At 69.5% G+C, this 57671-nt stretch carries 45 protein-coding genes (2 of these 45 only partly in view); 27 read left to right on the top strand and 18 right to left on the bottom strand.

Annotated elements, in window-relative coordinates:
* Nucleotides 1–1842, bottom strand: partial view of a serine/threonine-protein kinase gene (locus G6O69_RS34585; protein WP_172307736.1) — the 5' portion only. It extends 786 nt beyond the left edge of the window; 1842 of the gene's 2628 nt are visible here — the first part of the coding sequence; the start codon lies at nucleotides 1840–1842; the stop codon falls past the left edge of the window.
* A gap of 194 nt (nucleotides 1843–2036) precedes the next feature.
* Here G6O69_RS34585 and G6O69_RS34580 point away from each other — a divergent pair, with 194 nt between their 5' ends.
* The 7 genes from G6O69_RS34580 (at nucleotide 2037) to G6O69_RS34550 (ending at nucleotide 13823) form a co-directional block, all read left to right on the top strand.
* Entirely contained in the window at nucleotides 2037–2765 is a 729-nt protein-coding gene (locus tag G6O69_RS34580) for a hypothetical protein (RefSeq protein ID WP_176397259.1), read from the top strand.
* A 2-nt stretch (nucleotides 2766–2767) separates the two neighbouring features.
* A complete protein-coding gene (locus G6O69_RS42545) occupies nucleotides 2768–4159 on the top strand; it encodes a DUF58 domain-containing protein (protein ID WP_172307734.1) in 1392 nt (463 codons plus the stop codon).
* Between the two features lie 129 nt (nucleotides 4160–4288).
* Nucleotides 4289–6886, top strand: a complete 2598-nt coding sequence (locus tag G6O69_RS34570; RefSeq protein WP_172307733.1) for a transglutaminase-like domain-containing protein — start codon at nucleotides 4289–4291, stop codon at nucleotides 6884–6886.
* Between the two features lie 126 nt (nucleotides 6887–7012).
* A complete protein-coding gene (locus G6O69_RS34565) occupies nucleotides 7013–7762 on the top strand; it encodes a hypothetical protein (RefSeq protein WP_172307732.1) in 750 nt (249 codons plus the stop codon).
* Nucleotides 7763–7824: 62 nt separating this feature from the next.
* The gene (locus G6O69_RS34560; RefSeq protein WP_172307731.1) at nucleotides 7825–8970 is read left to right on the top strand and encodes an acyl-CoA dehydrogenase family protein; all 1146 of its coding nucleotides are present in this window, start codon (nucleotides 7825–7827) and stop codon (nucleotides 8968–8970) included.
* 14 nt (nucleotides 8971–8984) lie between these two features.
* Nucleotides 8985–9872 (top strand): glutamate racemase, encoded by an 888-nt coding sequence (gene murI, locus G6O69_RS34555; protein WP_172308402.1) that lies wholly within the window; start codon nucleotides 8985–8987, stop codon nucleotides 9870–9872.
* Between the two features lie 450 nt (nucleotides 9873–10322).
* A complete protein-coding gene (locus G6O69_RS34550; protein WP_346017122.1) occupies nucleotides 10323–13823 on the top strand; it encodes a TonB-dependent receptor in 3501 nt (1166 codons plus the stop codon).
* A 909-nt stretch (nucleotides 13824–14732) separates the two neighbouring features.
* On the opposite strand, the gene G6O69_RS34545 is transcribed toward G6O69_RS34550, so the two are convergent.
* Nucleotides 14733–15269: a hypothetical protein gene (locus G6O69_RS34545; protein ID WP_172307730.1), complete on the bottom strand. Its 537-nt coding sequence runs from the start codon at nucleotides 15267–15269 to the stop codon at nucleotides 14733–14735.
* Between the two features lie 160 nt (nucleotides 15270–15429).
* On the opposite strand from G6O69_RS34545, the gene G6O69_RS34540 reads away from it, so the two are divergent.
* Together G6O69_RS34540 and G6O69_RS34535 are read left to right on the top strand one after the other, a co-directional pair.
* Nucleotides 15430–17091, top strand: coding sequence for a hypothetical protein (locus G6O69_RS34540; RefSeq protein ID WP_172307729.1), 1662 nt, complete (start codon nucleotides 15430–15432; stop codon nucleotides 17089–17091).
* A gap of 7 nt (nucleotides 17092–17098) precedes the next feature.
* The gene (locus tag G6O69_RS34535; protein WP_172307728.1) at nucleotides 17099–17665 is read left to right on the top strand and encodes a DUF99 family protein; all 567 of its coding nucleotides are present in this window, start codon (nucleotides 17099–17101) and stop codon (nucleotides 17663–17665) included.
* Nucleotides 17666–17716: 51 nt separating this feature from the next.
* On the opposite strand, the gene G6O69_RS34530 is transcribed toward G6O69_RS34535, so the two are convergent.
* The 6 genes from G6O69_RS34530 to G6O69_RS34505 form a co-directional block, all read right to left on the bottom strand.
* A complete protein-coding gene (locus tag G6O69_RS34530) occupies nucleotides 17717–18217 on the bottom strand; it encodes a hypothetical protein (protein WP_172307727.1) in 501 nt (166 codons plus the stop codon).
* Nucleotides 18218–18363: 146 nt separating this feature from the next.
* Nucleotides 18364–18696, bottom strand: a complete 333-nt coding sequence (locus tag G6O69_RS34525; protein ID WP_255215955.1) for a cupin domain-containing protein — start codon at nucleotides 18694–18696, stop codon at nucleotides 18364–18366.
* 790 nt (nucleotides 18697–19486) lie between these two features.
* Entirely contained in the window at nucleotides 19487–21373 is a 1887-nt protein-coding gene (locus tag G6O69_RS34520) for a PDZ domain-containing protein (RefSeq protein WP_172307725.1), read from the bottom strand.
* A 43-nt stretch (nucleotides 21374–21416) separates the two neighbouring features.
* Nucleotides 21417–22130 carry a DUF459 domain-containing protein gene (locus G6O69_RS34515; protein WP_172307724.1) on the bottom strand — a complete coding sequence of 238 codons (714 nt, stop codon included), beginning with the start codon at nucleotides 22128–22130 and terminating at the stop codon, nucleotides 21417–21419.
* Between the two features lie 129 nt (nucleotides 22131–22259).
* Nucleotides 22260–23066 (bottom strand): hypothetical protein, encoded by an 807-nt coding sequence (locus tag G6O69_RS34510; RefSeq protein WP_172307723.1) that lies wholly within the window; start codon nucleotides 23064–23066, stop codon nucleotides 22260–22262.
* A gap of 299 nt (nucleotides 23067–23365) precedes the next feature.
* On the bottom strand, nucleotides 23366–23704 hold the full coding sequence (locus tag G6O69_RS34505; RefSeq protein ID WP_172307722.1) for a hypothetical protein: 339 nt from the start codon (nucleotides 23702–23704) through the stop codon (nucleotides 23366–23368).
* Nucleotides 23705–23846: 142 nt separating this feature from the next.
* Between G6O69_RS34505 and G6O69_RS34500 the strand changes: the two genes are divergently transcribed.
* Complete coding sequence (locus G6O69_RS34500) at nucleotides 23847–24506, top strand: formylglycine-generating enzyme family protein (protein ID WP_172307721.1); 660 nt, start codon at nucleotides 23847–23849, stop codon at nucleotides 24504–24506.
* A gap of 66 nt (nucleotides 24507–24572) precedes the next feature.
* Here the strand turns inward: G6O69_RS34500 and G6O69_RS34495 are convergent, their stop codons facing one another.
* A complete protein-coding gene (locus G6O69_RS34495) occupies nucleotides 24573–25409 on the bottom strand; it encodes a hypothetical protein (RefSeq protein ID WP_172307720.1) in 837 nt (278 codons plus the stop codon).
* Between the two features lie 460 nt (nucleotides 25410–25869).
* Here G6O69_RS34495 and G6O69_RS34490 point away from each other — a divergent pair, with 460 nt between their 5' ends.
* The 4 genes from G6O69_RS34490 to G6O69_RS34475 all read left to right on the top strand — a co-directional run bounded on the left by G6O69_RS34490 (nucleotide 25870) and on the right by G6O69_RS34475 (nucleotide 28940).
* On the top strand, nucleotides 25870–26838 hold the full coding sequence (locus tag G6O69_RS34490; RefSeq protein ID WP_172307719.1) for a phosphotransferase: 969 nt from the start codon (nucleotides 25870–25872) through the stop codon (nucleotides 26836–26838).
* 167 nt (nucleotides 26839–27005) lie between these two features.
* On the top strand, nucleotides 27006–27161 hold the full coding sequence (locus G6O69_RS34485) for a hypothetical protein (RefSeq protein ID WP_176397258.1): 156 nt from the start codon (nucleotides 27006–27008) through the stop codon (nucleotides 27159–27161).
* Between the two features lie 43 nt (nucleotides 27162–27204).
* Nucleotides 27205–27921 (top strand): hypothetical protein, encoded by a 717-nt coding sequence (locus G6O69_RS34480; RefSeq protein WP_172307718.1) that lies wholly within the window; start codon nucleotides 27205–27207, stop codon nucleotides 27919–27921.
* On the top strand, nucleotides 27915–28940 hold the full coding sequence (locus G6O69_RS34475; protein ID WP_172307717.1) for a trypsin-like peptidase domain-containing protein: 1026 nt from the start codon (nucleotides 27915–27917) through the stop codon (nucleotides 28938–28940). The genes G6O69_RS34480 and G6O69_RS34475 overlap by 7 nt, the downstream gene beginning before the upstream one ends.
* 391 nt (nucleotides 28941–29331) lie before the next feature.
* On the opposite strand, the gene G6O69_RS34470 is transcribed toward G6O69_RS34475, so the two are convergent.
* Together G6O69_RS34470 and G6O69_RS34465 are read right to left on the bottom strand one after the other, a co-directional pair.
* A complete protein-coding gene (locus G6O69_RS34470; protein ID WP_172307716.1) occupies nucleotides 29332–30711 on the bottom strand; it encodes a radical SAM protein in 1380 nt (459 codons plus the stop codon).
* Nucleotides 30712–31099: 388 nt separating this feature from the next.
* Complete coding sequence (locus tag G6O69_RS34465; protein ID WP_172307715.1) at nucleotides 31100–32296, bottom strand: hypothetical protein; 1197 nt, start codon at nucleotides 32294–32296, stop codon at nucleotides 31100–31102.
* 70 nt (nucleotides 32297–32366) lie between these two features.
* On the opposite strand from G6O69_RS34465, the gene G6O69_RS34460 reads away from it, so the two are divergent.
* Entirely contained in the window at nucleotides 32367–33065 is a 699-nt protein-coding gene (locus tag G6O69_RS34460) for a hypothetical protein (RefSeq protein ID WP_172307714.1), read from the top strand.
* Nucleotides 33062–33739: a pYEATS domain-containing protein gene (locus G6O69_RS42540; protein WP_172307713.1), complete on the top strand. Its 678-nt coding sequence runs from the start codon at nucleotides 33062–33064 to the stop codon at nucleotides 33737–33739. The genes G6O69_RS34460 and G6O69_RS42540 overlap by 4 nt, the downstream gene beginning before the upstream one ends.
* Before the next feature lie 26 nt (nucleotides 33740–33765).
* Here G6O69_RS42540 and G6O69_RS34450 read toward each other — a convergent pair whose 3' ends face one another.
* Both G6O69_RS34450 and G6O69_RS34445 read right to left on the bottom strand, forming a co-directional pair.
* Nucleotides 33766–36408 carry a hypothetical protein gene (locus G6O69_RS34450; protein ID WP_172307712.1) on the bottom strand — a complete coding sequence of 881 codons (2643 nt, stop codon included), beginning with the start codon at nucleotides 36406–36408 and terminating at the stop codon, nucleotides 33766–33768.
* A 38-nt stretch (nucleotides 36409–36446) separates the two neighbouring features.
* Nucleotides 36447–37115, bottom strand: coding sequence for a hypothetical protein (locus G6O69_RS34445; RefSeq protein ID WP_172307711.1), 669 nt, complete (start codon nucleotides 37113–37115; stop codon nucleotides 36447–36449).
* Between the two features lie 132 nt (nucleotides 37116–37247).
* On the opposite strand from G6O69_RS34445, the gene G6O69_RS34440 reads away from it, so the two are divergent.
* The 5 genes from G6O69_RS34440 to G6O69_RS34420 all read left to right on the top strand — a co-directional run bounded on the left by G6O69_RS34440 (nucleotide 37248) and on the right by G6O69_RS34420 (nucleotide 43076).
* On the top strand, nucleotides 37248–37793 hold the full coding sequence (locus G6O69_RS34440) for a hypothetical protein (RefSeq protein ID WP_172307710.1): 546 nt from the start codon (nucleotides 37248–37250) through the stop codon (nucleotides 37791–37793).
* Nucleotides 37794–37873: 80 nt separating this feature from the next.
* Entirely contained in the window at nucleotides 37874–38842 is a 969-nt protein-coding gene (hemB, locus tag G6O69_RS34435; RefSeq protein ID WP_255215954.1) for a porphobilinogen synthase, read from the top strand.
* A 155-nt stretch (nucleotides 38843–38997) separates the two neighbouring features.
* Complete coding sequence (locus tag G6O69_RS34430; RefSeq protein ID WP_172307708.1) at nucleotides 38998–40794, top strand: AMP-binding protein; 1797 nt, start codon at nucleotides 38998–39000, stop codon at nucleotides 40792–40794.
* Nucleotides 40795–41050: 256 nt separating this feature from the next.
* Nucleotides 41051–42484: an NYN domain-containing protein gene (locus tag G6O69_RS34425; RefSeq protein ID WP_172307707.1), complete on the top strand. Its 1434-nt coding sequence runs from the start codon at nucleotides 41051–41053 to the stop codon at nucleotides 42482–42484.
* A 172-nt stretch (nucleotides 42485–42656) separates the two neighbouring features.
* The gene (locus G6O69_RS34420) at nucleotides 42657–43076 is read left to right on the top strand and encodes a hypothetical protein (RefSeq protein WP_172307706.1); all 420 of its coding nucleotides are present in this window, start codon (nucleotides 42657–42659) and stop codon (nucleotides 43074–43076) included.
* Between the two features lie 88 nt (nucleotides 43077–43164).
* Here the strand turns inward: G6O69_RS34420 and G6O69_RS34415 are convergent, their stop codons facing one another.
* The gene (locus G6O69_RS34415) at nucleotides 43165–44124 is read right to left on the bottom strand and encodes a helix-turn-helix domain-containing protein (protein ID WP_172307705.1); all 960 of its coding nucleotides are present in this window, start codon (nucleotides 44122–44124) and stop codon (nucleotides 43165–43167) included.
* A 107-nt stretch (nucleotides 44125–44231) separates the two neighbouring features.
* Between G6O69_RS34415 and G6O69_RS34410 the strand changes: the two genes are divergently transcribed.
* Nucleotides 44232–45098 (top strand): NAD(P)H-binding protein, encoded by an 867-nt coding sequence (locus tag G6O69_RS34410; protein WP_172307704.1) that lies wholly within the window; start codon nucleotides 44232–44234, stop codon nucleotides 45096–45098.
* A gap of 52 nt (nucleotides 45099–45150) precedes the next feature.
* On the opposite strand, the gene G6O69_RS34405 is transcribed toward G6O69_RS34410, so the two are convergent.
* Entirely contained in the window at nucleotides 45151–46113 is a 963-nt protein-coding gene (locus tag G6O69_RS34405; protein ID WP_172307703.1) for an Ig-like domain-containing protein, read from the bottom strand.
* A 208-nt stretch (nucleotides 46114–46321) separates the two neighbouring features.
* On the opposite strand from G6O69_RS34405, the gene G6O69_RS34400 reads away from it, so the two are divergent.
* The 3 genes from G6O69_RS34400 to G6O69_RS34390 all read left to right on the top strand — a co-directional run bounded on the left by G6O69_RS34400 (nucleotide 46322) and on the right by G6O69_RS34390 (nucleotide 49904).
* A complete protein-coding gene (locus tag G6O69_RS34400) occupies nucleotides 46322–46822 on the top strand; it encodes a DUF4398 domain-containing protein (RefSeq protein ID WP_172307702.1) in 501 nt (166 codons plus the stop codon).
* The gene (locus G6O69_RS34395) at nucleotides 46822–48033 is read left to right on the top strand and encodes an OmpA family protein (RefSeq protein ID WP_172307701.1); all 1212 of its coding nucleotides are present in this window, start codon (nucleotides 46822–46824) and stop codon (nucleotides 48031–48033) included. The genes G6O69_RS34400 and G6O69_RS34395 overlap by 1 nt, the downstream gene beginning before the upstream one ends.
* Before the next feature lie 104 nt (nucleotides 48034–48137).
* The gene (locus tag G6O69_RS34390; RefSeq protein WP_172307700.1) at nucleotides 48138–49904 is read left to right on the top strand and encodes a hypothetical protein; all 1767 of its coding nucleotides are present in this window, start codon (nucleotides 48138–48140) and stop codon (nucleotides 49902–49904) included.
* Nucleotides 49905–49964: 60 nt separating this feature from the next.
* Here G6O69_RS34390 and G6O69_RS34385 read toward each other — a convergent pair whose 3' ends face one another.
* The 3 genes from G6O69_RS34385 to G6O69_RS34375 all read right to left on the bottom strand — a co-directional run bounded on the left by G6O69_RS34385 (nucleotide 49965) and on the right by G6O69_RS34375 (nucleotide 54090).
* Nucleotides 49965–51710 carry an ATP-binding protein gene (locus tag G6O69_RS34385; protein ID WP_172307699.1) on the bottom strand — a complete coding sequence of 582 codons (1746 nt, stop codon included), beginning with the start codon at nucleotides 51708–51710 and terminating at the stop codon, nucleotides 49965–49967.
* 2 nt (nucleotides 51711–51712) lie between these two features.
* Nucleotides 51713–52918: a type II secretion system F family protein gene (locus G6O69_RS34380; RefSeq protein WP_172307698.1), complete on the bottom strand. Its 1206-nt coding sequence runs from the start codon at nucleotides 52916–52918 to the stop codon at nucleotides 51713–51715.
* Between the two features lie 65 nt (nucleotides 52919–52983).
* A complete protein-coding gene (locus G6O69_RS34375; protein WP_172307697.1) occupies nucleotides 52984–54090 on the bottom strand; it encodes a type IV pilus twitching motility protein PilT in 1107 nt (368 codons plus the stop codon).
* 260 nt (nucleotides 54091–54350) lie between these two features.
* Here G6O69_RS34375 and G6O69_RS34370 point away from each other — a divergent pair, with 260 nt between their 5' ends.
* The gene (locus tag G6O69_RS34370) at nucleotides 54351–55937 is read left to right on the top strand and encodes a cellulase family glycosylhydrolase (protein ID WP_172307696.1); all 1587 of its coding nucleotides are present in this window, start codon (nucleotides 54351–54353) and stop codon (nucleotides 55935–55937) included.
* 82 nt (nucleotides 55938–56019) lie between these two features.
* Nucleotides 56020–57671, top strand: partial view of an IgGFc-binding protein gene (locus tag G6O69_RS34365; RefSeq protein WP_172307695.1) — the 5' portion only. Its footprint extends 226 nt past the window's final position; only the first 1652 of its 1878 coding nucleotides appear in the window; it begins with the start codon at nucleotides 56020–56022; its stop codon lies off the right edge, out of view.

Below are 57671 nucleotides of genomic sequence, written 5' to 3'. Positions count from 1 at the left end.
GAGCGCGCGGACACTGTCGATATGATCTCGGGCGGTGTCATCGTAAGCCAGGCGCATGACCTGCGTCGTGGCTCGCTCGATGTTCGCCTGGAGGCGCCGCTGGTCGTCCGCGCCGCGCTCGGCTTTCTCGTAGGCCTCGGCGAACTCGTCCAGGGCGGCTTCGTGCTCGCCATGGAGGGTGTAGGCCTCGCCGAGGCGTCGGTGCAGCTCGGACTCGTCGGAGCGCGAGAGCGCGTCGACGACCCCACCTTCGAGGGCGTCGTTCGTGAGAACGATGAGGTCCTCCAGGTGAGGATCGATGTCTGGATCCTCGAGCGGGGGCCGCTCGCTGGTGTCCCCGGGGTTCTCGAGGTCGATGGGGATGATTTCGTCTTCGATGTACCTGGCGATCGCGGGGCTGAGCGGCCTGTCGGGCCTGAACTCCAGCGCGTCGACGAACTGTCGGGAGAATTCACGCAGCTGCTCCCGCTCGATGTGGACAGGCAGCTGCTCGAGCTGCGCGATGATGGCGTCGTGATACTGGATGTCGGCCAGGTCGGCCGGCGTCTGGGTCTCGCCCCGCGCCTTGGCGATGCAGTTAGCGAGGGCCTCGTCCGCGAGCGCCTCGATGCGACGTTCGAAGCGCGCGCTGGTGCCCGCCTGGGCCGCGGCGAGCTGGGCCCAGGCCTCGCTGTGGGTGCTCGCTAGCAGGGCGTCGGCGCGCGGGCAGTCGGGGTTCAACTCCTGGTGGCGCTGCCACCGGGTGAAGGCGCCGAACAGGCCGATCGCCGCGGCGAGGCCGAGCACGAGGCCGAGGCGCGTCCGCTGCGGTCGAAGCTGCTCGCGCTCGATGGCGGTGATCAGCACCTCCATGTCGGCGTGGCGATCGTCGGGGTTCGGCGACAGCCCGATCTCGAGGGCGCGGCGCAGGCGACGAGGGAGCCGCGCGGCGCCCTGCAAGACGAGTGGCCCAGGCGCGCTGCTCGGCGCGCTGCGGCGCCCGTCGAGGGTGGTCTCGCGCAGCTTCATGGCGCCGAGCAGCGCCTCTCGGCTGTCGCCAGGGTAGGGCAGCTCGCCGGTCAGCGACTCCCACAGCGAGACGCAAAAGGCGAACTGATCCGAGCGCGTGTCCGAGTGCAGCCCGCGGAGCTGCTCCGGGGCCGAGTAGCCGAGGGTGCCCAGGACCTCGCCGGCGCGGGTCAGGCGGGCGCGGGCGCCCTCGGTCTCGGTCTCGGTCTCGGTCTCATCGGCGCGAGATGGTTCGGGCGCTTGGCCGTCGTGCTCGAACTCGTCGAGCACATGGGCCAGGCCAAAGTCGCCCACGCGCGCCCGGCCTTCGCTGTCGACGAACACGTTGTCGGGCTTGAAGTCGCGGTGGACCACGCCGCGTCTGTGGGCCGCGAGCAGGCCGCGGGCGGCGTCGGCGTAGAGGCGCAGGCGCTCGGCGCGATCGCAGCCCTCGCGGGCCTGGTGGGTCCGCAGGGTCTCGCCTTCGACGAGCTCCATGGCCAGGAACACGCGGCCTTCGTCGACGCCGCTGTCGAAGACCGTGACCAGGTTGGGGTGGTCGAGCTTGGCCTGGACGAGGGCCTCGCGCTTGAGGCGGTCGCGGAGCTTGTCGAGCTGGCCCAAGGAGCGCGTCGAGACCAGCTTGAGGGCGACCTCGCGCTGGAGCTCGGTGTCGTAGGCGCGGTGCACCGTGCCCATGCCACCAAAGCCGAGCTTGGTGCCCATGAGCTCGTAGCGGCCGATCTTCTCGCGCTTGGGCTGGAGATCGAGGACGCGGCCGAGGACGCGGTTGAAGCTGGCCTGGATCTCGACGTCGGCGTTGGCCAGCTCCTCGGGGACGACCCACTCGTGCACCCTTTGGGTTCTACGATCGTTGGGTGGGCTCGTGGGGTGAGACGAGGCGGATCTTGGCGCAGTTCGTTTGGGCATCCCCCGAGCAAGTGGCGTTCTGGGCTGGAGAGATCAGCCGGAACTTGTGAAGTAGCTCACTTTTGATGGCCGATTTGGGGTCCAATGATTGGCTGCTAGGCTCGTGCTCGCCCTCTGTGATGCCTTCGACGCCGCCTCGTGCCTCGCGCTCTTCGCTGGCCCCCGCGCTCGGGGCAAGGGGGCGCGCTCGTGGACCTCGCCGGCTGCGTGGCCTGCTCGGCGCCGCGGTCTTGGCAGCCTTCGTGCTGACCAGCTGGATCCCTGGCCGCGGGCGCGCGTCGACGGTGGCCGAGCAGCGCGCTCGCCTGCCGCCGCCGGCCGCCTGCAAGGATCCCGTGGCCGGCGTGTGGAAGTCGCACAGCTACGACGACACCTTCCGCGACTGGACGATCTTCACCCTCGTCGTCGAGCGCGTGCGCGAGGGCGAGGACAGCTTCGAGGGCACGATCACCAACGACAGCTGGGTCGCCGAGGCGCACGAGAGCTCGCCGCCGGTGTGTCGGGGCGAGCTTCACTATGTGATCTCCATGGACGCCGAGGGCAGGGTCCAAGATGGGCAGATCAATTTTTGGGGCGTGGGCAAATACCGCGTCGACGAGGTCCCCTGCGGGGCTTGGAACATGAACTACAACCTCGATCACTTCTCGGGGCAGATCGATCCCGAGATCATGGAGTTCCAGTCGGTCAACAATGACGGCGGCCGGGCGATCAACGACCCCGTGGTCTTTCGGCGCGTGCGCTGCAACGAGGGCGAGTCCGTCGACGACGAGCCGCGGATCAGCGTGGCGCCGCCTCCCTTCTACCCGCCCGATCAAGACGAGGGCGGCTGTGGCTTCAAGGAGCGCTGAGCGTGGCTGATCGACGTCGCAGCGGCGCCAGGCGTGGCGGGCGAGGCCGGCGGCCCACGCAGCGGTGGGGGCGAGTCGAGGCGGCGATGACCCGGGCGCTGGGGCCCTTTCCGCTCACGCCCCTGGGGCTGGTGGTGCTCGTCGCGAGCGCCCTGGCCTTTTTTGGCTACGGCCTCGAGAAGATCGATCTCGTGCTCCTGGTCATCGGCGCGGCCGGCCTGGGCGTGGGCGCGATGGGGCTGCTCGCAACCTGCCTCGCGGCGCTGCTCTCGTGGCTGCACCACCGCCGACGCAGCCGCGGCTTTGCCCAAAAAAGCTCGAGCGCGGCCCTGAACGTGGAGTGCGGCTACCCGGTGCCGACGGGCTTTTGCCTCCCGCGCCTACGCTGGCTGCCCTTCGTGGACATCCGCTGGCGTTGGCTCGAGCCCGAGGCCGAGGTCCGCGTGATCGCCAAGCGGGGCGAGCTGCGCGAGTCCGTGATCGCCTCGCGCCGCGGTCAGGTGGCGGCGGTCACCCGCGAGCTCGAGGTCGGCGACATCTTTGGCCTGACGCAGATCCGCCTGCGCCTGCGAGAGCAACGCAAGGTCCGCTTCGTGCCCTCGGTGGGCAAGCTCGAGCGCGTGGACGTGATCCGCGGCATGGCCGGAGGCGACGACATCTCTCACCCCGAGGGTCCGCAGGACGGCGAGCTCTACGACCTGCGCCACTACAACCCCGGGGACCCGATCCGCTTCGTGCTCTGGAAGGTCTTCGCGCGCACGCGCCAGCTGGTCGTGCGCTCGCCCGAGCGGGCCCTGAGCCCGGTGCGCCAGACCTGCGCCTACCTCGTGGCGGGCGCGGGCGACGAGCCGGCGGCCGGGGCCGCGCGCCTGGCCGTGGAGCGCGGCGCCCTGGGCAGCGAGTGGGTGCTGGGCGCCGACGGCAACGGCGAGGACGCCACGCGCAAGGATCAGGCCGTGGATCTGCTCGCGCGCTCGGCCAGCGTCGACCACGGGGCCGGGGGCAGGGGCCTGGGAGAATTTCTCACCCGCCGCAGCCTCGGCGGAGCGGGGCGCGCCGTGGTCTTCGTGCCCGGGCGACCTGGCCCGTGGCTCGACGCGGTGATCGAGCAGTGCGGCGCGGCGGGTCGAGGTGGCGGTCGCATCGAGTTCGTGGTCGGCACCGATGGGATCGAGCCACCCAAGCCGCGGCGTTGGTACCAGCGCCTGGCCGTGCGCGAGCCGGCGGCGCAGATCCCCCCAGGCGCCACGGCCCCGGTCACGACCGTGGAGGTCGGCGAGGTGGTCCGGGCGCTGTCGAGCGTCGGCCGCGTGATCGTGGTCGACCGCGCGGCCGGTCGCGTCTACGGTGGCGGACACCTCAGCGCCCTCGCCCAGGCCCAACGCGCCGCCTGAGCCCCACTCCCAGCCCTACTACTCGAGATCCACCGAGACACTCCCCCCATGGCCGTCCGCGCGCACGAGCGAAGCTCTCAGACTCCCACGCCCCTCCTGGGGGCTCTACCGCCGAGGGCGAGGTAAGGGATGGGACGTCGCAAGCTCGCGCGAGAGCTCGCGCGACTCGAGCGCAAGCCTGGGGAGCGCCGCAACGTCCCGCCGACCTTTGGCGAGCGCCTGGCGGCTTGGGCCCGGGCGTCGCGGCATCCGATCCGCGCGGCGGCCATGGCCATGGCTGCGCTCGCCCTTGCCTGGGGCATCGCCACGGGGCAGGGGTTGATCGCCGCCATGCTCGGCGCCGTCGCGGGGGTCGTGGCTGGCGAGCTGCTCGCGCGCACTCGCTCGCGCTCGATCACCTTGTTGGTCGGCGTGGTGGCGGTCGGCGCCCTGGGCTGGTGGGCCGCCGGTCGGCTGATCGAGTGGCGGATGTTCGCGGCGGCGCTCGGCCCCGGGCCGGCCCTCGGCTCGAGCTCGCTGCTGCGTTGGTTCGCCCTCGCGCTCGCGGCGGTCGCCAGCTTGCGGGTCCTGGCCGCGCGCCACGTCGCGCTGATCGGTCTCGAGCTGCTGGTGGTCGGCGCCTGCGTGGCGAGCATGTTCGCGAGCCACCGCGAGGGCGTGATCGCCCGGCCGCTGTGGCTCTCGGACTGGGCCTGGGAGCACGGCTACGACCCAGCCGATATCCTGCTGAGCGTCGGGGCGGCCGCGGTCGTGGTCCTGGCGAGCCTGCTGGTCGCCGAGTCCGAGCGCCGGGTGAGCCTGGCCTCGCTGCTGGGGATCGCGCTGATCGTCGCCCTCGAACTCGCGCTCTTTCAGCTCGAGGGGCTGCCCGAGCCCTCGGCCAACAGCGATCTCGGCCTGGCCGAGGCGCAGACCGGGGACAGGCCCAAGCCCACGCAGGGCGAGGGGCAGGGGCCAGGCGGATCTCAGGGCGGGAAGCCCGACGCAGGTCGGGATCCGGAGGGTGGTCAGGGTCAGGGTCAGGGCGAGGGTCAGGAGCAGCAGGGCGGGGAGCAGGGCCAGGGACAGCAAGACCAGCAGGGACAGGAGCAGCAGCAAGACCAGCAGCAGGGCGGGGAGCAGGGGCAGGGGGAGCAGCAAGACCAGCAGCAGGGCGGGGAGCAGGGGCAGGGGGAGCAGCAAGACCAGCAGCAGGGAGAGCAGGGCCAGGGGGAGCAGCAAGACCAGCAGCAGCAAGGCGGCGGTCAGAGCCAGCAGCAGGATCAGCAGCAGCAAGGCGGCGGCCAGAGCCAGCAGCAGCAACAGCAACAGCAGCCCAACTTGGACCAGCAGCCCTCCGAGGGCACCAAGCCCGCGCCCATGGCCGTGGTCCTGCTCGGCGACGACTACAGCCCGCCGACCCAGGCCTTCTACTTCCGCGAGGACGCCTGGTCACACTTCAACGGCTCGCGCCTGGTCGCATCGGTGCGGCCGGACGTCGACCGAGACATTTTGCGCAGCTTCCCCGCGCGGCCGATCAACGTGCCGGAGGCTCCGCCCAGCGACCTGCGCACCGAGGTCCACGCCGAGATCGTGCTGCTCGCCAAGCACGCCCAGCCCTTCGCCCTCGAGTCGGCGGTCTCGATGCAGCCCGAGGCCAACCCCAACCCCGCGCGCTTCTTGCGAGCCTACAGCAGCGTGTCCATGGCGCCGGACTATGCGCTCGATCAGCTCGTCGGTCGCGAGGTCGGGGACCCGAGCTGGAGCGAGGCGCAATTCGAGTTCTACACCCAGGTCCCCGAGGACCCGCGCTACGCCGCGCTCGCCCAGGAGATCATCGCCGACCTCCCGCCCGCGCGGGCCGAGGACCCCTTCGTGCAGGCCGTGGACATCAAGCTGTGGATGGACGAGCAGCTGATCTACTCGAGCGCCGAGCGCCACGCGGGGGTGCCCGATCCCACGGCGGACTTCTTGTTCGGCAACAAGACCGGCTACTGCGTGCACTTTGCCCACGCCGCGGTCTACATGTGGCGCAGCCTGGGCATCCCCGCGCGGGTCGGGGTGGGCTACCACGTCGGCGAAGATCAGCGCCGCGGCTCGACCTTGATCATCCGTGGCGGAGACGCCCACGCCTGGCCGGAGCTCTACCTCGAGGGCGTGGGCTGGGTCGTGCTGGATATCGCGGCCCGGCAAAACGTCGATCCTCCCGGCCAGCCATTGGACGAGGACCTCAGCGATCTGTTGGGCGAGATGGCCCGCGACGAGGGCCCGGGGGACGCCGAGGGCGAGCAGAAGTCCGAGCCCGTCGAGCGCCGGAACTTTGGCCGCGACATGGGCTTTGGCCTGCTCTTCTCGCTGCTGATCTCGCTGCTGCTGCTCTACCTCGCCAAGATCTGGCGGCGCCTGGCCCCGCGCTTCGCCAGCCGCAAGAAGCTCCCGCGGGTCGGCTACCGGGCGGCGATCGACATGCTGCTCGACGCCGGCCTTGTCCGCGACTACGGCGAGACCCGCGAGGCTTTCGCCCGGCGCGTGGCCAGGGAGGTCCCCAGCCTCGGCGAGCTCACGGCCCTGCACGTGGCCGCGGCCATGGGGGATCCGCGGCGGCCCGAGAGCGAGCGGCCCGAGCTCGATCCCGGGCGGTGGGAGAGGGGGCTGCGCGCGGTCTCGGGCGAGCTCCCGCGCAGCGTCCCGCTGTGGCGCCGGCTCCTGGGCAGCTTCGATCCCAGCACCGTGCTGCGCGCGCGCTGAGGGCTCTGGCCCCCCGGTTGCCGGTTTGCCGGTCGCCGGCCGCCGGCCGTCGCGCTGGGCTCGACGCCTGGTGACGCTGTGACCGACTGGACAGATCGGCGATGGCGGCCCGATTATCCCCGGACCATGCACTCGCTTCGCACGAACTCATCGCTCGCCGCCCTGCTCTCGCTCCCGCTGGTGTTTTGCGCCTGCTCGGGGGACGACGGAGGCGAAGACGACATCGGCGCGAGCGAGGAGAGCAGCGAGACCAACGCGACCACCGAGACCTCAGCAGGGGACAGCACGGATACGGGCGAGACGGACAGCACGGACACGGACGAGTCGGACAGCACGGACTCCTGCGGGGATCTCGACGACGTCGTTCAGCTCGAGCGCCTCGTGGCCTCGTCCTCGGACTTCCCGGATCCGCTGACCGCGAGCGGAGAGCTCGAGCTCGCCGTCGCGGCCTCGGGCATCGGCAGCGACGATCGCATCTACCTGGTGCTCGATCACGACATGGCCGGGCAGACGCTGACGACGCAATTCATGTATCTGACCGTCGACCTCAACAACACCGGTTGCGCGCTGAACGCTGCGGCCGACCTGGCCTTCATGGAGCTCGAGTCGCTCGAGATCCACGACCTCAGCGAGGGCGGCGACGTGGTGGTCGATCAAGGCGAGCTCGGCGGTGGAGGCGAGGGCGAAGGCGTCAACGTCTGGGACATCACGGAGATCGAGCTGCTCGACGACGACTGCGGCAATTCGCCGCTCTTCTCGCTCTCGTACAACCCCGAGGGCGGGCCTTACTCGGTCACGTGGAGCTACACCGGCATGGACGCGGTGCTCCGTCACCTCGCGGTCTACGTGGGCCGCGAGGCCCCGCTGGGTTGCTAAGCCGCGGTTCGGCGGATATAGCTGGCCGACTTCGTAGACCACGAAGCAGGAGCCGATTCAGGATGTTCAACTTTGCCCTCAGTGACGAGCAGCAACAGCTGATTGATACCGCCCGCAAGTTCACCGCCGACACGATCATCCCCGTGGCCGGCGAGTGCGACGAGGAAGAGCGCTTCCCCACGGAGGTGTTCGAGGCTGCGTTCGAGCTCGGGCTGATGAACGTCGAGCTGCCCGAGGACGTCGGCGGCCTGGGCTTTGGCACCATCGAGGGCTGCCTGATCGCCGAGGAGCTCGCCTACGGCTGCGCCGCCATTGCCACCTCGGTGATGTGCAACCACCTCGGCGCGCTGCCGCTGATGGTCGGTGGCAACGACGCCCAAAAGCAGCGCTGGCTCGGCGACATGGCCGAGAACTTCGGCTTCATCAGCTACGCCTGCTCCGAGCCCGACGCCGGCTCCGACGTCGCGGGCATGAAGAGCCGGCTGACCAAGAAAGAGGGCGGCGGCTGGGTGCTCAACGGCCAAAAGCGATGGATCACCAACGCCGGCCACGCCAAGGCCTACACCGGCTTTGCGACCATCGACCCCAGCCTCAAGCACAAGGGCATCACCGCCTTCGTGGTCGACCGTGACACCCCCGGGGTCAGCGTCGGTCGCAAGGAGAAGAAGCTCGGTCAGCGGGCCTCGGACACCTGCGACGTGCTCTTCGAGGACGTCGAGATCCCCGACGAGAACATCATCGGCGAGCCTGGCCAGGGCTTCTATGTGGCCATGGAGGTGTTCGACAAGTCGCGGCCGATGATCGGCGCGTGCGCGGCCGGGCTGATCCGCCGCTGCCTCGAGGAGTCGACGAAGTACGCCCTCGAGCGCAAGACCTTCGGCGTGCCGATCGCCAACCACCAGGCCATTCAGATGATCCTGGCCGACATGGCCATCGCCTACGAGGCCGCGCGCCTGCTCTACCTCAAGGCGGCCTGGGAGGTCGACGAGGGCATCAAGCGCAGCATCACCTCGTCGCTGGCCAAGTGCTTCAGCGCCGACGCGGCGGTCAAGGCCGCGACCGACGCGGTCCAGGTCTTTGGTGGCTACGGCTACACCCGCGAGTACCCGGTCGAGAAGCTCTACCGCGACGCCAAGCTGCTGCAGATCTACGAGGGCACCTCGCAGGTCCAGCGCATGGTCATCGCGCGCAACCTGCTGCGTGGCTGAGCTGCGTGGCTGAGCTGCGCGACTCCCCCATTGGGGTGTTCGATAGCGGGGTCGGCGGGCTGACGGTGCTCGCGGCCCTGCGTCGCGCGTTGCCGCGGGAGCGCCTGCTCTACCTGGGCGATACGGCGCGTCTGCCCTACGGTACCAAGGGCCCGGAGACCGTGCGTCGCTACGCGCGCCAGGCCGCCGGGCAGCTCGTCGAGCGCGGCGTGAAGATGCTGGTCATCGCCTGCAACACCGCCTCGGCGGTGGCGGTCGAGCACCTGCGCGAGGCCTTCGCGCCCCTGCCGGTGATCGGCGTGGTCGAGCCGGGGGCTCGGGCGGCTTGCGCAGCGACACAGACCGGTCAGGTGCTGGTCCTCGGCACCGAGGGGACGATCGCCGGCGGCGCCTACCAGCGGGCGATCGCCGCCCTCGAGCCGGCGGTCCACGTCGAGGGGGTGCCTTGCTCGCTCTTCGTGGCCCTGGCCGAAGAGGGGTGGATCGAGGGGCCGGTGGTCGAGGCGGTCGCCCGTCGCTACCTCGGCCTGCCGGCCGGCGCGCCCTCGCTGGCAGCCCGGGCCGCGGCCCCGGGTGACCTCGGCCCCGAGCCAGGGGCGAAATCGCCGCTCGGTGGCCAGGCCGTGGACACGATCGTCCTCGGCTGCACCCACTTCCCGGTGCTGCGCCCGGTCCTGGCCGAGGTCTGCGGCCCGGAGATCGTGCTCGTCGACTCGGCCGAGACGACCGCCGTGGCGGTGGCCGGGGTGCTCGAGGCGGAGGGCCTGCTGACCGCCAGGCCCGAGCGTGCGCCGACCCCGAGTTTTCTGGCGACCGACAGCCCAGCCCGCTTTGCCCGGGTCGGGGCGGTCTTCCTGGGCGAGGCGATCGCGGCCGAGGCCGTCGAGCTCGTCGATCTCTGATCTCGCCGAACATCTTTACACGGGGCCTCCATGGAAGGAGGTGATCGGAGCTACTGGGCAGGTGTACCGGGCTCGATCTCCGAACCTCCTTTCGCCGGTGAGACATGGGATGGCTCACGGAGACGTTTCGTAGTACCGTGCCGGCGCGTCCACGGGTGATCGAGTCAGGAAGCCGCGCTGTCGGTCTTTGCGTGCTCAGGATCCCCGCGAAAAGAAACTCGAGCGCGCCATCTGTAAGAGAGACATCGGTCGCGCGTTGCCTCCCGCCTCCGTCGTGAGACGCCGGCAGGACCCTTCGCGCTCGCCGAGATCGCGCAGCGTGAGTCCGTCAAATCCGGCCTCGACATGTCAGGAACAGGTAAACAGCCCGACGGGCTTGTGATATACCCGCAAGCCAGCTCAGCGGACTGCGCCCGTGTACGGCCCCGCACCTACAAGGAGCCCCCTCCTGTGAAGCGTTCTTTGCTCAAGTCCCTGATCTCAGCGTCCTTGGTGACCGTCCCCGGCTTCGCGGCTCTGCTCGCACCGGGCGTGGTGGAGGCGGCCCCGCCGGCCTCCGACAAGGGTGTGATCAACGGTGTCGTCAAGAATTCCAATACTGGCGATCCAATCGAGAACGCCATTGTCGTGCTTCAGTGCTCCTGCTTGGGTCAGCAACAGGAGCGCATGACCAATGGCCGCGGCATCTATTCCTTCACGGATCTGCCGCAGGGCAACTACACCATCCAGGTGTTGGCCGGTAAGGCCAACGTCTCGAAGATCACCCAGCTCCCCCGTGGGGCCAAGTTCCGGGCCAACTTCTCGCTCAACCCCGAGCAGGATCAGGTCATCGAGATCGTGGTCGAGGCCTCTCCGGTGGCCTCGAACGCCGCGTCGTCGATGACCGTTGGCATGGAAGAGGCCAAGAAGCTCCCGGTCGGTGGTGACACCAGCCGCGACTTCACGGCCGTCGTCGACATCGCGCCGACCGCCTCCCGGGACGCCGCCGGTATCTCGCTGGCGGGCACCACCGGCGCCGAGTCCAAGTACACGGTCGAGGGCGCCGATATCACCAACCCGGCCTTCGGTACGGTCTCGGCCACGCTCATCCAGGAGTTCGTCCAGGAGGTCGAGATCAAGGAGTCGGGCTACGAGGCCGAGTTTGGCGGCGCCTCCGGTGGTCAGGTCTCGGCTCGTCGCGTCTCGGGCACCAACACCCTCCGCGGTGAGGCGGGCGTCCGCTTCGCCCCGCGCCTCGCGGCGCCGCGGCTGATCAGCTCCACGGACGAGTCGCTGCGCGTCACCCAGGTCGGTGACTACAACGCGCAGGCCTACGCCATCGTCTCGGGCCCGATCAAGAAGGACAAGCTCTTCTTCACCATCGGCGTCGCGCCCAGCGGCACGCGCTTCACCCTGACGCAGAGCTTCTACAACCGCGTCGACCTCGACCAGTCCGGCGGCTACGAGGACTGCCCCTACGAGAACGGCACCAACGACTGTGTCGAGGGCGGCAACTACATCGCGACCGAGAAGTTCGCCGAGCAGAAGTTCCGTACGGGCGCCTTCAACTTCGGTTACATCGCCGGCCTCGACTGGGCCGTGACCCCGCGTCACCGCCTCGGCCTGACGGCGCAGGGTGGTCCCACCTTCCTGCGGACCACCTACCGCCTGCCCTTCAGCTTCGACCCGAACGCCTTCGGCACCAACCCGAGCTCGGATCCCCTGGGTGGCACCTCGCGCATCGCCACCGGTGTGGTCAACGACCACTTCGGCACCAGCCTCGCGCACACCACCTTGGTCGCCCTCAACTACGAGGGTCGCGTCCTCCAGGACAAGATGGAGATCGACGCGGGCGTGTCCTACTTCCAGTCCGTGTCCGAGGACGCCTGGCGCCTGGACAACCCGGAGCTGAAGAACATCCCGGCCACTCAGGAGCAGGACACGCAGGGGCGCAACCTCTACGAGTTCCTCGACCGCGCCGGCGCCGTGGACCTGGTCCCCAACGTCGACCAGGCCTGTAACGGCGCCGACCTGCCCGGCATCGCCTGTCCGACGCGCTTTTGGCTGTCCGGCGGTATCGGCGAGTACGACAAGGACATCAACCGCCGCGTCGCCGGTCGCCTGCACCTGACCCACTTCTTCGAGGGCGCGGGCTCGCACCAGGTCAAGTGGGGTGGTGACGTGTCGTGGCTCCAGCGCCACAGCACCTTCACCTACTCGGGCTCGAACGACGCCGACTTCTACGACAACTGCGACGCAGGCGAAGAGGGCGGCGGCGAGTACTGCTACAACCCGAGCACCAACGAGTACCGGTTCACGCGCTCGACTCGGGTCAACAACCACCGCTTCATCCGCGTCGACACGGACAACCCCGACAACCGCTCGTCTCGCGGCTTCGGCACCATCCGCCGCGAGCAGAAGGACCTCCGGGCCCTCGCCGACGCGCTCGGTCGTGGCGTCCGCGTCGACTCCTACGACGAGACGCTCTCGACCCTCAACTACGCGCTCTTCCTTCAGGACAAGTGGGCGATCCTGTCCAACCTCTACATCAGCGCGGGTGTCCGTTGGGAAATGCAGGACATGCGCGACATCTTCGGTGACACGAAGATCCTGATCTGGGACAACATCGCCCCGCGCCTCGGCATCGTCTACGACTGGACGGACGAAGGTAAGAGCCGCCTGTACGCCAGCTACGGCTGGTTCTACCAGCCCCTGCCTCTGCAGCTGAACTCGCGCGTGTTCGGCGGCCTCGTCGGCGTCAACCGCAGCTTCCAGCAGAGCGACTGCCTGGGCCAGAGCACCACCGTCGACGGCGTGGCGCACCCGCGCATCGACGACAACGGTCAGCCGACCGAGTGGTGTGTCGACACCAACTCGAGCACCACCGGTCTGGTCGAGGGCGCGATCGTCCCGCGGCTCAAGGGCCAGTACAACCAGCAGTTCCAGGTCGGCTACGAGCAGGAGGTCATCGAGGACCTCGTGGTCGGCTTCCGCTGGCTGCACACCGACCTCGGCCGCGCGGTCGAGGACGTGTCGACCAACGGCGGTCAGAACTTCATCATCGCCAACCCCGGCGAGGCCGTGCGCGAGTCCGACATCCAGGCGCAGCGCGACACCTGCTCCTCGCTCCAGGCGGAGTACGACAGCTTCGACCCCGACGACGACGACCGCAACCCGGTCGCCCGCGAGCTCAACCGCTGCAACTTCCTGGTCGACGCCTACGAGCAGATCAACGACCAGTTCGACAAGCCCACGCGCAACTACGACGCGTGGACCTTGCAGCTGCAAAAGCGCTTCGCCAAGAACTGGCTGCTCCTCGCCAGCTACACCTACAGCCGCCTCGTCGGTAACTACGACGGCTTCGTCGACCCGATCAACGGCTCGATCAACATCGGCGCGAGCACCCAGTACGACATCCCCGAGCTCGTGCGGAACAGCTACGGCCCGCTCTCGAGCAACATCCCGCACCGCGTGAAGGTCGACGGCTTCTACAGCTTCGACCTCAAGCAGGCCGGTCGCCTGACCCTGGGCACCAGCTTCCGCTTCCAGTCGGGCTTCCCGGTCAACGTCCGCTCGGATACGCCGAACTTCAACTACGCCGGCTCCTACCTGGTGTACATGCTGCCCCGCGGCTCCGGCGGCGCGGTCCAGCCCAACTACCAGTGGAACCTGACCGCGGGCTACGCCTACCCGCTGCCCAAGGACCTCGAGATCGAGTTCAACGCGCGCGTGCTCAATGTGACCAACGCCAAGGCCATCCTGCGCGTGGACGACATCTACACCTACCAGGCGGCGCGCCCGATCGCTGGCGGCGACATCAGCGACCTCAAGCACGCCAAGGTCTGGGAGCAGGGCGGCGGCGCGGACAACTTCTTCGACCGCGACATCGTTCAGCCGCAGGGTAACTACGGCGTGGAGACCAGCTTCCAGCAGCCGCTCTCGGCTCAGTTCGAGCTGAAGCTTCGGTTCTAGAGTTGTGCTTCGTTTGGATGGGGCTCCCTGGCTTGCTGGGGGGCCTCTTCTAATTCTCGGGTCTTTGGTCTTGGGTCTTTGGTCTTGGGTCTTTGGAGTCGGTGGGCTGTGACGCCGGTGGAGCGCACGGGCCAGCAGGGGACCCTTCCGGCTCAGACAGATCGCTGACTTCGGTCGGTGGGTCGGGGGCAGCTAGCTTCTTTTGTGTGGGGTGCGGCTCCGAAGGTGCGGAGCGTACGCTAAACTCGCCGGAAGGGTCCCCTGCTGGCCCTTTTGTGCGCGTCTTTGGCGGGGGGGTGTTGCCCGCCGAGGGCAAGGGGGGCGTACGCGAGATTCGCTGGAAAGGTCCCCTGCTGGGTCTTTGGTCTTGGGTCTTTAGTCGGTGGGCTGTGACGCCGGTGGAGCGCACGGGCCAGCAGGGGACCCTTCCGGCTCAGACAGATCGCTGACTTCGGTCGGTGGGTCGGGGGCAGCTGGCTTCTTTTGTGTGGGGTGTGGCTCCGAAGGTGCGTAGCGTACGCTAAACTCGCCGGAAGGGTCCCCTGCTGGCCCTTTTGTGCGCGTCTTTGGCGGGGGGTGTTGCCCGCCGAGGGCAAGGGGGGCATACGCGAGATTCGCTGGAAGGGTCCTCTGCTGGCCCTTTTGTGCGCGTCTTTGGCGGGGGTGTTGCCCGCCGAGGGCAAGGGGGGCGTACGCGGAGCTCGCTGGAAGGGTCCTCCGCTGGCTCTTTTGTGTGCGTCTTTGGCGGGGGGTGTTGCCTGCCGAGGGCAAGGGGGGCGTACGCGGAGCTCGCTGGAAGAGCGCGTGCACGAGGGTGGCAGGAGTCCGTGGTGGGTTTCACCGCGGGCTCCTGGCCGTCGTGGAGCGCAGCTTGGTTGCCTGGCCGCGGGGGCTGGCGTGGGGTTGTGGTCAGCGGAGGTCTTCGGCGTCGAGGCCGATGATCAGGTCGGTGTCGGGCGCCAGGGAGGTGTGGCAGTCGACGCAAAAGCCGACCTCGGAGCCGTTGCCGATCTGTTCTTGGATGACGGTGCCGTCTCGCTGGATGAGGGCGAAGAACCAGTCGTTGGCTTCGGGGAAGTAGCCGGGGTCGAATTTGGCCATGACGTTGAGGGCGTCGATGGGGTTGCCCTCGGGGTCGAAGAGCTCTTTGACGAAGAGTGAGCCGGGGGGGAACTCGGCTTGCTGGTCGGCGTCGTCGGGGTCGAGGGTGCGGAAGATGGTGGCAGCGTCGGCGTTGGCCCAGATCGCGCCGCGGCTCATGTTCTCGAGGTGGATCGACTCGACGGTGTCGACGTCGAGGCGCTCGAGCTGGGTGGAGAAGTCGACGGCGGTGGCGATGATCTCTTCGGGGTCGTAGCTCGACTCGTCGTCGCCGCTGCCGTCGTCGGTGCAGGCCAGGGCGAGGAGCGGGGACAGGCACAGGAGCGTGGGGAAGAGACGGGGCATGGCTCTCCCGATGTAGCACGCTGCGCAGGGCTTGCGCAGGCGCCGAGTGAGCCGAGCGCAGGGTCGGGGTGACTGGTGATCCCATTCGAGCTCGACCCAGCCTGGAGGTGGATCCCTGCGGCTAGTCGCGGGCGGAGGAGGGGCATTGCTATCGTGAGCTGTGGAAATCGACGCTGAATCTCTTCAGGATGCGCTCGCCTTCAACGCGGAGCAGGGCCTCGATGCCGAGCAGATCGAGCTCGTCCAGCTGGTGATCGGGGTCGATCCGATGACGGGGGAGATGGATGAGCTGACGGTGCAGTGGCTGTGGGCCTGGCAGGGGTGGATGGGGCTGCCTCAGTCGGGGAAGCTCGATGAGCCGAGCAAGCGGAGGATCCAGCGGCTGGCCAGCGTGGGCGGGTCGCTGCTGCCGGAGATGGTGCGGGTGGGCTGCTGGGTCGACTCGCCGCCGGCCGAGGTGCTGCGCGAGGCGGCTTTGGTGGCGCTGGAGGCCATGGGGATGGAGACCTTGGCGATCGAGTTGGTGGGCGAGGCGGGGAGCTGGGTGCCGCGCTGGACGGCGGATCAGCTGGCGCGTCTGGCTGCGCTGTGTGAGCCGCGGGAGATCGCGGTGGTCTTGGTGGTCGCCGTGGCCCCGGTGCGGGCGGCGATCGAGGCGGCGCTCGCCGAGCTCCCGGCGCTGGTCGAGGCGGGGGGAGCGGCGGGGATCGAGCTGGCGATCGGCGAGGGATGGAGCGAGGCGGAGCTGGTCGGCTTTGCGAGCCTCGATGAGGCCGCCGCGGTGCTGGCCGCGGGGATGCGGGAGATCTGTGCGGCTAGCGAGATGATCCTCGAGCTGAGCGTGGATGTGGATCACCAGGAAAATGGGGAGATGGCCAGCTTGGCGCCGCAGGTGGATCGCGTGCTCCCGCGGGCCTTCAGCGTGCGCACGCGGGCGGGGAGCGAGGTCGGCTGGGAGCACGCGAACGCGCCCGAGCACGAGCAGACCCGGGCGGCCGCGGTGTCGGAGCGGATCCCCGGAGTCATCGATGGGGTGGTCGCGCTGGGGATGGGCTTGGCGGCCGATGATCAACGCTGGCCCGACCACGAGCCGGAGGAGGCCCTGGATCTCGCCCTCGACGCGGCGGCGCTGCTCGGTATCGCCGAGGTCCGCTATCGGGCGAGCAGCTCGCTGCTGGCGGCACAGAGCCCTGCGGCGGCTTTTTTGCAGGCGCGGCCCGAGCGGGTCGATGAGGATGACTGGGAGGACGAGTTGGCCGCGGGGGGCGATGGTGCCGGAGCGGCTGCGGTGCAGGGCGAGGCCGAGGTGGGCGTGGGAGGCGAAGGCGAGGACGCTGGCACCGGAGCAGAGGAGAATGTGGCCGCGGGAGGCGAAGACGCTGCGGGCGAATTGGCGGCGAGGGAGGTCGAGGAGATCCCTGGAGGCGAGGAGACTGGTGCCGACGCTGGCGCGACGACACAGATGGAGCCGGCGCGCGAGAAGGCTGCCTCGAAGCTGCGCCCGCGACCGGCGAGGACGCGGCCGAGTCGGCTCTTGGTCGAGCCCACCAAGGTCAGGGTGCGCCCGAGCAGGCCGCCGCGGGCGGGTCTGAGCCCCAAGCAGGACGCGCCCACGAAGCTCGGGCCCGCGCAGGCGGGGGCCAAGCCTGCATCAGCGCCAGCCCCCGAGCGCGCCGGACGAGAGAGCCTGCGCGTGCGTCCGAGCCGGGCGGCGCGGCGGGTGGTCGCCAAGGCAGCTGGGGGGCAGGCCAGCGAGCTTCGGGCTAAAGTGTCGGTCAAGGCTCGGGTGCGGAGCATTCGCCCGCGCAAGAAGCCGCGCTGAGAAAGCCTTGGCCCGCCGCCTCTCGAACTCCATCGCCGTCGACGATGCGCCCTTTCCCCGCGAGCACCGCGGGGACGTGGGTGTCGTCGGCGTGGCCTTCACACGCACGCGCCTCGATGGCGTGATGACGGGCAAGCTGCGCCGCGACGGGGCCAACGCGACGCAGGCCATCGCCACGCTGATCTCGAGCAGCCCCTTCGCCGAGCACGCCCAGATCGTGCTGCTCGGGGGGATCACCTTTGGCGGCTTCAACGTCGCGGATATCCACGGCCTGCACGAGCGCCTGGACAAGCCGATCCTCGTGCTCGCGCGCAAACGGCCGCGCTACGCCGACATCCGCCGCGCGCTGCTCGAGAAGGTGCCCGGGGGCGCGCGCAAGTGGGCGTTGATCGAGGCCGCGGGGGAGATGGAGCCCTGCGCGGCGCTATGGGTTCAGCGTGTGGGCCTGGAGCTGGACGCGGCCGCGCAGGTCATCGAGGACCTGCGCGTTCACGGCAAGCTGCCCGAGCCGGTCCGAGTGGCGCACCTGATCGCGGGGGCGTTCGCCGACGGGGTCAGTCGAGGTCGCGCGTGAGCTCGACCGGTCAGCCGAGGTCGCGCGTGCGCTCGACGGGGCCAGGTTGGCTCACTGGGGGCTCGCCTCGTCGGGCGAGGCGGGCTGATCCGGGGCCGTGAGCCCGCAGGAGTAGAGCGCACAGTCGAGCTCCTGGCGGAGCATGGTCATCTCGTCGCTGCCGAGGCGGTGACCGACGAGGGCCCCGATGTAGAGGGCCAAGGACAGCGCGGCTGCGAGCGGGAAGGCGAGGATCGCAATCGGCGGATCGCCCAGGGTCCACTGGGACAAGCCCATGGTCAGGCCGATGCAGGCGACCACGCCGAGCACCGAGTGCATGAATACGAAGCCTGTCCACACGCCGGGCTCCGGGCGAAAGACCCCGTGAATATGGGTTGTGCCCTCGGGCGCGTGGTCGAAGGTGAGCTCGAGGCGGGGGGACCAAAAGTGGCGCATGTGCTGGGGGACCCGCAGCTCGGCATAGGGCAGCTGGACCCAGCCCCGGCACTGGCTGAGCTCGGAGGCCAGGCAACGCTCGATGGCACCAGCCGTCTCGAGCTCGGGACGGCTCACGGTGACGTCGAAGCGTGGAAGGACCTCCGGTAAACCCAGCATGAGAGAGCGAAGACTTCTACCATAGGGGATGTCGGGCGATTGACCATCGGAAAGTCTTGCGTCTCATGTGGAATAGCACATTCCACAATTGGCCCTTGGTGAGCTCAGGGGGTGTGTTTGGGGTAGGGCGTGCCGTCTTTGTGCGTGAAGCGTGGGCTGCCCTCGACGTCTTTTTGATACACGAGGTCGACGTCTGGATATTGAACGCTGTCCCTTGGATCGCGGTTGCTGACTTCGAGGTATTGGACCGGACGATCACTGCGGTTGACGAGCTGGTGGGCGTCGTCGCTGCCGGCGGGAAAGCCTGCGCACATGCCTGCGCGCAGGAGCTGCTCGCCCGCGTTGGTGCGCAGCACGACCTCGCCCTCGAGGATGTACACGAACTCGTCCTCGTGGCTGTGGTGGTGGCGCATGGAGGACTCCTTGCCTGGGGACAAGGTCGTGAGGTTGATGCCGACTTGGGTGAGGCCGAGGGCTGCGGTGAGGCTGCGTTTTTCTCGGGGGAGGACGCGGGCTTGGAAGGGGGCGGGGTAGGTGGAGTGGGTGCGGGCGGGGACTTGGGTTGGGTCTAGGGCGGGGAGTTTGGGGGGCATGGGGGGGGTGCTTTCGGGTTTTTGGGTTTGGGTTTGGGTTTGGGTTTGGAGGGGGAGTGTCTTGGGGTCTGTAGGGGATTTTCTCGACGGCAGACACGCGCACGGGGCAGCAGGGGACCCCTCATGCTCAGACAGGCTTGCTGACTGCGGCGGGCGGCTTGCTGGCGGGTGGCTGGGTGTTTGGGGGGAGTCGCGTCGAAGGTAGGGTACGTACGCAAAACTCGCATGAGGGGTCCCCTGCTGCCCCTTTTGTGCGCGTCTTTGGCGTGGGTTGTCCCCGCCGAGGGCGGTGGGGGCTGGGTCTCCGCCGAGGGTGGCTGGATGGGTCTCCGTCGAAGATGGAAGGCTGGGTCGTCGGCGAAGATGGAGGGGGCGGGTCTCCGCCGAAGATGGAAGGCTGGGTCGTCGGCGAAGATGGAGGGGGCGGGTCTCCGCCGAAGATGGAAGGCTGGGTCGCCGCCGAGGGTGGCTGGATGGGTCTCCGCCGAAGATGGAAGGCTGGGTCGTCGGCGAAGATGGAGGGGCGGGTCTCTGCCGAGGATGAAGGGGCTGGGTCGTCGGCGAAGATGGAGGGGCGGGTCTCCGCCGAGAGAAGATGGAGGGGGGGTCTTTGCCCTTTGCCGAGGTTGGTGGGTCAGCGCTCGAGGTGTTCGAGGAGCCACAGCTCGCGGAGGCGGGCTTGGTCGAGGTCGTCTTCGCCGCCCTCATTGGGGGAGGGGGGGAGGGTGAACTGCCAGCGCTGGTGGGGGTTTGGGGTGGTGGTGAGCTCGCGCTCGAGGAGGCGGTCGCGGCGGAAGATGGTGATGGTGGTGGGGGTGCCCAGGTCGAGGTCGGCGAGGCGCTCGTTGGCTTCGTCGACGCTGTGGACGCGGTGGCCGGCGACGGCGATTGGTTCGTCGTCGAGCATGAGGCCGGCGGTGGCGGCGGGGGAGTTGGGCTCGATCTGGGTCAGGGATTGGTGGCCGGACATGCCGGACCAGAGGGCGAGGCGCTCGTCGTCTTCGCCGAGGGGGGTGGCCTCGACGAGGACGCCGGCCTGGGCGAGGAGGGCGGGGAGGGGGAGCTCTTCGGTGCCGTGGACGTAGCGCTGGAAGAAGGGGCGCATGTCCTCGCCGGCCTCGGCCGAGGCGGCGGCGACGATGTCGTCGAAGGTGATGGCGCGCTCGTTGGTGCTGGGGTCTCGGCCGGCCCACAGCCGGCGAAAGAGGCCCTCGATGGAGCCGCTGCGGCCGTGCTCGGCGGCGCGCAGGCGCAAGCTGAGGTCGAGGCAGACGCCGATCAGGTTGCCCTTCTCGTAGTAGCTGATCGCGGTCTCGGGGTAGTTGGCGGCGGGCTGGTAGGCCTTGATCCAGGCGTCGCGGGAGAGCTCGGTCATGGCGCTGTAGTTGCGCCCGGGCTTGGCGACGTAGCTGGTCCAGGCGTTGGCGAGCTCCTCGACGTAGGCGCGCGGGGACACGAGGCCGGCGCGGAGCAGGGCGCGGGTCTCGATGGTCTCGGTGAAGCCCTCGTGGAACCACAGCAGCTGCGAGTAGTTCTCCTCGCTGTAGTCGAAGGGGCCGAGCACGCGGTCGTGGATGCGCTTGACGTTCCACAGGTGGAAGAACTCATGGGCGAGCAGGCGCTGGACCCGGCGGTAGCCGGACGCGTCGGAGAAGATCCACGGGCGTACGATCATCGCGGCGCTGTCGTGGTGCTCGAGGCCGCCGCCGCCCACGGGGTCGGCGACGAGCAAGAACACGTAGCGCGAGAAGGGCAGGCCGTTGAAGGTGCGCGCGAAGGCACGGACGATCTGCTCGGCGTCGGCGGCGAGGCGGTCGAGCTCGGCGTTGGTGCCCGCGGGGGCGAGGAGCACGAATTCCACGGCCGCGCCGGCGACCCGAAACTGGGCGCGCTGGGCCTCGCCGAGCAGCAGCGGGCTGTCGGCGAGCTCGTCGTAGTCGGCGGCGTGGTAGCGCAGGGGGGCGGCGTCGCTCTGCGCGTGGGGCAGGGGATCGAGGGCGGTGTGCACGGGCCAGCCGGCGGCCGGCTGGAGCTCGAGCTCGGCGGGGCGATCGAGCTCGTCGACGACGTAGACCAGCACCGAGCTGCCGTTGAGCAGGGCGAAGCGATCGTCGACGTAGGAGGTGCGCACGCTGAGCTCGTCGGCGAACACCCGGTAGTCGAGGGAGAAGCCCTGCTTGGCGTTGGCCACCCGCCAGGTCTGCTTGTCGACGCGCTCGACCCCGAGCGCGGCGCCGTCGCTCAGGGCGTGGGCCTCGACGTCGTAGACGTGGCGGCCAAAGTCACGGATCAGGTAGGAGCCCGGGGCCCAGGCCGGCATCGCCAGCTCGGTGCTCGCCGCGTGGGCGTCGCTGAGCTCGACGTGGACGTGGACGTAGCGGGTGGTTGGCTCGGGGATCGACAGGGTGTAGCGGACCGGCTCCGGGCTCGCGCCACGCCGCGGGCGCTTCTTGGCGGCGGCGGTGGCGGGGGTCAGGAGCAGGACCAGCAGCGCGATCAGCCAGATACGGCGGGCGGGCATGGCCGCAGTGTATGCTCTCTCGCTCGGCTTGCCGCCCTCGAAGCTACAGCAGCCCGTCGATCTTGGGGACCAGGGCCTCGGCGAGGATCTTGGCGCCTTCAGTGCTGAAGTGGACCCCGTCCTTGGCGCGGATCGTCACGGTCTTGCCGCCGCGCTGGATGCTGTCGGCGTAGCGCGGCCCGAGCAGGCCGCGGGTCGGCACGAAGGCGCCGCCGGGCAGCGCGTCCATGGCCTCCTCGAGGATCGTGTTGATCCGCTGCATGCGCTTGTCGAGCTTGCTCGAGCGCATGTCGGGCATGCCCAGCCAGATCACCTGCTCACCCTGGGGCGCGACGGCCTTGGCGAGCACGTCGACGCGGCGGCGGTACTCGGTCGCCCAGGCGTCCTCTTCCCAGCGGATCCACTCGGGGTCGCTGCCCTCGGCCATGCGCAGGCTCTGGCCGTCGTTGCCGCCAAAGAGCAAGATCGTGGCGGTGGGCGAGAAGGCCTGGGCGAAGCGCGGGCCCTCGCTGAGCCAGTCGTAGAAGTCCGGGCGGGCGAGGCCCGAGGCGCTCTTGGCCTGGCGGTCGACCTCGTGGCCGCTGGCCGCGACGCCGAGCTCGAGGTGCTTGCCGAGGGCGCCGCGCATGGCCGAGCCCCCGATGATCAGCACGCGCTGGCTCGCCGCACGAGCGCGGCCGGGGAGGCCGAGGCCCGCGAAGGCGCCGGCCAGCGCGAGGGTGAAGGAGCGACGGGAGGGCGCGCGCAGGTCAGACATGCTCCGATGGAACAACGAACTCGCGGCGCACGCAAATCTCTAGCCAAGGCGCCTCTGCGGGGCGGGGACCGAGCCGTTTTGGGGGGATGCTCGAGGTCCCCGCCCCGCGGGCGGCGCCGGGGGACGCGCCTACCAGGTAGCGATGATGAACTCGCCGCGGGTGACGACCTCGTCCTCGCCCTCCCCCTCGCGGTATTCGGCCCAGCCGCCGAGCGAGCCCTGGCTGTCGGGCATGTTGGTGTCGGGGTCGACGGAGAAGCTGGCGTCGAGGATCACGCTGAGCTCGTCGGGGTCGGCGGGATCGACCTCGGAGATCTCGAGGGTGCCCTCGATGCTGTCCATGTCGATGACGTGGTGCACGGTGGCCACGCCGAGGGCGTCATCCTCGAGCTCGGCGCTGAGGACCACGGGCAGGTCCTCCTTGAGGGTGCCGTCGTCGCTGGCGAGCTTGACCGAGACCTCGAGCTCGAAGCGCGAGCGGCAGTCGAGCTCGTCCTCGAGGCCCTGGGCGACCGCGGCCTCGTTGGGCGTGGACTCGATGAAGCGCAGCGCGCCGCCGATGTCGGCCAGGGTCAGATCGAGCTCGACCTGAGCGGCGACCGGCTTGACGTCGACCTTGACGTCGCCCTCTTGGGCCATCCAGTTGAGGGTCGTGATGAACTCGCCGGCGATCGGGTCGAGCACGTCGCCTGCGGTGAAGCCGGCGGAGGACGGGGTGTCGAGGCTCTCGAGCTCCTGGATCGTCTCTTCACAGGCGATCTGGTCCTCGCTCTCGGAGTCGCCAGACTCGTCGGCCTCGTCGGTGGCCTCGTCTTCACCGGTCCCGGTCTCGTCGTCGACCTCGCCCAGGGGGTCTTCGTCTACGCCGCAGGCGCTGGCCAGGGCGGCGACGCAAAGCAGGGGCAGGACGGAGTGGGTGATGCGGAGGGAAGGCATGAAGGAAGCATGAGCAGCGCTTTGGGGGGCCGCCACGATGACGATTTTGTCAGCGTCGCTACGCCTGCGAATTTGCCGTGCAGGCGGCCTCCCACGCGGTCGAGCCGTGCTCGCCGTCAGCGATGTCATGCTCCCGTGGCGGGCTTGTCAGAGTCTCGGGCCGGACTCCGCAGCGAAAACAGGCCTCGACTGATCCTTTGGACAAGGCGCAACTGCGCACCAGGAGGCCGTTTTCGCCGGCTTTACGGGGTCGGAGCCCCGCAGAGCCGGTTCATTCAATCTCGGCTGAAATTGTTGGCTCAGAGATCCTCGGGCGGAGGCGCGCCGCCGTAGTCGGAGTCTGCCGAGTTGGAGTCGTCGCTGGTCGTGTCGGTCTCGGAGCCGGAGTTGGACTCGCCCTCGCCCTCGGTATCGGCGGTCGTCGTGTCGTCCTCGCCCTCGCTCTCCTCGGTCGTGGTCTCTTCCTCGGAGTCGCTGTCTCCACAGCCGGCCAGGCTCAGGCCGATCGTCAGCGCGAGCGCGCCGAACTTGGAGGGGAGGGGGGAAGGGGCGGGCGCGATCGTGATGCTCGCGTGGCAAAAGGGGCACTCGGCCTCGTCGGCGCGGATATGGCGATGGCAGGCGTGACAGGCAAACATGTCGCGGACGAGCCTATCAAAACGAGCTCGCCCGCGTGCGGCTAATGTGGACGCTCGCGTCGCTCGACGAGGCGATCGGCACGAAGTCCTCGATCGCGAAATCGCTCACGCGCGGGGGAGCGAGGCGATGTAGGCTGGGCGCGTGATCCCGATCCCGAGTGGGGCCATCGAGCTGCGCGACGAGGGCACGCGACGCAGCTGGCGTGTCGAGCTCGCGGCTTTCTCGATCGCGCCCTTCGTGGTCACGCGCGCGGACTATCTCGCGCTCCTCGGCGGCCCGCGCTGCCCCGAGGACGAGGCGGGCCTGCCGATCACCGAGGTCTCGTGGCTCGACGCGATCGCGTTTTGTAACGCGCTGTCGCTGCGCGAGGGCCTGCGCCCCGCGATCGACCCGGGCGAGGACCCCGAGGGGCGCGACGCGAGGGTCGATCTGCGCGCCGACGGCTATCGGCTGCCGACCGAGGCCGAGTGGGAGTACGCCTGCCGAGCCGGGTCCACGGACGCGCGCCCCGGCCTGCTCGAGGACATCGCCTGGTACCGCGAGAACTCGGGCGAGCGCGTCCACGAGGTCGGCACCCGCGAGGCGAACGCCTGGGGCCTCCACGACATGATCGGCAACGTCTGGGAGTGGTGCTGGGACGTGTTCGATCCCGAGGTCTACGGCCCCTATCGCGTGTTTCGAGGCGGAGGCTGGTGCGACCTGCCTCGCGCCTGCCGCTCGTCGTGCCGCCGCAAGAGCCACCCCACCTTTCGCATCGACGATCTCGGCTTTCGACTCGCGCGCTCGAGCAGCCCGTGGTGAAAGCGCCGAGGGGACTGGCCTCGAACCCGCTGTCGGTGCTCTGGACAGCGGGTCCACCACCAGCGCTCACTCTGCGACGAAGTAGGCGCGGCCCTGGGAGAGGTCGGCGAAGGCCGCCTCGATCTGCGCGGGCACGGGCTCGTCGGCCTGGCCGGTGCCAAAGAGCTCGTTGTCGTCCTCGGGCGACTGCGTCCAGGTGAACGCGGCGTTGAAGGTGTATAGGTTGCCGTCGTTGTAATTCATCGTCCACACCAGCCAGTCGGCGCTCGGGGCCGCGTCGGCGTCGGCCAGGGCGAAGGACCAGCGGGCGATCTCCGTGCCCTGAGGCGCGGCGGGGGGATCGCCGTCCTCGAGCTGGATGATGTCCGCGAGCGAGATGCCCCCGACCTCGGTGAGCGCGTAGAGCAGCGCGCGGCCGTCGTCGAGGTTGAGGTAGAGCGTGGCCTCGCTGGTGTCGTCGGGGTTGGGCGCGTAGACGGCCGCGGTCGGGGTCTCTCCGACCAGCGCGGCGAAGCTGTCCCCCCAGGCCAGGGGCGTCTGCCATACGCCGGCGTCGCGCCAGTAGATCATCTGATCCTCGGCGACGACGATCAGCACGTCCCAGTCGGCGATCAGGCTGGCCGCGGCGATGCCCACCGAGCAGTCCGGCGCGTTCTCGCCGATCCAGGCCTGGTCGAGGGCGATCGACGACCAGGTCTGGGTGTCGAGGTTGAAGGTGTACTGCTTGCGCGCGCAGGCCGGATCACCAGTTGTGTCGTTCTCGTCGGTGGTGTCGCTCTCATCGGTCTCGCCCGAGGAGGTGTCGACATCGTCCTGGCCGGTGGACTCGCTCGAGCTCTCGCCCGACTCCCCGGTCTCGGCGGTGCTCGTGGCCTCGTCGGCCCCGTCGGTGGTGCTGGTCATGAAGGTGTCTCGAGCATCATTGTTCCCCCCTGCACAGGCGACGATGAGGGGAAGAGTGGCGATAAAGGCGGCTTTGCGCATCGGCGGATGGTATGTGTCAGTGGCACGGGAGGCCAAGCGTAGTCGAGGTTCAAAGTGATGTCATTTCGAGGGTGAAGGCTCACGCCCTCGAACCTTTGGAGATCAGGGAAGGTGCCGCCTGGTAGGCTGTCTGAGGGCGTTGAGGCCCCCACGCAGAAACTTCCCGAGCGACCTCGCGGAACCGGCAAAAAGTGCGCATATGCCAGAGGGTAGCGTGCGAGACCGTGCACGGTCTCGCCAAGAAAGTGTCGACTTTTAATGTGCGAATATGCGCGTCTGAACATTGGCAATCCATGCGATTCGGATCATGGGTATATCGTGTTTTGCCGAGCTCGAGGTGGGCATTGGCGCCTCACCCCAAAGTGGGCGAAGGTCGGTCATGCCGCTGCTCCCCGAGATCGACTCGAAAGCACGCTACCGCGAGCTCGTGGCCGACGAGGCGCGCTGGCGGCCAGGGCTGCGGGTGATCGCCGCGCGCCATGGCCTCGCCTTCGACCGCCTCGAGCGGGCCAAGGGAGGGACGCACATCGTCTACCTCGACGATCGCGTGGTCGTGAAGCTCTTCGTGCCGCTGTGGGCCGACGACGCGCTCGCCGAGCGGGCGATGCTCGCCCACGTCGCGGGCCGCCTGAGCATCGCCACGCCGGGCGTGCTCGGCGAGGGCGAGCTCGAGGGCTGGCCCTACCTGGTGCTCGAGCGCGTCCCCGGCAGCCACCTCTCGGAGCGCTGGTCCTCGCTGGACCAGGGCTGCCAGCGCTCGCTCATCGCTCAGCTCGGTGCGCTCGCGGCCAGCCTCCACGCGCTCGCGCTGCCCGAGCTGGAGGCGGCCATGCGCGCGGACTGGCAGGCCTTCTTGGCGACCCGGCGCGAGCAGCTGGTGGACAAGCAGCGTGAAGACGGGCTCTCGCCGGCCTGGATCGCCGACATCGAGGCCGCCGTCACCCCAGCGCTGCTCGCCGAGCTGGGCGAGGCGAAGCTCGCGGCCTTGCACATGGACCTGCACCACGACCACCTCATGGTCCAGGATGTCGACGGGGCGCTCACGCTGTCCGGGCTGTTCGACTTTGGTGACGCGATGTTCGGCGCGTGCGAGCACGAGCTGATTGCCCCGCTCGCGTTCATGGCCACCATGGTGCCCGGGGGCGCGCGGGCGCTGCTGCGTGGCTACGGCTACGCCGAGCGCGAGCTCGACGAGGGCCTCGCCAGCCGGCTGACGGGGCAGCTGCTCTTACAGCGCCACTGCCGGCTCTCGGGGGTGCTGGCGCGCCTGGGCAGGGGGCAGGCGCCGCCCGAGGACCTCGCGGCGCTGCTCGCCCGGCTGTGGGACTTTCGTGGGTGCGCACACTAGTGTGCGCGGCAGAGGACTTGAAGGGTCTCAGGCGCCGGACCGCCGGTTGCTGACGAGGCGCGAGGAGGGAGTTTGTCGGGCACAAATGACTGACGAGCAACGAAGTCAGCGGCCGGTGCTCCAAGCCTGGGGCCCTTCAAGTCCTCTGCCGCGCACACTAGTGCGGCGTGCTGCGCTTTCGCGTGCTCGAAGCACCCAGGGCCGAGGAGATCACTGAAGTTGCGAGGCGGACCCTCGACCGGCTCGCCCGGGTGTGCGCCGAAGGCCGTCCTGGCTTGCGCCCGCAAGACCGTGCTGAACACTGGTATGTCCGCGCCGAGTGACTTGGGCAACGCGGGCGTTCGGGGCGCTGGTAGCATGGAGTCCATGAGGATCGCTAGATACGTCGGCGCCTTGCTAGCGACGGTCGCGCTGGGTTGTGAAGGGCCCAGTGCGGATGAAGCTGGCGACGTCAGCGGCGACACCGCGACAGAGGGATCCAAGCCGACCTGCGAGCTCGTGTCGACCACTGAGCTCGCTGGCGTGGATACGATCGCCCCCAACGGGCGGTCTGGTGCCGATATCCTCGCGGTGATCCCCGAGTCCTTCGAGACCACGCTGACTTGGGATCTCTCGAGCCTTAGCGCGGAGGTCGAAGTCCTCGACGCCTCTGGTCAAAGCTCCGCGTTGACGTTGACCTTCGACGTGCCGATGAATCCCCAGGTCTTCTTCGAGGACTGGGAAGCCATGGATGCCTCGGGGGAGGTCGTCCAAGACGTCGACGTGGTCTGTGATGACTTTGTCCGGACGGCGATAGGTGTGAGCGCCGAGACCGAGGACGGTGCGCTAGCGATCGAGCTGTCGGGGCTGGACGTGGGCTTTGGGCCGGACCATCCCGAGACCGAGGACTGGGCCAAGCCCTTCATCCATGCCGCGCGAGACCTGAGCTCGCCGAGCGTCAACTTCCTCGCGCCCGTGGCCCAGCCAGCGGATGCTGGCAAGACCTTGGGGCTCATCTTCGACGCGCCTCAGATCACGGGGTCGCTCACGGTCTACGCCACCAGCTCAGAGGAAACGTACCGGCTCGTGGTGGCGCGATGGTGAAGCGCAGGGTCGCCTCGCTGCTGCTCTCTTTGGTCTTGGGTTGCGGCGACCCTGGTGCAGAGCTCTGCGATGAGCCAGAGTCTGTGGGGGGTGATGAAGTTGGCGCTGCGGGACTGACTTCGACGGGGGGGGAGTCGAAGATCGCCGAATTCGATGGACTGGATCGTCGGTTATTGGAGAACGACACCGTCTCGTCCTCGGGACAAGCCTTTGGCTTTCGGAACTGGGGGCTGGAGGACCCTCGGGTTCCCGTCAGCTCCGAGAATGATCTCCAGTCTTATCCGCTGCGTACCATAGCCCTCGTCCGTCTCCAATACCCCAAGAAAAACTCCGTGGGTTATTGGCTCGATCGGGGGACGGGTTTCCTCGTTGGCCCGAGACACCTTCTGACCAACCGGCATGTCGTAGGGGGGACGTGGGGGGACCTCAATGAATGGATCGATGACCCCCCGGAGTTCTTCAGTTTGGACGTTTTTCCTGGGCGTTCGAACGAGGCCCTGCTCAATGGCGGTGCTTGGGCTGTCGAGCGCGTTATTTGGAACCCTTTCCCGGAGACGATGTATGACGACTACGCGTTGCTGATCTTGGCGGATGACAAGGAGCGGAGTGGCCAGTATGGTAGAATGGGCTTGTGTAGAGCGTCGAGAGGCACGCTCGATGAACTCTCCGTGTTCACCGCGGGATACCCCGCACCGACGGAGGCCTGCGACCAGTCACCGGAGGCAGACGAGCATGGCTGCCCTTGTGCTGGCTGGATGTACCTTCAATCGTGCGTGGTCGAGGAGGTCGAGTCTCAACAACTCACTCACTCGTGCGCGAGTCAGCCCGGTCAATCGGGCAGCCCCTTGTGGGTCGACGAGTGCTCTGGTGGGACCCGGTGCAGCGTCGGAATTCACTATGGCAAGAACGGACTCGATGCTGGTGCCGTCCGCTGGGAGGACGAGGACATCGAGTGGCTGCACGCCAGGATCTGCGCGTGGCCGTCGGATTACGCACCGATGCCTCCCTTTTGTGATTAGAGTACGAAGACTGCGGAGCCGTGAACTCGGTTCCTGCTGGTAGGGGGGCTGGCGGCACGTTTGTCGTGGTGTCTGTGAGCAGCGCAGCCAGACCGACTACCATGTTGCGGACACCGACGATCGCCTCGTGCTGCGCGAGATCTCGCGTGACGTCGAAGGCGTGTCGGGCGAGGGCCGAGAGTGGGGTGAACTCCGACCTCGGCTCGACGCTCACAGGCGCGAGTGGATTGAGCTGCGGACGCGTGCATGTGTGGAGCGGCGCTCGGCGGCGGCTCGTTGCCTCGACGATTGGGCCGCGGCGTTGTCCGCTCGGGTCGATTCGTGGGTCGCCGGCGATCCAAGCTGGGGGACGAGCGAGCTCGATGACGCCATCGCGCTGCCTCACGGGCTCCTAAGCCTGTACGTCGTGGTCGAGCTTCTCGAAGGGCGCGCGGCCCTCGACGAGCTCGTCGGCGCGGATCTCCCGGCCGGTGCCCATCTGCTCGACGAGGCGAGAGATGCGGGGCTCGGTGATCTCCACGGGGCCCTCCTTGGCGCGGCGCTCGGGATCCTCGTACTCGCGGATCAGCCGAAACAGGCCGTTGTCGAAGGGCACGCCCTTGGGGGGGATCGCCGGCTCGATGCGCTCGCGCATGCCCATGCGCTTCATCTCGAGGGCGCGGTGGTGGCAAAAGGGGTTGTTGCCCGGGCGGCCGAGGAGGGGCTCGTTGGCGGCGGTGCAGCCCGACATGCAGGTCTCGGCGTAGTAGCACTCGCGGCAGTAGCCCCACAGATCGTCGAGGGTCCGCCGGCGCATGTAGGTGATCTCGGGCGCGCTCTTCCAGATCGCCGCGAGGCCGTGCTCACGCCAGCTGCCGCCGATGTTGGCCGGGCCGCCGAGGCTGGGGCAGTTCTTGATGGCGCCGTCGCTCTCGATGCCGATGGTGCTCTTGCCGGCCGCGCAGCCGCGGTAGTGGGCCTTTTGAAAGCGGCGCAGCTTGTGTTCGAAGGGCCCGAAGTAGCCGAGGTTGTTGGCCGGCCAGATCCGGACCTTGCGCTGGATCGCCCGGTCGGCGATGCGGCTGAGCTGCTCGAAGAGCTCGAGGAACATGTAGGGCTGGAGGATGATCTCGGCGTTGCTGGCCGCGTTGCCGTGGGCGACGGTGATCTGCAGCTGCCAGGAGTGCACGCCCTCGTCGGCGATCAGCTCGAGCAGGGGCTCGTGGTCGCCGAAGTTGACCTGGTTGATCTGCGAGTTGACGGCGATCCGCGCCCCGGCGTCCCGGAGCAGGCGCAGGGCCTGGAAGGCGCGCTTCCAGCTGCCCGGGCGGTTGCGGAGCTTGTCGTGGGCGGCCTCGAGGCCGTCGATCGACACGCTCACGCTCTGGATCCCGGCCTCGACCATGGCCTCGGCCCGGGCCTGCGTGATGCCCAGGCCGCCGGTGGTCATCGTCGCCGACATGCCGCGCTCGCGGATCCGGCGGATGACGAGGATGAAGTCGTTGCGCAGGTAGGCCTCGCCGCCGATCAGCACGACCTCGCCGACGCCGGCCTCGGCGAGATCGTCGACGAGGGCCAGGGCCTCGTCGGTGCTCAGCTCGTTGGGCCGGGCCTCGCCGGCCCGCGGGCCGCAGTGCAGGCAGCGGTGGTCGCAGGCCAAGGTGAACTCCCAGACCGCGAGGGCCGGGCGCGGCACGGGGCCGCTGTCCTCGGTGGTAAAAAAGCGCCGGGTCTTGCTCGGCGGCAGCTGATTGACGACGGGCAGGCGCTTGCGGGCGTCCTTGAGGCGCATCGCGCCCACCTTAGCAGCCGATCTCGGGCGCGGCGGCGCTCGGCGGTGAAGCATTCGAGCGCGGAGGCCCGGGGGCGGCGCCGGGCGGTGAAGCAACTGCTCGCGGAGGCCCCAAGTCGGCGCCCGGCGGTGAAGCACTTGACCGAGGAGGCCCGAAGTCGGTGCCCGGCGGTGAAGCGAGTCCGGCTCGAAGGCCCGAGGGTGGCGAATTTGCGGAGATCACGCGGCGCAGAGGCCCGAAATCGGCGCCCGGCGGTGAAGCGAGTCCGGCTCGGAGGCCCGAGGGCGGCGATCTGCGGAGATCACGCGGCGCGGAGGCCCGAAATCGGCGCCCGACGGCGGCGGCGCGTCGAGGCGGTGGCGAGCTTCGCGCTCGTCGCCGACCCGCTCAGGGATCGACGCGGACGATCTCTTCGGCGATGCCGTCGGCGTACCACAGCCGGCCGGCCGGGCCGATCTCCAGGCCCATGAGCGCGCCCGCGGGGGTGTGGATGCGCCCGAGCTCGCCGCCCTCGAGATCGAAGGCGACGATGTCGGCGCTGCCGAACTCGCCGACGAAGAGCCGGCCCCCGTGGAGGGCGAGGCCCGAGGGACGATCGAGGCCCTCGGCGAGCACGTGGACCTGCGCGCCCTCGACCCCGGTGTAGGTCGCGCCGTCCCACTCGCCGGGCAGGGGGCCGATGTCGACGCCGGTCTGGGTGTCGAGGGCGAAGATCCGCCCGGCGCCGGTGTCGGCGACGTAGAGCAGCCCCGAGCTCGGGTCGTACTCCATGTGCCCGGGGATGTCGTCGACGCGGGTGACCTCGACGTCGACGTAGCGGGTGATGATGCCGTCGGAGTGGTCGCCGCCGCCGGGGCCGTGGTCGTCTTGGAAGTCGTAGCGGACGATGTCGCCGTGGAAGCCGTCGAAGGCCCAGTAGGCGTTGCCCTGTTCGAAGGCGATGCCCATGCACAGCGGGCTTTGGTGGAGCATGTCGAGGTGGCTGCCCTCCTGGGCCCCGGGCGGGAACTCCTGGCCGACCATGGCGAAGATCTCGAGGTCGGCGGGCCACAGCGTCGGGCCCATGAAGTCGTCGGGCGGCTGGGGCCCGACGTTCCACTCGTTGCGGGACTCCTGGCAGGTCGCGAAATTGCCGTTTAGCCCGAAGGCCGCCGAGGACACGAAGGCCATGAAGTGCTGGCCGTAGGCGTCGATGCGGACCTCGGCGCTCTGCTGGGCGGTGCCGGGATCGAAGACGATCACCGCCCCGTGGCTGAGGGTGTTGAAGGTCCACAGCTGCTCGGGGGCGAGGGGGTTGAAGGCGAGGTCGCGGGGGACGTCGAGGCCGTCCTCGGCCGTGGCGATCACCGTGAAGGTCGCGCCGAATTCGGGCACGGCGCTCTCGCCCCAGGTGGTCTCGAGGGTGTCGGCGTTCTCGTCGGCGCCCTCGCTCGTGCTCTCGGCCTCGTCGGCGTCCTCGCCGAGGGTCTCGCCGATCTCGGCCTGGTCGTTGCTCTCGCCGCCCTCGTCGCCCTCGGGGGTGCAGGCCGCGAGCAGGGCGAGGGCGGCGATCGGGAGGCGGAGGGTCGCGGCGCGCGTCGACATGGCGCCGACTATAGCGAAGCCGGGGCGCTGGTGGGCGCCGAGCCCGGCTGGTAGGGTCGAGGGGGGTCGCATGCAGCGGATCTTCCTCAGCTACGGCTTCGCGGATCAGGACGGCGACCTCTACAAGGCCGCGCTCGCGCTCATCGACAGCCTCGGCTTCGACGTGGTCACCGGCGAGGTGCTCAGCGGCTCGCTGACCGAGGAGATCAAGCAGCGCATCAAGGGCTGCTGGGGGCTGGTCGCGCTGATGACCCCGCGCGAAGAGCAGGCCCCGGGGGTCTGGCGGACCTACAACTGGGTGCGCGACGAGTACAATTTCGCCTACGCCCTCGACATGCCGAGCGTCGCGGTGATCCAGGCCGGGGTCGAGATCAAGGGCAGCCTCGCCGGGGGGCCGGTCTACATCGAGTACGACCCCGAGCGACCGCTGCCCGGAGTCACTCGGCTGACCAAGCTGCTCGCGCTGTGGAAGCGCAAGGCCGGCCGCCGCAGCCGGGCGCTGCTGCTGCCTCGGGACCTGGCCCAAAAGGCGCGCGGCGGCGGGGCGAGCTGTCGCTACCGCTGCTTCTCCAACCGCGACTACTGCTACTCGGACTGGCGCGACGCGCTGCTCGTCTTCGAGCCGGGCGGCGTCGTCGCGCACCTCGACGCCATCGGCGAGGATCAGCTCGTCGAGGTCCAGCTGAAGCTCACCAGCGAGACCTGGGCCTCGGTCGCCACGCCCCAGGATCTGCGCGTCGAGCTCGCCCGGGTCGGGGGTGAGCCGTGAGGCCCCGCCAGAGCGCGCAGGCGGTCGGCGAGGGCTACTGGCGCTGGGCGATCTGGATCGAGGGTACGCCCGAGGAGCTCGCCGAGATCGAGGAGGTGATCTATCACCTCCACCCGACCTTCAGCCCGGCGATCGTCACCCGCAGCGATCCCGGCGACGGCTTCCGCATCGAGCGCGAGGGCTGGGGGGTGTTCGTGGTCGGGATCGAGGTCCGGCTCCGGGGCGGCGCGCGGGAGGTCTTCCGACACATGCTCGACTTCGCCGAGCCGGCGCCGCTGAAGGAGGTCGCCGCTCGCCCGGATCGGCTGCGGGTCTTCGTCAGCTACGCCCGCGACGACGACGAGCTCGCCCGCGAGGTCAAGCGCAGGATCGAGGAGGCCGGCTTCACCACGTGGATCTATCGCGACGAGCTCAGGCCGGGGGAGGACTGGCGATGGGCGATGCGCGAGCAGCTCGAGTCGTCGGACGTCGTCGTGGCCTTGAGCTCGGATATTCCCTCGCGCTGGATGGCCGCCGAGGCCGAGCAGGCCCGCCGCCTCGGCAAGCCGGTCCTCGGCGTCGGCGACGAGCGCCTGCTGCGGGACTTCGTGGCCACCGATCGCGTCGTCTCCCTCGAAGCGGGGGCCCTCGAGGGGGCGCTCCTCGAGCTGAGCGACGAGCGCTCCAAGAGCTGAGCGCGCGGGAGGAGCCGGGCCGGGTCTCACGCGGGCGCGGGGAAGGCCGCCGCGCGCAGGGCCGCGTAGTCCGGCGAGAGGTAGAAGCTCAGCAGCGCCGCGACGCGCACGGCGAGGTCCTCGAGGCGCAGGCGCTCGCGCTCGTCGTCGCTGCGCGTGGGTCGGGTCAAGGCGGCGCGCAGGCCGTGGCTCTCGACGAGCGGCCACTGGCTCAGGTGCGCGGGGTGGACGGTGAACATCGCCCGGATCGCGGCTCGCGGGTCGCCGCAGGCCACGAGCCCGGCCCGCTCGGCGCTCAGCTGCATGACCCGGTGGGCGGCGATCAGCTGGCTGTTGTCGCTGGCCAGGCTGTGGCTCTCGCGCTTGGCGAGCTTGCGCCGCCAGCGGTCCACGGCCGGGGCGCCGACCTTGTCGAGCAGGTGCTTGGCCGGGCCCTCGAGGCGCTTGAGCAGGGGCGCGGCGGCCAGCAGCATGCTCAGGCCGGTGAGCCCGAGGTCCAAGGTGCCCGACCAGACCTCGTCGCTGGTCACCCGGCGATGGGCGAAGCGCAGGTGGGCGAGCTCGCAGGCCACGGCGAAGCGCAGGGCTGGCTCGGCCAAGAAGGCGTGGCTGTGGGGATCGAGGTGGTCGCCGCCGATCAGCATGAAGGCGGTCGAGTCCTCGTAGGCGCGCAGGCCCACGGACTTGTCGCCGCGGGACACGAAGGGCTCGACGCCGCCGAGGCCGAGCATGATCGTGGCGTCGGCGATGGCCCGGGCGAGGGCGGTGGCCTTGGCCAGGTTGGCGCGCTCGCAGTAGCTCTTGAGCTGCGAGCAGTCGGGGACGGCGACCTTGGCGAGCGCGCCCTGGAGCCGGCCGAGCACGCCGTCGACCCGCGCGGCGGGGTGGTGGAGGAGCTCGAGGCCGTGGGCGTCGAGGGCCCTGGCCTTGATGCGCGGGGTCTCGGTGTTGTTGGTGTCGGTCTTGGGCGCGAAGCCGTCCTCGGCGAGGAGGTCGCGGACGATCTCGGCGCGCTCGAGCAGGGCGTGCTCGTCGGCGTCGAGCTGGCCGCGGGCCTCTCGGCGAGTGTGGAGCGCCTCGACCAAGGCGTCGAAGCGCTCGGCCGCCAGCGGCTGGAGCCGGGCGAGGTCGGCGAGGGCGGCGACGTGGCCGTCGCCGAGCTGGGCCTGGGCGGCCGCCGCGAGCTCCTGGAGCTCGACGCGGATCAGCTGGCCGCCTCGCTCGGGGCTGGGCGGGAGCAGGTCCTGGAGCTCCTCGCTGGGCAGGCGCGGGCGCCGGGCGTCGAGCAGGGTCTGGGCGCGCTGGGCCTCGCCGAGCTCGAGCAGGTGCTCGACGAGGACGAAGTCGACGACGGCCTCGGCGACGAGATCGCCCTGGAGGTTCTCCTGCAGCAGCGGGCGCAGCTGCTCGTGGAGGGGCAGGGCGAGGCGCTGGCCGTCGTGGCCGAGCTCGCACAGTAGCTCGACGATGAGCTCGCCGCGCTCGGGGCCCAGGGACCAGCGCCGCCACCACGCGACGAGGGCCTCGCCCTCGGCCTGACCCTCGGCGAGGGCGCGCAGGGCCTCGCGCAGCGGCGCTGGGAGCCCGGCGAAGCTGTCGCCGGGTCCGAGGGGCTCGGGTTGGGCCGGGGCGCTCTCGTCATCGGAGGGCTCGTCTCCGGACGGCTCGCCCTCGGACGGCCCGCCCGGCGGGAGGACGCGAAAGTGCTGGGGCTCGAAGAGCACGGCCGCGGTCACCCGCGACCAGGGATCGCCGGCCTCGGCGAGCTCGTCGAGGATCGCCTCCGCGCGCTGGCCGAGGGCGGACTCCGGGTTGGCGCCGCTGCGTCGCCACAGCGCCCGGGCGAGGCCGCGCTTGCGCTCGAGGGCGGGGAGGGCAGGGAGCTCGGCGAGGGCGGCGAAGGTGGCGTCGTCGCCGAGCGGGACGCGGAGGTGATGCTCGCCGCTGTGGACGAGGGCGCGACCCATGGCGCTGGTCTCGACGCGCAGCTCGGCGGGATCGAGGGCGGTGATCCACACGTCGCCCACGGGCGAGATGGCGACCAGGGCCTGGCGCCGCTCGCTGATCACCATGGCCACGCGGCCGCGGGCGTCGGGGAGCAGCGGCGAGTCGAAGTCGTGGCGCGCCTCGGTCTCCTGCCAGGCCAGCAGGCGCTCGTCGGCGTCGAGCCAGCGCTGCAACCAGGCGCGCTCGTGGGCGGTCATGGCGTCGACGAAGGGGCCGTCCCAGGACCAGGGGCCGTCGGCGTGATCCAGGGCCCGGCGCAGGCGCTCGCCCGTGGTCGCGGCCTGATGCGGGGACAGGCCGTGGCCAAAGTAACGAGCCACGCGGACCAGGGCGATCATCCGCTGGACCTGATCCCCGCGGCCCCAGGGGATCCCCAGGCGGTGGCCGTCGACGAGCAGGCGATCGCCGAGGGCCCGCGGCTGCAGGCGCAGGCGCTGGTCCGCCGCGAGGAGATCGACGACGGCGCCCGGCTCGTCCGCGGGCGCCCGAAGCAGCACGAGGTAGAGCCCGCTGCGCGTGCGACATAGCGCGGTCGCGCTGCGCTGGCCGTCGCCAAAGGGGAGCTCGCCGCCGAGGTCGATCTCCTCGAGCAGCTCGCCCTTGCCGGCCTCGCGCAGGCGCTGCGCGGGGGAGGGCGGCAGGGCGGGGTCGTCTTTGGCCATATGGTCGGTCGGGCGCGATCGCTGCGTGACCGCGGGCCTCAGCGCGGCGCGTCGTCTTCGCAGGGGCCGCGGTAGGCGAACTGTCGGTTGGGGCAGGAGCCCGAGCCCTGGAACTCGAAGTTGTTGCAGCCGCAGTATGTGGCGAGATCCATGGTGCAGGCTGTCTCCGCGTCGGCGCAGGTGCCCATGGCGGCGCGTCCGCAGCCCTCGAGGCCCTCGCCCAGGCACATCCCCGATGCGCATTGTCGCCCGTCTGCGCAGGGCTCGCCGATGGCGAGCTTGGGCTCGCAGGCGCCCGGGTAGGCGTAGCGCTTGCCGGGGCAGCTGCCAGAGCTCTGGAACTCGGCGCCGTCGCAGCCGCAGTAGGTGGCGAGATCCCGGGTGCACATGCGCTCGGTGGACACGCAGCGGCCCTGGCCGGCCTCGCAGCCGACGCCCTCGCAGACCTGGGCGTCGCCGCAGTCCGCGTCGCTGTCGCAGAGGGCTCCGTCCGGGAGCGCGGGGCCGGTGGGGCCGGCAGCGGCGCCCTCGTCGGCGCCTTCGTCGGCGACCTGATCCCCCTCGGCGGGGGCTGCGTCAGCTGCGCTTGCGTCCGCGTCGGTGTTGGCTTTGCTGCCTTCGTCCGATGGTTGCTGGGTCTGCACGGAGGTGGTGCAGGCCGTGGAGGTCAGGAGCAGGGCGAGGAGATAGCCGAGATTGCGCGGCACATCGCGGAGGGTAACTCAGTTTGCTACCGGTGGCCTGGCACAGCTTGGGCGGCCGCGTCTGGAGCCCGTGAGCGCCGCTTTTGCGGCTCGCCTCGGGTTGGTGAGTGTTATGCTGGGGACGTCGAGGTCCTGATGTCGGATCCCTCCCTCGCGCCGCCGCTACTGTCGAGTCCGCTCGCCCGGACCGGCCTCGCGCTGCGCGGGACTGGCTTCGCGCTGCGCGGCATTGGCTTCGCGCTGCGCGGGACTGGCTTCGCGCTGCGCGGGACTGGCTTCGCGCTGCGCGGCATTGGGTGCCGAGGTTTGGCCATCGCGGCCGTGCTCGCCGGTGTGGTCGCGCTCGCCCCTGCCTGGGCGCGCGCCGGGGATCCCCCAGAGCCGGAGCCATATACGCCCACCCCCACGCTCCACCTCCAGCCCGAGAGCGCTCGGCTGATCCTGGATCTGCCGCCGGAGCTGCTCCCGCCTCCGGACCTCGGGGCCTTCGGGCGGCCGCTCGACCCCAACGTGCACTGGGACTTCGGGGATCGCGTGCACCCTGCGCGGGCGAGCCTCGGCGCGGGCCTGCAGCTCTCGGTCGACGATCGTCGCCGCAATCTGCACTTTCAATTCAGCTTGCTCCCGCGGGCGGCGGTCGTGGTGCTGCGCTTCGATCCCGTGGCTCCGCTGCTGCGCTGATCGGTCGAATTCCTCGGCTGGACCGGGCGACTGGACTGCGCGGGTAAACCATCCCAAAGTCGCCGGCGATGGCCCTCGACATGCTCTCCCGCCCCCGCCGCAACCGTAAGAGCGCGGCGATCCGTGACGCGATCCGCGAGACCTGGCTCGGCCCCGAGCACTTCGTCTATCCGCTGTTCATCCACGAGGGCGGCGAGGACCTCGAGATTAAATCGATGCCCGGCAAGCGCCGGCTGAGCCCCGAGGGCGTGCTCGCCGAGGTCGGCAAGGCGGTCGAGCTGGGGATCCGCTCGGTCGTGCTCTTCCCGGCCATCGACGAGTCGCTCAAGACCTCCGCGGGCGACGAGTCCCACAACCCCGAGGGCCTCGTCCCGCGGACCATCGCGGCCCTCAAGGCGCGCTGGCCCGAGCTGTCCATGGTCACCGACGTCGCCCTCGACCCCTACTCGAGCGACGGCCACGACGGGATCGTGAAGGACGGGCGGATCCTCAACGACGAGACCGTCGAGGTCCTCGTCGAGCAGGCGCTGTGCCACGCCAGGGCCGGCGCGGACGTGATCTCGCCCTCGGACATGATGGACGGGCGGATCCAGGCCATCCGCGAGGCCCTCGACGACGAGGGCTTCACCGAGGTCTCGATCCTCGCCTACACCGCCAAGTACGCCTCGGCCTTCTATGGGCCGTTCCGCGACGCCCTCGACTCGGCGCCCAAGAGCGGCGACAAGAAGACCTATCAGATGGACCCGGGAAACGTCCGCGAGGCCCTGCGCGAGGTCATGCTCGACGAGGACGAGGGCGCCGACATGGTCATGGTCAAGCCCGCGGGGCCCTACCTCGACGTGATCCGGGCGGTCCGCGAGGCCACGACCTTGCCGGTCGCTGCCTATCAGGTCAGCGGTGAGTACGCCATGCTCAAAGCGGCCATCGTCAACGGCTGGCTCGACGAGCGCAAGGTCGTGCTCGAGAGCCTGACGGCGATCCGCAGGGCCGGCGCCGACCTGATCTTGACTTACTTCGCCCCCGAGGCCGCCGGCTGGTTGAAGGGCTGAAGGTCGCGGTGAGCGTGGCGACTGTGTGGCCGCTTGCGCGGCTGCACGGGGCCGCCGTGGGCTGACTTCGAGGCGCGGCTTTGCGGGCCTCGTCGCCATGATTCACGTGGTGACTGCCTATCGTAGAACCCCGCTTCGTGGTAGGGAATCGCCCAATGAGTGACGACGCGGCGATTCGCGAGCTCCCCGCCAAGACCGTGATGCAGACTTTCGCCGAGGCCGTCGAGGCCCACGGCGACGGGCCGGCGTTGCGCTGGAAGACAGCCTCGGGGGTGTGGCGCGACACGTCGTGGAAGGAGTACCGGACCGAGGTCTTCCGGGCCGCGCGCGGGCTGATCGCCCTGGGCCTCGAGCCCAAGAAGGGCGTGGCGATCATCGGCTTCAATCGTCGTGAGTGGATCATCGCCGACATCGCGGCGATCCACGCCGGGGGCGTGCCCGTCGGCATCTACACCACGAGCTCGCCGGAGCAGTGCCAGTACATCGCCAGCCACGCCGACGCCAACGTGGCGGTCGTCGAGGACCTGACCCAGCTCGAGAAATTTCTGGCGATCCGCGATCAGCTCCCCGAGCTCCAGGCGATCGTGCTGATGAAGGGCGAGCACGACGACGCCGGCGTCTACTCCTGGGAGCAGCTGCTCGCCAAGGCCGAGGACACCACCGAGGCCGAGCTCGAGGCGCGCATGGCCGCCCAGGACACCGAGGACATCTGCACGCTGATCTACACCTCGGGGACCACGGGCAACCCCAAGGGCGTGATGCTCAGCCACGACAACCTGACCTGGACCTCGAAGTCGGCGAGCTCGGTCATGGACATCGACGGCGAGGCGCTGCTCCTGAGCTACCTGCCGCTCTCGCACATCGCCGAGCAGATCGTCTCGATCTACGTCCCCCTGCACGTCGGCGCCTGCACCTGCTTCGCCGAGAGCATGGACAAGCTCGGCGACAACCTGCGCGAGATCAGGCCGCACATCTTCTTGGGCGTGCCCCGCGTGTGGGAAAAAATTCAGGCCAAGATGATCACCGTGGGGGCGAAGAACCCCCCGCTGAAGAAGAAGATCGCCGCCTGGGCGCGCAAGATCGGGCTCGAGGCGACCGCGGCCAAGGAGCGCGGCGAGGCCCCGCCGCTGCTGTACGGGCTCGCCGAGAAGTTCGTGTTCTCGGGCGTCCGCGCGAACCTCGGCCTCGACCGCAGCCGCCTCAACATCACCTCGGCCGCGCCGATCGCCAAGGAGACCCTCGACTTCTTCGCCAGCCTCGGCGTGCTGATCAACGAGGTCTACGGCATGAGCGAGTGCACCGGCCCGGCGACCATGTCGATCCCCAGGCGCTTCCGCGTCGGCTGGGTCGGGTTCAGCGTCCCCGGGGGCGAGACCAAGGTCGCCGACGACGGTGAGATCTGCATGCGCGGTCGCCACGTGTTCAAGGGCTACTACAAGAACCCCGAGGCCACGGCCGCGGCCCTCGACGAGGACGGCTGGCTGCACTCCGGCGACATCGGCATCACCGAGTCCGGGCTGTTCAAGATCACCGACCGCAAGAAGGACCTGATCATCACCGCCGGCGGCGAGAACATCGCCCCGCAGGTGATCGAGGGCAAGCTCAAGAACATCAACTGGGTCAGCCAGGCGGTGGTCGTGGGCGATCGCCGCAAGCACCTCTCGGCGCTGCTGACCCTCGACGAAGAGAAGTTCGAGGAGGTCCTCAAGCTCTCGGGGAGCACGGCCGAGCTGCTCGAGGAGGCCGCCGAGGACGCCAAGATCCACGATTGGCTGCTGTCCGAGGTTCAAAAGGTCAACGCGGGCCTCGCCCGGGTCCAGCAGATCAAGAAGATCAAGATCCTCCCGCGCGACCTGAGCATCGAGGGCGGGGAGCTCACGCCCACGATGAAGGTCAAGCGGCGCATCGTCAACGACAAGTACAAGCAGGAGATCGAGGCGTTTTACGCCTGAGCGGCCGCTCGCGGTCGCCCTGCGCCCTCGTCTCGTGCGCGAGCCTCCGGCCTGGGCCGGAGGCTCGTTTTGTTTCGTGTGCACGGCCTCGCACGCTCACGGGCGCGCCGCGATGGAGGCTCTCGCGGCCCTGGGAGCCCGAGTTGGACCCTCGGCGAGCGCTTCGTGAGCGCTCGTGCGCGCCTTTTATCGCAACAGAATTGCTCCTGGGGCGACTTCCTTTTATGGGATCCTCTGCAATCTGAGGAGGTCAGTCATGTCTGCGCAACAGCGCATCGCAATGTTTCTCGATTTTGAGAATTTGGTCTATGGACTCGAGAACAACGAGCCACGCGAGGGCGGTCGAGAGATCGGCCTCGACGTCGAGCGCCTGGTTCGCTTCGCCCGGGACGAGGGCAGGCTGATCGTCGCGCGGGCCTACGCCGACTGGCGCAGCCCCGCGGTCCGCCAGCATCAGCGCGATCTCTATGTTCAGGGGATCGAGCCGATCAATGTGTTTGGTCGGCGCTACGACAACGAGGTCAAGAATTCCGTCGACGTCGCGCTGTGTGTGGACGCGGTCGAGTCGCTCTTCGTGCGCGAGTACGACACCTTCGTGTTGATCTCCGGCGACCGCGACTTCCTCCCGCTGCTGCGTTGCGTGCGGAGCCACGGCAAGCGAGTGATCGGCGTGTCCGTGCGCGAGTCGGCCTCCCGCGACCTGCCCAATCTTTGTGATCGCTTCGTCTACTACCGCGACCTGTGGGCGGCCTATGGTCCCGAGGAGCGGCGCGAGGGGGTCAGCGAGGGCCAGATCCGCGACTTCGAGGTGCTCAAGGAGCGCATCCGCGAGCTCCTGGTCGAGGAGGTCGGGGTCAGCGGGGTGCTCGGGGCCAGCCTCAAGCCGCTGATCCGCAACCGCATCGACCCGGGCTTCGACGAGACCCGCTTTGGCTTCGTCAAATTCTCCAAGCTGCTCGAGGCCATGTCCGACGTGCTGAGCTTCGAGTACACCAACGATCTCCAGGGCGGGGACATCCGCGTGTTCGCGCGGGGCATCGGCGTGGAGGACGGGGTGGTCGGGCTCGAGGCGGCCGCGGGCACGCCGGCCGGGGAGCGTCGGCGGATCAGCGCGCCTCTGCTCGCGCCGGGGGTCGTGGGCTCGGCGCAGGTCAGCGCCGGGGCGAGCGCGGACGCCAACGGGCCGATCAGCCTCGAGTCCTTCTTGAACCGGGCCCGGGCGCGCCTCGATCGCACCGGCCTGCACATCGATCGCGCCGTCCGCCTCGACGTGCTCGAGAGCGTGTTCGCGGCCTTGCCCCAGGCGGGTGAGCACCGCGGCCAGGCCGACATCATCGAGTCGCTCGAGGGCCGACAGAGCGCGGGCGGGCGCGAGCTGGATCACGAGACCCTGCGCCGCTACCTGTGGGCGCTCTACCAGTCCTTCGTGTTCGACATCCACCCAGACGATCGCCGCCTCCACCACCTCGAGCGCCGACTCCAGCTCAAGACCGAGTTCCGCTCGGTCGACGCGCTGAGCACTCGCCTGGATCAGAGCCTGGTCTACAAGGTGTGGGAGCTGCTGCCCACGGATCCAGAGCTGCGCCTGGACTACACCATGGCGCTGCTCGAGTACGACGAAGGCGAGGACAGCCAGGCGCTGGCGCGCAAGCAGCTCGAGCGCGTCGAGAACACGCGCAAGATGTTCTGAGAGCGGCGATCGCTTCGAGCTGTAATTTTTGCTTCGCGGTCGCGGCGCCTGACACTGAGCCCCCCAGTGTGCTCGAATTGCGTGTTTCGTCAGCTCTCGACCGCGAAGACCCCTACCCAGAGCGGGCGTCGAGCCGCGTGCAACCGAGGCCGGAGGGTGCGAACATGAGCCCGTGCCGCCCGCCGCCCTCGCGCTGATCGACGCCGTTTTTCAGCTCGCGCTGCACCACAGCCGCCGAGCCCAGAGCGTGGCCATGCCCGAGCACGAGTCGGGCAGCGTCCGCGCCGAGATCCGCGGGCCGCTGACCGAGGCCGAGTCGGCCGGCTGCATCCGGGTCGACGTGATCGTCACCCTCCAGCCTCGGGGTGGGGGCGAGCCCGAGGTCCGCCGGGTCGACTTTTGTATCGACCTCGAGGGCGAGCGTCTGCTCGCGTCCTCCGTATCCTTGGCCGAGATCCCCCTCGACCGCAGCGGCCTGGCGCTGCTGATCGGCGAGCTCGAGTCGTGGTGCTACGTCCAGATCCCCGTGCAGCGCATCGACTACACGGAGAGCGAGGACGATCCGATGGTCACCGCGGACATCGAGCCCTAGAGCGGCGCCTGGCGCCGGGAATTTCGTCGAGGGCGCGAAGCCCAAACGCTGCTGTACCGGGCGTACTGCACCGGGCGTACTGCGAGTTTCACCGCGGGCTCCTCGCGCGGCGGAGCGCCCGATGCAGTGAGCTGGTCTGGGCGTAGCCTGCCGCGAGCGCGGCCTCCTGGGGCGAGCGTCCGGCCGCGAGCAGGGCCTTGGCGCGGAGCAGCCGGCGCTCGGCGATGAGCTGACGCGAGCTGAGGCCGAGCTCGCCGAGCCGGCGCTGGAGCGTCCGCGCGCTCATGCCCAGGCCGCGCGCGAGGCTGGGCAGGGCGACGGGGCCGTCGGCGATGCGGGCGTCGATGGCCGCGCACAAGCTCGCCAGCTCGCCCGCCAGCTCGGGCCTTCGGTCCTCGAGGTAGGCGTCGAAGAAGGCGTGCATGGCCCGGTTCGCCCCGGGGAGGGGCAGGGCGAGGCAGGCCGCGTCGACGATGACCTCGGCGGCGGCCGTGGCCGTGGTCGGAGGGTGGACCGCGGCCCCGAGCCGGCGGGCGAGCTCGTCTGGATCGGCCCCGCGGAGCTCGCCCACGCGCCACCCGATCTCGACCACGAAGCCCTGGGGTCCGAGCAGCGCCGCGCCGTTGACGGCCACATCGGCGACGAAGAATTGCGCGGACAGGGCGTGGGCGGGGCGCGTCGGGCCGTGGGGAAAATAGGCCAGGTGCAGGCGCTCGCCTCGGGTCGTCAGGGTGTAGCGCTCGGCGGGGCTGAGCACCGCCTGGTGACGAAAGATCGCGTCGAGGGCGTCGCCGAGGGTCTCGCTGGTCGACATCACGAAGGTCAGCGCGCCCATGGTCTGGCGGCCCAGGGCGAAGGCCAGGTCGACCCCGAGGTAGGGGGCGGACAGGGCCGCGGCCAGGTGCTCGAGGCCGTCGTAGTACCAGGCGATGGGCACCTGGGCCTCGGCCTCGAAGGCCTCCGCCGAGGGCTCGGGCGTGTCCACGCCTCGGCTCGCGGCGTAGCGCTGGACCAGCTGGACCAGCGTGGCTGCGACGGTGGCGGACACCCCTGGACCCTCGCCCGGAGCGGGGCTGGCTTCAAGTTGGCGCGTCGGGTCGCGAGATTGGCGGCTCGGGACGAGACAGAACGGCCCGCACGGCCCACGATCTGGCCATGACGAAGCCACTCGCCGTCATCGCCGGGGCCACCGGCTACCTCGGAGGTCACGTCGCGCTCGCCGCTCGCCGCTCGGGCTACCGCGTTCGGGCCCTGGCTCGGGACGCCAGCCGCGTGCCGAGCGACGCCTGTGACGAGATCTTCGAGGCCCAGGCGACCGAGCCCGCGACGCTCGAGGGGCTCTTCGAGGGCGCCTCGGTGGCCTTCTCGAGCGTCGGTGTGCGCCACTTTCGACGCCACCCCGACATCTGGGAGGTCGACGAGCGCGCGAACCTCAATTTGGTGGAGGCGGCCGAGCGCGCGGGCGTGGAGCGCTTCGTGTTCGTGTCGCTCTTCGACGGCGAGCACATCCGCGAGGGCCTCGCCGTCGCCGAGGCGCGCGAGCGGGTGGTCGACCGCCTGCGCCGAAGCCCGATGACCCGCGCGGTGCTCCGCCCGACGGGCTTCTTCAACGACATGGACGAGATCCTCGAGATGGCCCGGGGCGGTCGGGTGTGGCTGATCGGCTCCGGGGAGCAGCGCCTCAACCCGATCCACGGCGCGGACCTGGCCGCCGAGGCGGTCGCTCACTTCGCGGGGGAGCAGGGCGAGTGGGACGTGGGCGGGCCGGAGGTCCTCAGTCAGCGAGAGATCGGCGCCCTGGCCTTCGCGGCCCTCGAGCGGCCGGCTCGCTTTGGCCACCTCCCTCCGGGAGTGATCGAGGCGGCGGCCGCCCTCGCGGGGCCCTTCAGCGTCAACGCCCGGACCTTCCTGCGCATGTTCGCGATGCTCGGTCGCCGCGACATCGTGGCTCCCTGCGCGGGGACGCGGCGGTTGGCCGAGCACTTTCGCGCGCGGGTACAGGCCAGCGCGCGGGCGGCCTGATCCGGCCTGATCCGGCCTGATCCGGCCTGATCCGGCCTGGATCGCCGCGCGATCAGGGCTCGATGCCCGCGGCGATCCAGTGGGCGAGGTCGACGAGATCCGCGTGGGGCAGGGGATCTTCGGGGGGCATGGCGACGCCGTGGATGCCCCGGAGCGCGTCGCCCTCGGCGTCGCGGACCATCTTTTGGATCAGGTAGCTCTCCGAGGGCATGCGCGGCGAGACCATGGCGAAGCCGGTGGGCTCGCTGCCCTCGCGCAAGACCAGCCCGGACCAGGCGAGGGTGGGATCGCTGAGGTCGAGGCGGGCGAGGGCGAGCTCGGCGTTCTCACCTTCGCCGCCCTGGTGGCAGCCACAGGCCGCCCGCTCGGGATCGAAGACCCGCCCGGTCTCGAACAGCGCCTCGATGCTCGGGCCGTCGGGGAGCGCGGGGATCTCCTCGGGGAGGGGATCCCCGACGGAGCCGGCGACGCGAAATTCGATGAACAGCCGGAGATCTCCACCCTCGGACAGGGTCCAGCCGTCCTGCGTGGTGTCGAGGGCGCCGCCGGACCAGCCCAACCCCGAGAGCGCGCGCAGGCGGACGCGGTAGGTCAGCCCGGCGCGGAGCGGAGACTCGGGGGTCAAGGAGAGCACCGAGCCGGGACACCAGCGCTCGCTCGCCAGGAGATCGCGGCTCCCTGGCGCCCGCCAGCTGAACAGCTGGACCTCCTGCTGGGTGTCGAAGGTCAAGGTCGCGGAGTGCAAGGTCGCGTCGAATTCATTGACCACGCGGGGATCGAGCTCGCCGGACAGGCAGATGTCGATGCGGGTCAGGGGGTCGACATCGACGGCGCCGTCCGCCGGGATCGTCTCGATGATCTCCAGGGGCGCGGCGTCGGCCTCGAAGCGCGGGCTCTCGGCCAATTCTGCGCAAGACAGGCAAAATAGCCCGGCTGCTGGCGCGATCGGCCGCCGGCTGGGGAGCCGGTGACGCCCGGGAGGCACCCGGGAGCGCGCGTCAGCGAGCGCTACCACCGGCCCAGAGTAGCAGCGCGAGAAGCCCCGTACGTACTGCGCAGGCGTCGCGCCAGGCCTCAGACCCATGTTTGACCACGAGAGCACCGACTTTCGTCTCCGCCGGCTTGTTGACCCTGTGCGCGCTGCCCTGCTATCGTCGCCGCCGAATTCGCCGTTGTTGTACGGGTTGCGACCCCTACGACAGGCGCCACGCCGGGAGTCATCGGTGCCTCGATCCACTGCTCGACACATTCCTCGACTCATCGCGCTCGCGGCCATCGTCGCGTGCGCGGGATGCGGCCCCTTTGGCTACCTCAAGAAAGTTGCCAGCGAAGCGACGCGCGCCGTCGCCGAAGCCGAGGCCGCCGGCGCCGAGGAGTACGCCCCCTACGAGTACTGGGGAGCCGTGACCTACCTCGAGCAAGCCAAGGTCTTGATGGGCTACAGCGAGTACGAGCGCTCCTTCGACTTTGGTGAGCGCGCCAAGGACCTCGCCAAGGAGGCCAAGCTCAAGGCCCAGCGTGTCAAGAAGGGCGGCTCCGTGGTCCAGGACGAGGACATCGCCGCGCCCACGGACATGGTCGACCAGGAGGGCAAGCCCGTCGACACCCTCGAGGAGGCCCAGTCCGGAGGCGACGCAGACGCCGACGCCGATGCGGACGCCGACGGTGAGGGCGAGGTCGAGGGCAAGGCCAGCGGCAAGCTCGAGATCGGGGGAGGCGAGTGATGGCCAACCGCAAGCCGACCACCGACACCACGCCCGCGCGCCGCTCCTTCGGGGAGATCGGGCTCGGGGTGATCGCTCCGCTCGCGCTGGTCTTCGTGCTGCCGAGCTGCGCGGGCAAGACCCTCGAGGGCAAGGTCATGGGCACCCAGACCCGGCTCCAGGACGCGATCGGCAACGGCTCCAAGAGCATCGGCTGCGCGCCCAAGGAGACCGCCCTCGCCGAGGCCAACGTCAAGTTCGCCGAAGAGGCCCTGCGCATGGGCGAGTACTACCGGGGCAAGGAGCACGTGATCCTCGCCGGGAAGTACACCGAGATCGCCGAGCTCAAGACCGACCCCGTGCGCTGCCGTGCCCCGGGCCAGGTTACCCCCACGGCCCAGCCCACCGCGGGTGACCGCGACGGCGACGGCTACGACGACGACGCCGACAGCTGCCCCGACGAGGCCGAGGACTTCGACGCCTTCGAGGACGAGGACGGCTGCCCCGACAAGGACAACGACGGCGACGGTGTGCTCGACGCGGCGCGCTTCGAGAACGGCACCTGGGTCAACCTCGACCAGAAGGACGGGGTCGACTGCCGCAACGATCCGGAGGACCCGGACGGCTTCGAGGACGAAGACGGCTGCCCCGATCCCGACAACGATCAGGACGGCATCCTCGACGCCAACGACCAGTGCCCCAACGACGCCGAGGACATCGATCAGTTCGAGGACGAGGACGGCTGTCCCGACCCCGACAACGATCAAGACGGCATCCTCGACGCCGACGACCAGTGCCCCCTCGACCCCGAGGACATGGACGGCGACGCCGACGAAGACGGCTGCCCCGACCTCGCGGTCAAGGTCGACCCTTGCGCGATCAAGCTCGACGACAAGGTCTACTTCGAGTTCAACAAGTGGAACGTCGACCCCAAGAGCTACAAGCTCCTCGACGACGTCGTGACGGTGATGCGGACCAACCCCGACATCACCATCGAGATCGGCGGCCACACGGACAGCAAGGGCAGCGACAAGTACAACAAGAAGTTGTCGCAAAAGCGCGTCGACAGCGTGCGCACCTACCTCATCGACAAGGGCGTCAAGGACACCCGAGTCACCGCCGTGGGTTACGGCGAAGGTGTGCCGATCGACACCAACCGCACCGCCGAAGGACGCGCGAACAACCGGCGCGTCGAGTTCAACCGCACCGACAACCCCGAGTGCAAGAAGTGAGCGTCCGGGCTCCCCGGACTCTCGAGCGCGCGGGTGCGCGCACAAACGCCACTGGCCCGGGCCTCGCCCGGGCGCCCCTCGGGCGGGCTCGGTAGGAGCGCTACATGGACCGCAACTTCGCCTCGTTCAAGCCCCGGTTTTGCGCCCGGGCCACCCCCCTCCTCGTCTCCGGCGTCCTCGCGGCCATCATCGGTCTCGCGCCCCAGGCGGCCCTCGCCGCCCCGCGCGACGACATGAAGGCCGCGTACGACAAGGCCCTGTCGCAGGCCAACAACGACCTCGACTACGAGGGCGCGCTGTCGACGATCAACAACGCGATCACCTCGGCGATCAACGCTGGGCTCGGCGACGACCCGGTGCTCGCGTCGCTCTACATGCTGCGCGCCGCGCTGACCTTCACCGCCGAGGGGCACGCGGCCAAGGATCGGATCATCGCCGACCTCAAGGGCGCGGTCATCCTCAACTACTACGTGGTCGTGCCGGTGGAGATGCGCTCCGACGACCTCGCCAAGTACATGGAGCAGGCGCGCCAGGCCTCCGGGCTCTCGGCGCCGCAGCCCATCACCTTGCGCGAGGTCAGCCCGACCTGCGGCGAGGACATGCACTTCGAGGTCCTGCTCAGCGTGCCCGACGGCGGCAGCGCGGCGCTCTACTGGCGCAAGCAGGGCGACACCGGCGAGTTCAACGGCGCCGAGATGGCGGCCTTCTCCAACGTGGCCGAGGTCGACGTCCCGGCGTCCGGTCACGCTGACGCCAACATCGAGTACTTCGTCTACGCCTTCGACGCGTCGAACAACCCGGTCGCCAACCTCGGGCTCCAGGACGAGCCGATGGTCCTCGAGCAAAACTGCAACGCCGAGCCCGTGGAGGCGGACGAGCCCGAGGTCGAAGAGAAGCCCAAGGAAGAGAGCAGCCTGCCGCGCTTTTGGGTCAACATCGGCTTTGGCACCGGCTTTGGTGTCGCCAGCGGCACGGCCGAGAACACCTACCGCCAGTTCTTCCCGCGCGGGGCGCAGGCCTACGGCGCCGCCGAGGCCGGCTGCGCCATCGCCCGCTGGGTCGCCGGCGAGAAGGACGTGTCCACGGTCGACGCCACGAAATTGCTCGCGGCCTTCCAATCCTTTGGCGCCCCCGACCAGATCGACGCGATGGTGGCGAGCTACGACGCCACGGCCTGCGCCGAGCGTCACCCCGTGTCCACGGGGATGGCCATCGCCCCCTTCCACATCGAGCCCGAGTTCTCCTTCCGCCTGGGCAACCGGGTGTCCTTGGGCGTGTTCTCGCGGCTGCAGGTGGTGACGGGCGCCAAGCTCTACCGCGACGACGCCAGCAAGAGCTTGAGCACGGCCTACACCGAGGACGTGCGCTCCATCAATCCCCAGGGCGTCAGGCAGAAGGTCGCCTTCTCCTGGACCGCCGGGATCAAGTTCAAGTACTTCCTGGGCAAGGACGAGTGGAAGATTCGCCCCTTCGTGGGCGCCTTCGCCGGCTACGGCCACGCCCGCCTGCGCGTCGACATGGGCTTCGCCAACGACCGCAACGGCAACAGCGTCCCCGATGACGTCGAGATCGCCTCGGACGTCGACTCGACCGGCTCGGGCTGCTTCCCGGTCTGGCCCTACAACAACGCCTGCGACTCGGGCAACAACGAGGACGCCACGATCGCCCAGTCGGTCGCGCAAAACGCCGACTCGAGCAACCGCATCGACGTGGTCAAGATCGGCCCGGTCTTCGCTGGCGCGATGTTTGGCTTCAGCTATCAGATAGCGAAGCACTTCGCGCTCTTCGGCGAGCTGCAGATCGGCGGCTACTTCCCGGACCAGTCGAGCGTGCTCTTCGACCTCGTGGTCGGACCTTCGATCACCTTCTGAGCGCTTCTCTCGCTCGCGCAAGGCCCCCGTTGGTGTGACCAGCGGGGGTTTTTTGCGCGCTCAGCCGAGGGTCGGCTCTTTGCGGGGCAGCGTGAGCACGAAGCTGGTGCCCTCGCCGACCACCGAGAACACCTGGATGTCCCCGCCGTGGTCTTCGATGATCCGGTGGACGAGGGCCAGGCCGATGCCCGAGCCGCCCTCCTTGGTCGAGAAGAAGGGTTCGAAGATCCGCTCGAGGTTCTCGCTGGGGATGCCCCGGCCGTGGTCGCGGACCATCAGGCTGACGGCGTCGCTGCGCCCGATCACCCCGAGCTCGAGCTTGCCGACCTGGTCCATGGCCTGGGCGCCGTTGCGGGCGAGGTTCCACAGCACCTGGGTGAGCTGGGCGGCGTCGATGTCGGCCGTGGTCGAGGGCTCGGGCTCGGGTTCGGGGAGGTCGAGGATGAACTCGATCTCGGCGAGGTTGGGGTCGGCGCGCAGGCCATCGACGAGCTCGCGCACGAGCTTGGCGATGTCGGTGGGCGTGCGCATGAGCTGGCGCGGGCGGGTGTAGTCGAGCAGCTCGCTGACGATGGTGTTGAGCCGGGCCGACTCGCGGCGGATCACCCGGATCAGCCGCTGGTCTTCCTCGTTTTGGGTCTCGCTCTCGAGCAGCTCGGCGCAGCCGGCGATGGCAGCCAGCGGGTTGCGGACCTCGTGGGCCACGGACGCCGCGAGCCCGCCGAGGGCGGCGAGGCGCTCGTTGCGACGCACGACCCGCTCCATCTCGCGCAGCTTGCTGACATCCTGGAAGGTCACGACGTGGCCCAAGAAGCCGCCGCGTTCGTCGAGCAGAGGGCTACAGCTGAGCCCGAGGTGGACCTCGCGGTTGTCGTCGGCGCGGGTGATGTCGAGCTCGAAGCGGTTGCGGAAGCCGCCCGAGTCGTCGAGGTGAGCGCTGAGCCCGGGGATGAGCGCGTCGCAGGTCTGGCCGGGGAGCTCGCCGGCGACGCCGAGGAGCTCGCGGGCGGTGGGGTTGGCGAACACCACCCGGCGGCGCGGATCCACGGTCAGCAGCCCCGAGGTCAAGGAGCGCACGATGTTCTCGGTCAGGTTGCGCAGGTTGCCGAGGTCGGAGACCGAGGACAGCAGCTGGCGGTTGAGGTAGGCCGACAAGATCGCCACGAAGCCGATCGCCGCGCTGGTCCGCAGCAGCGACAGCCACAGCACGTTGGCGGCGATCGGCCCGGGCGCGGGCTTGGCCTCGCCGGGGAGCTGGAGCAGGCCAGAGAGCTGGACCAGGCTCAGGCCCGCGAACACCAGGCCGCAGGTGCCCGCGGCGATCCAGATTCGCCTGCGGTCGCCCATGGTCGCGGCCCCGAGCACGGCGACAGGGAAGAGGAACACGAAGTCCGAGTGCACTCCACCGGTCAGCAGCACGCAGGCCGAGGCCATGAGCACGTCGAAGGCGATCTGTACGCTGGCGATGCGCGGCAGGGCGCGCCTGGCCAGCGGGCCGCGGCTGGGTCGCAGGCGCCAGGCGTAGCCCACGGTCAGCGCGTAGCCGGCCGTGAGCAGCAGCCCGAGCAAGGTGTCGCGCAGGCTGCTCTCGCGCGCCTCGGGTAGAAAGGAGGTCGAGGCGAGGACCAGGGTCATGACCCCGAGCAAGCCGAGGCGGAAGAGCATGAAGTAGCTCATCCGCCGCTGGAGCGCCTCGACGCGCTCGCCCGAGGAGTCGAGCTCCCTGGACAGGCGCTCGGCTGGATCCTCGACCGCGGTCTTGGTGGCCTTGGTGGTCTTGGCGACCTTGGCCTTGGCCGCGCCCACGGCTACTTGATGCCGCCGGCGACGTCGAAGATCGGCAGGTACATGGCGATCAGCAGGCCACCGACGCCGACGCCGAGGAACACGAGGATCAGCGGCTCGAGCATGGCGCTGAGCGCCGCGACGGCCGCGTCGACCTCTTCTTCGTAGAAGTCGGCGATCTTTTGGAGCATGTCGTCCATGGCGCCGGTCTGCTCGCCGACGCCGATCATCTGCACGACCATGGGCGGGAAGATGCCGGTCTCGAGCAGGGGCGAGGCGATGTCCTTACCCTGGGAGACCTTCTCGCGCGCGTAGAGGATGGCCTTGGTGACCACCGTGTTGCCGGCGGTGCGCGCGACGATGTCCATGGCGTCGAGGATCGGCACGCCCGAGGCGAGCAGGGTGCCGAGGGTGCGGGTGAAGCGGGCGACCGCGCCCTTGCGGACCACGTTGCCGAAGATCGGCAGGCGCAGCAGGACCTGGTCCCAGAGGTAGCGCCCGCGCTCCGTGCGGAGGAAGGAGGAGAACGCGAAGCCGAGCGCCACGACGACCGGGATGATGATCAGCGCGTTGCCGGTGATGAAGTGGCTGATCGCCAGGACCACCCGCGTGGGGGCGGGCAGCGAGCCGGCCCCGAGGTCCTTGAACATCTTCTCGAAGGTCGGCAGCACGAAGGTCATCATGACGATCATGATGCCGATACCGACGACGACGATCGCCGTGGGGTAGACCAGCGCGCCGCGAACCTGCCGGCCGAGCTTGGCCGACTTCTCGAGGTAGGTGGCCATGCGCCGGAAGATCAGGTCGAGGATACCGCCGGCCTCGCCGGCCGCGACCAGGTTGCGGAACAGGTCGTCGAAGACCCTGGGGTAGAGGGCGAGGGCCTCGGACAGGGACTTGCCGGCCTCGACCTCGGCCTTGACCTTGAACAGCATCGCGCCGAAGCGCTGGTTTTCGGCCTGGCTCGCGAGCATGTCGAGGCACTGCACGAGCGGCAGGCCGGCGTCGATCATGGTCGAGAAGGTCCGCGTGAACACGACCATGTCCTTGAGCGTGACGCCCGTGCCCAGGGACGGCAGCTTGAGCTCGAGGGGCTTTTTCTTGACCGAGCCGACGATCAGCCCCTGGGCGGTGAGCTTATCGCGGACCGAGGCCTCGGAGTCGGCCTCCATGGAGCCGCCGCGGGCCTCCCCGGTGCGGGTCGTCGCTTCCCAGATCCAGGTTGCCATGCTTGTCTACCGTGCGGTGCGGCTCGCGGTCGGCGCGAGCGGGTGGTGGTGAGTGGTCATGGTGATCAGTAGTTCCGGCTCTTGCGCTGGACCTGGGACAGGCCCTTGCCGGCCTGGAGCAGGGACGAGAGCTCGGCCGGAGAGCTCGAGCGGTGCAGCGCGGTCTCGCGGTCGATCTCGCCGGCGAGGACGAGCTCGGCGAGCGCCTGGTTGAAGGTCTGCATGCCGTGCTCGCCCTGGCCAACCTGCATCTGCGAGTAGATCTGGTGGATCTTGTCCTCGCGCATGAGGTTCCGGATGCCCGAGGTGGGGATCATGATCTCCATGGCGAGGCAGCGCCCGCCGCCGCGCTTGGGCAGCAGCGCCTGACAGAGCACGCCCTGGAGCACCAAGCTGAGCTGGGCGCGGATCTGGCTCTGCTGGTGGGGCGGGAACACGTCGATGATGCGGTTGATCGTCTGGACCGCGCTGTTGGTGTGCAGCGTGCCGAAGGTGAGGTGGCCGGTCTCGGCCACGGTCAGCGCGGCCTGGATCGTCTCCGGGTCGCGCATCTCGCCGATCAGCACTACGTCGGGATCCTGGCGGAGCACCGACTTGAGCGCGCGGGTGAAGCTGTTGGAGTCGGCCCCGATCTCGCGCTGGTTGACGAGGCACTTTTGGTGGTTGTGGATGTACTCGATCGGATCCTCGAGGGTCATGATGTGCTCACGACGCTCGCGGTTGATCAGGTCGATCATCGCCGCCAAGGAGGTGCTCTTGCCCGAGCCCGTGGGTCCGGTGACCAGCACGAGGCCGCGGGGCTTGCGGGCGAGCTCTCGCACGACCTCGGGCAAGTTGAGCTGCTCGAAGCTGCGGATCTCGTAGGGGATCAGGCGGAAGGCCCCGGCGACGGCGCCCTTTTGCATGTAGAGGTTGGCGCGGAAGCGGGCCAGACCCTTGACGCCGAAGCTGAGGTCGAGCTCGAGGCTCTCCTCGAAGCGGTGCTTTTGCTTGTCCGAGAGGATCGAGTAGCAGAGCGTCCGGGTGTCGTCGCTCGTGAAGGGGGGCGTTCGCAGCGGGACCAGCCGGCCGTCGAGGCGCAGCATCGGCGGCGAATTGGTGGTGATGTGGAGGTCCGTCGCCCCCTGATCGAGCATGGCCTTGAGCAGCTGGTGAAGGTTGACCTGAGTCATGGGCGGTCCCGCGGACGCTCGGGCCTTCAGAGTACCGATCACTGGGCTAATTCGCCAACTTCGGGCAAGAGCAGTCCGTGCGGCGGGTCTGCGCGAAGGCGACCCCCAAAAAAGGGTGCACGCGTGAGCAGCAGGCCCGGGGCGCCGCTGGGAGGCGCGGGCGGATCGGCCGACGAGCAGGTGGAGGTGGGGCGGATGTGGAGCGGATGTGGGTCGCCGTGTGCAGGCCGGCTGGGACCGCGGTGATCTAAGCTCCGGCGATGACTCGACCCCGCTTCGCGCTTGGGCCCTCGGTCGTGCTCGCTTGCCTCGCCGCCGGCTGTGGCGGGGGGCAGCAGACCGAGGGGGAGACCAAAACCGAGCCCGAGACCGAGACCGGGATCGAGACCGGGACCGAGACCGAGGCGGGGAGCGAAACCGAGACCGGGGGCGCCGCGCTCCCGGGCGCCTGCGCCGAGCCGATCGCGGCCGTCGTGCTCGCCGACGCGCGCCTGAGCGTCGACGCCGGCGGGGTGCTCCGCGACGCCCTCGGTCGCGACGTGGTCATGCGCGGCCTCAACACCGGCAACCGCAACAAGACCGCGCCCTACGTGCCCTTCCCGATCTCCGAGGACATCGCCCTCGACGAGCTGCGCGCGGCCGCCGACGAGTTCTTCGCGCCGATGCCCGGCTGGGGCATGGACACGGCGCGCCTGCTGTTCTCGTGGCAGGCCCTCGAGCCAGCCCGCGACGTCTGGGACGAGCAGTACCTCGATCGCTACGAGGTCATGGTCGACGCGGCCTGGGACGCCGGCTTGCGGGTGATCGTCGACTTTCACCAGGACATCTGGTCGGAGGACTACTGCGGCGACGGCTTCCCGAGCTGGGCGGCGATCGAGCCCGAGGCCGCTGCCGAGTGCCCCGACGCCGACTGGGGCCTCAAGTATCTGACCGACGCCGGCGTGCGCGGGAGCTTCGATCGCTTCTGGGCCAACGAGGACGAGCTCGTCGACGAGTTCTACGAGATGTGGACCAAGATGGCCGAGCGCGTCGGCGATCACCCCGGCGTCGTCGCCCTCGAGATCCTCAACGAGCCCGGCTGGGGCAGCAACAACGACGTCCAGGGATGGAAGAGTGAGGTGCTCGAGGGCTTCCACAGCGAGGCCGCGGCCGAGCTGCACGCCCTCGCCCCCGAGCTCCTGGTGATCTACGACAACCCCGGCATCGACGGGGCGGGGCTCTACGAGGATCCCTACCACCAGCGCCCCGAGGGCGAGTTTTTGGTCTACGGCCCGCACCTCTACGGCGCGGCCGCCTACGATCCGGACGCGGACGAGGGCGGGGACGATCCAGACGGACCGGGGAGCGACGTGATCGACTACGCCGCCTTCGGTCGCGCCCAGGACGTCCACGTGCTGCTCGGCGAGTTCGGCTTCCAGCCGGCGGAGCTCGCCGGGCCGCAGTGGCTCACGCGGGTCGCCGAGGCCATCGACGACCAGCGGATCTCGGCGACCATGTGGGAGTACAGCGTCAACGAGACGCTGTGGAACCACGAGAATTTCTCGATGGTCGACGGCGCCGGCAACGAGCAGGTGATGCTCGACAGCTGGGTGCGCCCGTGGCTGCGGGCGGTGTCCGGCGAGGACGCGAGCTTTGCCTGGCACGCCGAGTCGGGCGTCGGCGAGGCCAGCTGGGTCAGCGATGGGGGTGTCAGCGAGATTGTGCTCCCGCCGCGGCTCTTCCCCGAGGGTCCCGCGGACGCGACGATCACGGGGGAGGGGGCCTGCTTCACCGTGGACCCGGGGCGCGGCGAGCTGCGGGTGAGCGCGCCGGCGGGGGTGAGCGTGGGCTTGAGCTTCTCGCGCTGAGCGGGCCGCGAAAAAAGCGCGTGTGCTGGGCACGAGGGGGCGCGGCGAAGCAGGCCGCGGGTGCCGTATCATCGTCGCGGTCATGATTAGCCTCGATACTTCTCGTGTTGGTCTGGTGATCGCGCCTTGCCTGCTCGCCTTCGCCTGTGGCGAAGCGCAATCCAATGACGACGAGGTCGGCTCGCTGGGGGCCTCGGATGTCGGAGGGGAGGTCTCCTCCGACTCGGAGGGGAGCGGCGGCGAGGGGAGCGGGGACGAGAGCAGCAGCGAGGGACAGACCACCGGCTCGGAAAGTGACGAAGAAGACGAGGGCGGCGGGCCCAAGTTCGACCTGGCAAACGTCGATATGCCGAGCGGCAGCTGCTACTCGTGCTCCTCCGATCTACACGAGATCCTCAACTGCGAGGGCGGCTTGGTCGAGACCTGCGCCAGCGACCAGGCCTGCGACAGCGCGACCTGGACGTGTTCGCCGGCCTGCGAGGCGATGGTCAACAACAAGTCCTCGATCGGCTGCGAGTACTACGCGACGGAGATGGACAACGACTCGGGGGACGACACCTGCTTTGCGGCCTATGTCGCCAACACCTGGAACGACAACTTGCACATCGGCCTCGAGTACGACGGCCAGGCGCTCGACATCGAGGCTTTCACGCGGGTTCCCCTGGGCTTTGGTCCGAGCCTGACCTTGGCGGGCTACGACGCGGACGCGGGCCTGGCCCCTGGCGAGGTCGCGGTGCTCTTGCTCAACGGCCCGGGTCCAGGGGGGAGCGGCGTGCCCTGCCCGATCGACCCCGCGATCGCCCAGGACACTCGGATCGTTGGGACCGGCAAGGGCAAGAGCTTTCGCATCACCACGGATCTGCCGGCGGTCGCCTACCAGATAAACCCCTACGGTGCGGGGGTCGGGGCGGCGGTGGCTGGGGCCTCGCTGCTGATTCCAACCAGCGCTTGGGACACGAACTACGTGGCCGCGGACGCCTACCAATATGACCTCGCGGGGCGAAACCCCTCGCTGAACATCGTCGCCGCCGAGGACGGTACGACCGTGACGATCAACCCGATCGTCGCCGTTCAAAGCGGGGGTGGCCTGCCCAGCGGGACCGCGGGCACGGCCTTCGAGTTCACCCTCGACGCTGGCGAACACGCGCAGTACTCACAGCCCGCCGAGCTCACGGGGAGCGTGATCGAGGCCGACAAGAACATCGGGCTGATGGCGGGGCACTCGGGCTTGCGCGTGCCGGTGGGCGTGTTCTATGCGGATCACGGCGAGCAGATGATCCCGCCGGTTCGTGCGCTCGGGAGCGAGTACGTGGGGGTGATGCACAAGCCGCGAGGCGGCGAGGGGGCGGTCTGGCGATTGGTCGGTGTCGCCGACGAGACCAGCTTGACGTGGACGCCCGAGGTCGGCGGTCCTGCCACGCTTCAGCAGGGGGAGGTCGTGGAGTTCGTCACTGCCGACGCCTTCGTGGTCACGAGCCAGGACGAGGAGCACCCCTTCATGCTCCACACCTACATGAGCGGGTCGCAGTGGGATCCGATCGGGCTCAACGGCTACGGCGACGCCGACTTCGTGATCAGCGTGCCGCCGGCGCAGTACCTGTCTTCCTATGTGTTCTATACCGATCCCTCCTATCCCGACTCCAGCCTGGTGATCATTCGCGCCAAGCAAGACGGGCAGTTTTGGCCGGTCGACCTCGACTGCTACGGGCCGCTCGATGGCTGGCAGGCCGTGGG

The organism is Pseudenhygromyxa sp. WMMC2535, assembly GCF_011083025.2.
This window is presented reverse-complemented; position numbering and strand designations above follow the sequence as displayed.

Coding starts and splice junctions, on each gene's coding strand:
- G6O69_RS34490 (WP_172307719.1), top strand. CDS start 25,870: ATGCCGCTGCTCCCCGAGATCGACTCGAAAGCACGCTACCGCGAGCTC.
- G6O69_RS34560 (WP_172307731.1), top strand. CDS start 7,825: ATGTTCAACTTTGCCCTCAGTGACGAGCAGCAACAGCTGATTGATACC.
- G6O69_RS34505 (WP_172307722.1), bottom strand. CDS start 23,704: ATGTTTGCCTGTCACGCCTGCCATCGCCATATCCGCGCCGACGAGGCC.
- G6O69_RS34480 (WP_172307718.1), top strand. CDS start 27,205: ATGAGGATCGCTAGATACGTCGGCGCCTTGCTAGCGACGGTCGCGCTG.
- G6O69_RS34370 (WP_172307696.1), top strand. CDS start 54,351: ATGACTCGACCCCGCTTCGCGCTTGGGCCCTCGGTCGTGCTCGCTTGC.
- G6O69_RS34570 (WP_172307733.1), top strand. CDS start 4,289: ATGGGACGTCGCAAGCTCGCGCGAGAGCTCGCGCGACTCGAGCGCAAG.
- G6O69_RS34580 (WP_176397259.1), top strand. CDS start 2,037: ATGCCTTCGACGCCGCCTCGTGCCTCGCGCTCTTCGCTGGCCCCCGCG.
- G6O69_RS34510 (WP_172307723.1), bottom strand. CDS start 23,066: ATGCCTTCCCTCCGCATCACCCACTCCGTCCTGCCCCTGCTTTGCGTC.
- G6O69_RS34475 (WP_172307717.1), top strand. CDS start 27,915: ATGGTGAAGCGCAGGGTCGCCTCGCTGCTGCTCTCTTTGGTCTTGGGT.
- G6O69_RS34430 (WP_172307708.1), top strand. CDS start 38,998: ATGAGTGACGACGCGGCGATTCGCGAGCTCCCCGCCAAGACCGTGATG.
- G6O69_RS34520 (WP_172307725.1), bottom strand. CDS start 21,373: ATGCCCGCCCGCCGTATCTGGCTGATCGCGCTGCTGGTCCTGCTCCTG.
- G6O69_RS34375 (WP_172307697.1), bottom strand. CDS start 54,090: ATGACTCAGGTCAACCTTCACCAGCTGCTCAAGGCCATGCTCGATCAG.
- G6O69_RS34515 (WP_172307724.1), bottom strand. CDS start 22,130: ATGTCTGACCTGCGCGCGCCCTCCCGTCGCTCCTTCACCCTCGCGCTG.
- G6O69_RS34495 (WP_172307720.1), bottom strand. CDS start 25,409: ATGACCAGCACCACCGACGGGGCCGACGAGGCCACGAGCACCGCCGAG.
- G6O69_RS34425 (WP_172307707.1), top strand. CDS start 41,051: ATGTCTGCGCAACAGCGCATCGCAATGTTTCTCGATTTTGAGAATTTG.
- G6O69_RS34395 (WP_172307701.1), top strand. CDS start 46,822: ATGGCCAACCGCAAGCCGACCACCGACACCACGCCCGCGCGCCGCTCC.
- G6O69_RS34470 (WP_172307716.1), bottom strand. CDS start 30,711: ATGCGCCTCAAGGACGCCCGCAAGCGCCTGCCCGTCGTCAATCAGCTG.
- G6O69_RS34460 (WP_172307714.1), top strand. CDS start 32,367: ATGCAGCGGATCTTCCTCAGCTACGGCTTCGCGGATCAGGACGGCGAC.
- G6O69_RS34410 (WP_172307704.1), top strand. CDS start 44,232: ATGACGAAGCCACTCGCCGTCATCGCCGGGGCCACCGGCTACCTCGGA.
- G6O69_RS34565 (WP_172307732.1), top strand. CDS start 7,013: ATGCACTCGCTTCGCACGAACTCATCGCTCGCCGCCCTGCTCTCGCTC.
- G6O69_RS34390 (WP_172307700.1), top strand. CDS start 48,138: ATGGACCGCAACTTCGCCTCGTTCAAGCCCCGGTTTTGCGCCCGGGCC.
- G6O69_RS34465 (WP_172307715.1), bottom strand. CDS start 32,296: ATGTCGACGCGCGCCGCGACCCTCCGCCTCCCGATCGCCGCCCTCGCC.
- G6O69_RS34380 (WP_172307698.1), bottom strand. CDS start 52,918: ATGGCAACCTGGATCTGGGAAGCGACGACCCGCACCGGGGAGGCCCGC.
- hemB (WP_255215954.1), top strand. CDS start 37,874: ATGCTCTCCCGCCCCCGCCGCAACCGTAAGAGCGCGGCGATCCGTGAC.
- G6O69_RS34545 (WP_172307730.1), bottom strand. CDS start 15,269: ATGCCCCGTCTCTTCCCCACGCTCCTGTGCCTGTCCCCGCTCCTCGCC.
- G6O69_RS34450 (WP_172307712.1), bottom strand. CDS start 36,408: ATGGCCAAAGACGACCCCGCCCTGCCGCCCTCCCCCGCGCAGCGCCTG.
- G6O69_RS34440 (WP_172307710.1), top strand. CDS start 37,248: ATGTCGGATCCCTCCCTCGCGCCGCCGCTACTGTCGAGTCCGCTCGCC.